At 66.1% G+C, this 42,457-nt stretch carries 43 protein-coding genes and 1 tRNA gene; 17 read left to right on the top strand and 27 right to left on the bottom strand.

Going from position 1 to position 42,457, the window contains the following annotated elements; all coding sequences use genetic code 11:
• From KDJ86_RS02760 to KDJ86_RS02735, 6 genes are all read right to left on the bottom strand, one after another.
• A partial coding sequence (locus tag KDJ86_RS02760; protein ID WP_291742586.1) for an urease subunit alpha occupies nucleotides 1-1,129 on the bottom strand: 1,129 nt, incomplete at its 3' end.
• An 18-nt stretch (nucleotides 1,130-1,147) separates the two neighbouring features.
• Nucleotides 1,148-1,558, bottom strand: coding sequence for a DUF6980 family protein (locus tag KDJ86_RS02755; RefSeq protein ID WP_291742584.1), 411 nt, complete (start codon nucleotides 1,556-1,558; stop codon nucleotides 1,148-1,150).
• Nucleotides 1,558-1,866: an urease subunit beta gene (locus tag KDJ86_RS02750; protein ID WP_291742579.1), complete on the bottom strand. Its 309-nt coding sequence runs from the start codon at nucleotides 1,864-1,866 to the stop codon at nucleotides 1,558-1,560. The genes KDJ86_RS02755 and KDJ86_RS02750 overlap by 1 nt, the downstream gene beginning before the upstream one ends.
• 8 nt (nucleotides 1,867-1,874) lie before the next feature.
• A complete protein-coding gene (locus KDJ86_RS02745) occupies nucleotides 1,875-2,471 on the bottom strand; it encodes a HupE/UreJ family protein (RefSeq protein ID WP_291742576.1) in 597 nt (198 codons plus the stop codon).
• A 29-nt stretch (nucleotides 2,472-2,500) separates the two neighbouring features.
• Nucleotides 2,501-2,803, bottom strand: coding sequence for an urease subunit gamma (locus KDJ86_RS02740; RefSeq protein ID WP_291742574.1), 303 nt, complete (start codon nucleotides 2,801-2,803; stop codon nucleotides 2,501-2,503).
• A 10-nt stretch (nucleotides 2,804-2,813) separates the two neighbouring features.
• Nucleotides 2,814-3,689, bottom strand: coding sequence for an urease accessory protein UreD (locus tag KDJ86_RS02735; protein ID WP_291742571.1), 876 nt, complete (start codon nucleotides 3,687-3,689; stop codon nucleotides 2,814-2,816).
• A 244-nt stretch (nucleotides 3,690-3,933) separates the two neighbouring features.
• Between KDJ86_RS02735 and KDJ86_RS02730 the strand changes: the two genes are divergently transcribed.
• The gene (locus tag KDJ86_RS02730) at nucleotides 3,934-5,025 is read left to right on the top strand and encodes a D-alanyl-D-alanine carboxypeptidase family protein (RefSeq protein ID WP_291742568.1); all 1,092 of its coding nucleotides are present in this window, start codon (nucleotides 3,934-3,936) and stop codon (nucleotides 5,023-5,025) included.
• 4 nt (nucleotides 5,026-5,029) lie between these two features.
• Here the strand turns inward: KDJ86_RS02730 and KDJ86_RS02725 are convergent, their stop codons facing one another.
• Complete coding sequence (locus KDJ86_RS02725; RefSeq protein WP_291742566.1) at nucleotides 5,030-5,275, bottom strand: sulfurtransferase TusA family protein; 246 nt, start codon at nucleotides 5,273-5,275, stop codon at nucleotides 5,030-5,032.
• A gap of 286 nt (nucleotides 5,276-5,561) precedes the next feature.
• Between KDJ86_RS02725 and KDJ86_RS02720 the strand changes: the two genes are divergently transcribed.
• Genes KDJ86_RS02720 through KDJ86_RS02710 form a run of 3 tightly spaced genes read left to right on the top strand, consistent with a single transcriptional unit; the run spans nucleotide 5,562 to nucleotide 9,106 of the window.
• On the top strand, nucleotides 5,562-6,983 hold the full coding sequence (locus KDJ86_RS02720; protein ID WP_291742563.1) for a lipopolysaccharide biosynthesis protein: 1,422 nt from the start codon (nucleotides 5,562-5,564) through the stop codon (nucleotides 6,981-6,983).
• Nucleotides 6,984-8,186 (top strand): GNAT family N-acetyltransferase, encoded by a 1,203-nt coding sequence (locus KDJ86_RS02715; RefSeq protein ID WP_291742561.1) that lies wholly within the window; start codon nucleotides 6,984-6,986, stop codon nucleotides 8,184-8,186.
• A complete protein-coding gene (locus KDJ86_RS02710; protein ID WP_291742558.1) occupies nucleotides 8,183-9,106 on the top strand; it encodes a cupin domain-containing protein in 924 nt (307 codons plus the stop codon). The genes KDJ86_RS02715 and KDJ86_RS02710 overlap by 4 nt, the downstream gene beginning before the upstream one ends.
• Here KDJ86_RS02710 and KDJ86_RS02705 read toward each other — a convergent pair.
• The 5 genes from KDJ86_RS02705 to KDJ86_RS02685 all read right to left on the bottom strand — a co-directional run bounded on the left by KDJ86_RS02705 (nucleotide 9,085) and on the right by KDJ86_RS02685 (nucleotide 14,567).
• Nucleotides 9,085-10,752, bottom strand: a complete 1,668-nt coding sequence (locus tag KDJ86_RS02705) for an AMP-binding protein (RefSeq protein ID WP_291742555.1) — start codon at nucleotides 10,750-10,752, stop codon at nucleotides 9,085-9,087. The genes KDJ86_RS02710 and KDJ86_RS02705 overlap by 22 nt on opposite strands.
• A gap of 2 nt (nucleotides 10,753-10,754) precedes the next feature.
• Nucleotides 10,755-11,345 carry a CAP domain-containing protein gene (locus KDJ86_RS02700; RefSeq protein WP_291742552.1) on the bottom strand — a complete coding sequence of 197 codons (591 nt, stop codon included), beginning with the start codon at nucleotides 11,343-11,345 and terminating at the stop codon, nucleotides 10,755-10,757.
• 86 nt (nucleotides 11,346-11,431) lie between these two features.
• Nucleotides 11,432-12,625 (bottom strand): quaternary amine ABC transporter ATP-binding protein, encoded by a 1,194-nt coding sequence (locus tag KDJ86_RS02695; protein ID WP_291742550.1) that lies wholly within the window; start codon nucleotides 12,623-12,625, stop codon nucleotides 11,432-11,434.
• 3 nt (nucleotides 12,626-12,628) lie between these two features.
• Nucleotides 12,629-13,486, bottom strand: a complete 858-nt coding sequence (locus KDJ86_RS02690) for an ABC transporter permease (RefSeq protein ID WP_291742546.1) — start codon at nucleotides 13,484-13,486, stop codon at nucleotides 12,629-12,631.
• A gap of 70 nt (nucleotides 13,487-13,556) precedes the next feature.
• Nucleotides 13,557-14,567, bottom strand: coding sequence for an ABC transporter substrate-binding protein (locus KDJ86_RS02685; protein WP_291742543.1), 1,011 nt, complete (start codon nucleotides 14,565-14,567; stop codon nucleotides 13,557-13,559).
• Nucleotides 14,568-15,094: 527 nt separating this feature from the next.
• Between KDJ86_RS02685 and KDJ86_RS02680 the strand changes: the two genes are divergently transcribed.
• From KDJ86_RS02680 to KDJ86_RS02670, 3 genes are all read left to right on the top strand, one after another.
• A complete protein-coding gene (locus KDJ86_RS02680; RefSeq protein WP_291742540.1) occupies nucleotides 15,095-16,348 on the top strand; it encodes a hypothetical protein in 1,254 nt (417 codons plus the stop codon).
• Nucleotides 16,348-16,944: a protein-S-isoprenylcysteine O-methyltransferase gene (locus KDJ86_RS02675; RefSeq protein ID WP_291742537.1), complete on the top strand. Its 597-nt coding sequence runs from the start codon at nucleotides 16,348-16,350 to the stop codon at nucleotides 16,942-16,944. Before KDJ86_RS02680 ends, KDJ86_RS02675 begins: the two co-directional genes overlap by 1 nt.
• A 65-nt stretch (nucleotides 16,945-17,009) precedes the next feature.
• Nucleotides 17,010-17,741, top strand: a complete 732-nt coding sequence (locus KDJ86_RS02670; RefSeq protein WP_291742534.1) for a lipase family protein — start codon at nucleotides 17,010-17,012, stop codon at nucleotides 17,739-17,741.
• Nucleotides 17,742-17,773: 32 nt separating this feature from the next.
• Here the strand turns inward: KDJ86_RS02670 and KDJ86_RS02665 are convergent, their stop codons facing one another.
• The 4 genes from KDJ86_RS02665 to KDJ86_RS02650 all read right to left on the bottom strand — a co-directional run bounded on the left by KDJ86_RS02665 (nucleotide 17,774) and on the right by KDJ86_RS02650 (nucleotide 20,176).
• Nucleotides 17,774-17,974: a Trm112 family protein gene (locus KDJ86_RS02665; RefSeq protein WP_291742531.1), complete on the bottom strand. Its 201-nt coding sequence runs from the start codon at nucleotides 17,972-17,974 to the stop codon at nucleotides 17,774-17,776.
• Nucleotides 17,971-18,642 (bottom strand): LON peptidase substrate-binding domain-containing protein, encoded by a 672-nt coding sequence (locus KDJ86_RS02660; RefSeq protein ID WP_291742528.1) that lies wholly within the window; start codon nucleotides 18,640-18,642, stop codon nucleotides 17,971-17,973. The genes KDJ86_RS02665 and KDJ86_RS02660 overlap by 4 nt, the downstream gene beginning before the upstream one ends.
• A gap of 7 nt (nucleotides 18,643-18,649) precedes the next feature.
• Nucleotides 18,650-19,573 (bottom strand): thioredoxin, encoded by a 924-nt coding sequence (gene trxA, locus KDJ86_RS02655; RefSeq protein ID WP_291742525.1) that lies wholly within the window; start codon nucleotides 19,571-19,573, stop codon nucleotides 18,650-18,652.
• 81 nt (nucleotides 19,574-19,654) lie between these two features.
• Nucleotides 19,655-20,176, bottom strand: coding sequence for a prolyl-tRNA synthetase associated domain-containing protein (locus KDJ86_RS02650; RefSeq protein WP_291742521.1), 522 nt, complete (start codon nucleotides 20,174-20,176; stop codon nucleotides 19,655-19,657).
• A gap of 130 nt (nucleotides 20,177-20,306) precedes the next feature.
• Here KDJ86_RS02650 and KDJ86_RS02645 point away from each other — a divergent pair.
• Nucleotides 20,307-20,381, top strand: a tRNA-Gly gene (locus tag KDJ86_RS02645).
• Nucleotides 20,382-20,620: 239 nt separating this feature from the next.
• Here KDJ86_RS02645 and KDJ86_RS02640 read toward each other — a convergent pair.
• Genes KDJ86_RS02640 through KDJ86_RS02605 form a run of 8 tightly spaced genes read right to left on the bottom strand, consistent with a single transcriptional unit; the run spans nucleotide 20,621 to nucleotide 28,368 of the window.
• Nucleotides 20,621-21,028, bottom strand: coding sequence for a GFA family protein (locus KDJ86_RS02640; RefSeq protein ID WP_291742519.1), 408 nt, complete (start codon nucleotides 21,026-21,028; stop codon nucleotides 20,621-20,623).
• A 58-nt stretch (nucleotides 21,029-21,086) separates the two neighbouring features.
• Complete coding sequence (locus KDJ86_RS02635) at nucleotides 21,087-22,598, bottom strand: FGGY-family carbohydrate kinase (protein WP_291742516.1); 1,512 nt, start codon at nucleotides 22,596-22,598, stop codon at nucleotides 21,087-21,089.
• Nucleotides 22,599-22,601: 3 nt separating this feature from the next.
• The gene (locus tag KDJ86_RS02630; protein ID WP_291742513.1) at nucleotides 22,602-23,399 is read right to left on the bottom strand and encodes a BtpA/SgcQ family protein; all 798 of its coding nucleotides are present in this window, start codon (nucleotides 23,397-23,399) and stop codon (nucleotides 22,602-22,604) included.
• Between the two features lie 12 nt (nucleotides 23,400-23,411).
• Nucleotides 23,412-24,533: an ABC transporter ATP-binding protein gene (locus tag KDJ86_RS02625; RefSeq protein ID WP_291742511.1), complete on the bottom strand. Its 1,122-nt coding sequence runs from the start codon at nucleotides 24,531-24,533 to the stop codon at nucleotides 23,412-23,414.
• Nucleotides 24,534-24,541: 8 nt separating this feature from the next.
• Nucleotides 24,542-25,426 (bottom strand): carbohydrate ABC transporter permease, encoded by an 885-nt coding sequence (locus KDJ86_RS02620; RefSeq protein WP_291742509.1) that lies wholly within the window; start codon nucleotides 25,424-25,426, stop codon nucleotides 24,542-24,544.
• Nucleotides 25,427-25,455: 29 nt separating this feature from the next.
• The gene (locus KDJ86_RS02615) at nucleotides 25,456-26,733 is read right to left on the bottom strand and encodes an ABC transporter substrate-binding protein (RefSeq protein WP_291742506.1); all 1,278 of its coding nucleotides are present in this window, start codon (nucleotides 26,731-26,733) and stop codon (nucleotides 25,456-25,458) included.
• A gap of 38 nt (nucleotides 26,734-26,771) precedes the next feature.
• Entirely contained in the window at nucleotides 26,772-27,584 is an 813-nt protein-coding gene (locus KDJ86_RS02610) for a carbohydrate ABC transporter permease (RefSeq protein WP_291742505.1), read from the bottom strand.
• A 7-nt stretch (nucleotides 27,585-27,591) separates the two neighbouring features.
• Nucleotides 27,592-28,368, bottom strand: coding sequence for an SDR family NAD(P)-dependent oxidoreductase (locus tag KDJ86_RS02605; RefSeq protein ID WP_291742503.1), 777 nt, complete (start codon nucleotides 28,366-28,368; stop codon nucleotides 27,592-27,594).
• A gap of 107 nt (nucleotides 28,369-28,475) precedes the next feature.
• Here KDJ86_RS02605 and KDJ86_RS02600 point away from each other — a divergent pair, with 107 nt between their 5' ends.
• Complete coding sequence (locus KDJ86_RS02600) at nucleotides 28,476-29,285, top strand: DeoR/GlpR family DNA-binding transcription regulator (protein ID WP_291742502.1); 810 nt, start codon at nucleotides 28,476-28,478, stop codon at nucleotides 29,283-29,285.
• A 76-nt stretch (nucleotides 29,286-29,361) separates the two neighbouring features.
• Here KDJ86_RS02600 and KDJ86_RS02595 read toward each other — a convergent pair whose 3' ends face one another.
• The gene (locus tag KDJ86_RS02595) at nucleotides 29,362-30,564 is read right to left on the bottom strand and encodes a penicillin-insensitive murein endopeptidase (RefSeq protein ID WP_291742499.1); all 1,203 of its coding nucleotides are present in this window, start codon (nucleotides 30,562-30,564) and stop codon (nucleotides 29,362-29,364) included.
• Nucleotides 30,565-30,992: 428 nt separating this feature from the next.
• On the opposite strand from KDJ86_RS02595, the gene KDJ86_RS02590 reads away from it, so the two are divergent.
• The 8 genes from KDJ86_RS02590 (at nucleotide 30,993) to KDJ86_RS02555 (ending at nucleotide 39,827) form a co-directional block, all read left to right on the top strand.
• Nucleotides 30,993-32,531, top strand: coding sequence for an arylsulfatase (locus tag KDJ86_RS02590; RefSeq protein ID WP_291742497.1), 1,539 nt, complete (start codon nucleotides 30,993-30,995; stop codon nucleotides 32,529-32,531).
• 132 nt (nucleotides 32,532-32,663) lie between these two features.
• Nucleotides 32,664-33,560 carry a polyphosphate kinase 2 family protein gene (locus tag KDJ86_RS02585; RefSeq protein WP_291742495.1) on the top strand — a complete coding sequence of 299 codons (897 nt, stop codon included), beginning with the start codon at nucleotides 32,664-32,666 and terminating at the stop codon, nucleotides 33,558-33,560.
• Nucleotides 33,557-34,564 (top strand): AAA family ATPase, encoded by a 1,008-nt coding sequence (locus tag KDJ86_RS02580; RefSeq protein ID WP_291742493.1) that lies wholly within the window; start codon nucleotides 33,557-33,559, stop codon nucleotides 34,562-34,564. Before KDJ86_RS02585 ends, KDJ86_RS02580 begins: the two co-directional genes overlap by 4 nt.
• Nucleotides 34,565-34,575: 11 nt before the next feature.
• Nucleotides 34,576-35,556 carry a DUF58 domain-containing protein gene (locus KDJ86_RS02575; RefSeq protein ID WP_291742491.1) on the top strand — a complete coding sequence of 327 codons (981 nt, stop codon included), beginning with the start codon at nucleotides 34,576-34,578 and terminating at the stop codon, nucleotides 35,554-35,556.
• The gene (locus KDJ86_RS02570) at nucleotides 35,553-36,044 is read left to right on the top strand and encodes a DUF4381 domain-containing protein (RefSeq protein ID WP_291742488.1); all 492 of its coding nucleotides are present in this window, start codon (nucleotides 35,553-35,555) and stop codon (nucleotides 36,042-36,044) included. Before KDJ86_RS02575 ends, KDJ86_RS02570 begins: the two co-directional genes overlap by 4 nt.
• Nucleotides 36,041-37,024 carry a VWA domain-containing protein gene (locus KDJ86_RS02565; protein WP_291742486.1) on the top strand — a complete coding sequence of 328 codons (984 nt, stop codon included), beginning with the start codon at nucleotides 36,041-36,043 and terminating at the stop codon, nucleotides 37,022-37,024. Before KDJ86_RS02570 ends, KDJ86_RS02565 begins: the two co-directional genes overlap by 4 nt.
• Nucleotides 37,021-38,556, top strand: a complete 1,536-nt coding sequence (locus KDJ86_RS02560; RefSeq protein WP_291742483.1) for a VWA domain-containing protein — start codon at nucleotides 37,021-37,023, stop codon at nucleotides 38,554-38,556. Before KDJ86_RS02565 ends, KDJ86_RS02560 begins: the two co-directional genes overlap by 4 nt.
• Nucleotides 38,553-39,827, top strand: coding sequence for a hypothetical protein (locus KDJ86_RS02555; RefSeq protein ID WP_291742482.1), 1,275 nt, complete (start codon nucleotides 38,553-38,555; stop codon nucleotides 39,825-39,827). The genes KDJ86_RS02560 and KDJ86_RS02555 overlap by 4 nt, the downstream gene beginning before the upstream one ends.
• A 69-nt stretch (nucleotides 39,828-39,896) precedes the next feature.
• Here the strand turns inward: KDJ86_RS02555 and dacB are convergent, their stop codons facing one another.
• Both dacB and KDJ86_RS02545 read right to left on the bottom strand, forming a co-directional pair.
• Nucleotides 39,897-41,357 (bottom strand): D-alanyl-D-alanine carboxypeptidase/D-alanyl-D-alanine endopeptidase, encoded by a 1,461-nt coding sequence (gene dacB, locus KDJ86_RS02550; protein WP_291742479.1) that lies wholly within the window; start codon nucleotides 41,355-41,357, stop codon nucleotides 39,897-39,899.
• 60 nt (nucleotides 41,358-41,417) lie between these two features.
• Nucleotides 41,418-42,380 carry an ABC transporter permease gene (locus KDJ86_RS02545; protein WP_291742477.1) on the bottom strand — a complete coding sequence of 321 codons (963 nt, stop codon included), beginning with the start codon at nucleotides 42,378-42,380 and terminating at the stop codon, nucleotides 41,418-41,420.
• Nucleotides 42,381-42,457 lie beyond the last annotated feature (77 nt).

Genomic DNA, 42,457 nt, shown 5'->3' with positions numbered 1-42,457 from the left:
TTTCCTCCGGCAGGGCGCCGCGCTGCACCTTCATCTTGTGCGCCGTCTGCCAGGTGCGGATCAACACCTCGCCGACGCGGCCCATGGCCTGGCTGTCGGAGGCGATGATCGAGAAGGCGCCGATGTCGTGAAGGATGTCCTCGGCGATCGACGGATCGAGATGATGGCAGACCATGAGCATATCGAGATGCTCGTCGATCGTGTTCGCCGTGTAGGGCCGGGTCGGGTTGGTCGAGGACGGCAGGACATTCTCCTTGCCGCAGACCTTGATGATGTCCGGCGCATGGCCACCGCCCGCGCCCTCGGTATGGAAGGCGTGGATGGTGCGGTCCTTGAACGCCGCGATGGTGTTCTCGACGAAGCCGGATTCGTTCAGCGTGTCGGTGTGAATCATCACCTGGACGTCGAAGTCGTCGGCGACCGACAGGCAGCAGTCGATCGCGCCCGGCGTCGTCCCCCAGTCCTCGTGCAGCTTCAGCGCCGCGGCGCCGGCCTTGACCTGCTCCTCCAGCGCGCCGGGCAACGAGGCGTTGCCCTTGCCGGCGAAGGCGAGGTTCATCGGGAAGCCTTCGGCTGCCTGGACCATCCGGCCGATATGGAACGGCCCCGGCGTGCAGGTGGTGGCGTTGGTTCCGGTCGCCGGGCCGGTGCCGCCGCCGAGCATGGTGGTGACCCCGGACATCAGCGCCTCGTCGATCTGCTGGGGGCTGATGAAGTGGATATGCATGTCGAGGCCACCGGCGGTGATGATCTTGCCCTCGCCGGCGATCGCCTCGGTGCCCGGCCCGACGATGATGTCGACTCCCGGCTGGACATCCGGGTTACCGGCCTTGCCGATCCCGGCGATCTTGCCGTCCTTGATGCCGATATCCGCCTTGACGATCCCCCAGTGGTCGACGATCAGCGCGTTGGTGATGACCGTGTCGACCGCGCCGTCGGCATTGGCGAACTGGCTCTGGCCCATGCCGTCGCGGATGACCTTGCCGCCGCCGAATTTCACCTCCTCGCCATAGGTGGTGAAGTCCTTCTCGACCGCGACGATCAGCTCGGTATCGGCGAGGCGGACCTTGTCGCCGACGGTCGGGCCGAACATCTCGGCATAGGCGGCGCGGGAAATCTTGTAGGGCATGTTGCTGTCGCCTCTGGATTATGTGCCTGTTTCGTCAATCGGGCGTCGCCAGGCGCCGGATCTGTAGGCTTCGGGGATCTCGCCCGACACCGGATCGTCGATACCCATCGCCTCCAGCCGGTCGAACCATTCCTCGCGGCCGCTTTCCGGCAGCTTCGTCCCGCAGAAGGGACAGGCGGAGATGACGAGGTAGGATGGCCCGCCGTCATGGATGATCAGCCCGTATTCGCAGAAGGTGTCGCTATAGGCGATGAGCATGTCGGGGCAGGCGAAGGGATCATCGGCATGCTCCTCGCAGCAATTGACCAGCGCGTCCCGCATCTCGACGCAGCAATGGCTCTTCTTGTCGGCCGGATCGGCGAAGGAGCCCGGCACACCGGCCGGATCCATCCACAGCACGCGCCGGTCGGGGAAGAGCGACTGCGCCATCAGTCGAGGCCGCCCATGACCTTCTGGTTGAAGCCGAAGACCAGGCGCTCGCCGAGATAGGGGACCAGCGTGACGCTGCGGGTCTGGCCCGGTTCGAAGCGGATCGCGGTCCCGGCCGGGATGTCGAGGCGGCAGCCCTTGGTCTTCTCGCGATCAAAGGAGAGGCCCGAATTGGTCTCGTAGAAATGGTAGTGGGAGCCCACCTGCACCGGACGGTCGCCGGTATTGGCGACCTCGACGGTGACGGTGGGCTGGCCGGCATTCAGCTCGATCTCGCCGTCTGCGGGGATGATCTCGCCGGGGATCATGGCCGCGCTCACGAAGCGAAGGCGAGCGCGACGCCAAGCACCGCGGCGACGCCGCCGAGCACCCGGGCGACGACCTTGCCGACGCCTTCACGCAGGCCGACCCCGGAACCGAGCAACAGGCCGAGGCCTATGCCGGCGGAGTGGAGCAGCGCGGTGGAAAGCGCGAAGCCAAGGCCGAAGGGCAGGGCCGAGGCAAGGCCGAGCTCGCCGCCATGGGCGTGGCCGTGGAAAACCGCGAAGAGCCCGACCAGCACGCCGCCTATCGCCGGTGGCACCCGGACGGCGGCCGCGATCAGCAGGCCGAGCGCAACGACCGAGGCAAGGACGACGGGCTCGACGAAGGGAAGCGCGACGCCACCGAGAGCGAGCAGATAGCCGACCGCCATCGCGCCGACGAAGGAAGCCGGGACGACCCATACCGCCCGTCCGCCGATGGTCGCCGCCCAGAGGCCGACCGCCACCATCACCACGATGTGGTCGAGGCCGAAGAGAGGATGGGAGGCGCCGGCCAGGAACGAGCCGTTATGCCCAGGATCGAGATGGGCGAAGGCCGGGACGGTGGCGATGGCCAGGGCGCCGGCGGTGATGGCGAGTCGTTTCAGCATGAAAGTGTCCTCTCGGAAATCCTGGAAGTCTATCGAATGGGATTGTGGACGGTGACCAGCTTGGTCCCGTCGGGGAATGTCGCCTCGACCTGGACGTCGTGGATCATCTCGGCGACACCGGGCATGACCTGATCGCGTCCGACGACGGTCGCGCCGGCTTCCATCAGGTCGGCGACCAGACGCCCGTCACGCGCGCCCTCGACGACGAAATCGCTGACCAGGGCGACAGCCTCCGGGTAGTTGAGCTTGACACCCCGCTCCAGCCTGCGACGGGCCACCATGGCCGCCGTGGCGATCAGCAGCTTGTCCTTTTCTCTTGGCGTCAGGTTCATCTTTCCCCCTTCAGCAATTCCACACCCGCGGCATGCCGGTGCCGCGCAACGTCTCAAGCAGCCTTGTCAGTCCGAGGCGCAGGGTCTGTCCCCCCGCGGCAAGCATACGAGCGACAAGCATCCCGTTCCAAGCACTTACTCCCGATTCCCAGGCATCGCCCGCGAGCGCCTCGCGAGCCGGCCCGGCCAGCGTCTCTGCGTCCGGCGTCACCACGACCACCGTGGCAAGCGCACCGGCGGAACCACCGGTCGCGCCGCCGGCCATCACCGCGACCGCATCGCCTTCCAGCCGCATGCCATCGGCGAAGACCGGGATGCCGTCCCTCCGAATCCGCCATGCGTCCCTGAATGCGATGTCGTGGAGCGTCTCGCCCATCGCGGCGCGTCCGAGCAGAATGGCTTCGGCGACCAGCAGCGTCGCGCTGCCGGCGACATCCGCCTCGAGGCGACGGTGCAGCGCGCTCCGCTCGAAGAGGATGGTCTCCTGGGGAATCCAGTCGAGCCGGCCCTTCGGCCCGACATCGAGCCGCGTTTCGATCCGCGCGAAATCGCCCGGCGAGCGATAGGCCCGCTCCGCCGCCTGCGACGAGACGATCGCGGCCGCCGACTCGCCGACCGAAACCGCGAAGGAGAGGCAATCGCCGCCGGTCACCCCGCCGGCGGTATTGAGCAGGATCGCTTCGAGCGGCGCGGTCGCGGCGATGCGCGGCAGCCGGACCTTCGCCGAGCCGGACTGGCGCAACACGTCGAGGCGGTTATGGGCGCCCTCCCGGCGAATCGTGACGCGCGCCTCGCCGCGCACCCGCTGCAGCCGGGACCTTGCGGATATCCCCGAGGGCTCTTCTCCGGCAATGGCGAACGACGCGGCAATCATCGATACGGGCATTCTCTCGATCCGGCCCGCCCATGCAAACCTGACGCCATGCGCCGGCCGGCAAGAACCCCTCGCCGGAAGCGAAGGCCGATCGCCCGAAATTTGCGCAGATGCCTTCTTGGAAGGCAACGCCGCCGATGGCCCGGCAAGGCGATTCCGTGGCGCGGATGCTTTGCCAAATTCTCGCCAAGCCGATATGAAGGAGTGGCAAGCGGTCGGGGGCGTCGCGACCGCGCATCGTGTCTGGGGCTGGACGTTGAAACCGACGCTTCTGATCGCCTTTCTGTTTGTTTCCTTGACCGGCTGGGCGGCGCGCGCCGCCCAGGACCCGGCGTATATCGTCGTGGATGTCGGAAGAGGCGTGGTGATCAACAGCGACAACGCCAACAAGCTCTGGGCGCCGGCTTCGCTGACCAAGATGATGACCGCCTACCTGACCTTCAAGGCGCTCCAGAGCGGCCAGCTGACCTTCTCCTCCGCCGTCGTGGTTTCGAAGAAAGCTCTGGCCGAACCGCCCTCGAAGATGGGCTACAAGGTCGGCACGGTCATCAACGTCGACAACGCCTTGAAGATGATGATCGTCCGCTCGGCAAACGACATCGCAATGGCGATCGCCGAGACGCTGGGCGGCAGCGAGGCCAGGTTCGTCGCGATGATGAATGCGGAAGCCGCCCGCCTCGGCATGAACGGCACCCATTTCGCCAATCCCAACGGCCTGCCGGCGACCGGGCAGGTAACCACCGCCCGCGATCTCGCGGTGCTCGCCCGCGCCCTGTGGATGGATTATCCCCAGTATCGCGAATATTTCAGGATTCCGGCGATCCGGGCCGGCCGCAAGGTGCTCAAGTCCTACAACACCCTGCTCGAGCACTACCGGGGCAGCAACGGCCTCAAGACCGGCTTCATCTGCGCCTCCGGCTTCAATATCGCGGCCACCGCGACGCGCAACGGCCGCACGCTGCTGGTTGTCGTGCTCGGCGAGACCTCCTCGGACGCCCGTGCCGAGACCGCCGCCCGCCTCCTCGATCGCGGCTTTTCCGGGCTTTTCGGCGGCGCCTTCGGCCAGAAGCTCTCGTCCTTCCAGACCCGCCCGGCGCCGGGCGGCCCGGTCAATCTCCGCAAGGAGATCTGCGAAACCAAACGCGCACCGCAGAAACTCGCCGGCAATTCCGCGCTTGGCCCGCGATTTGTGCTGATGGAGCCGGTGCCGGTCTTCACCGGCAAGGCCGACCCCGTCAAGCCATCCGGTGGCGGCGCAACCGGCGGCGGCGTCCCCTCGACGGTGAACCTGCCCCTGCCGCGCCCGCGCCCGCCCTATCCCGCCGGCGCGGAGCTGATCCTCCAGTAGCGCCTCAGAGCCGCTCGATCAGGCATCGATAGATGTCGCCGCCGGTTTCCGCGGCGACCAGCCGATGCCCCGATTCCCGCACGTAATTGGGTATGTCGATCGCCGCCAGCGGGTCGGTCGCCTCGACCATGACGCGATTGCCGCGGGCCAGCCCCGCCAGGGCCTTCCTCGTCTTCAGCACCGGCAGCGGACAGGCCAGTCCGCGCAGGTCGAGATGGAGATCGTGCGGCCAGTCCGGCTGGGTCGTCATTGCATGCTCGCGGTGTGCGCGATCCTAGGCTTCGGCGCGGGCGTTGGGAATACCGGTCGAGTGGTCGCCGCGACGGGGCTTTTGGCGGGGAGCCACGGCAGGATCGTCATCCGAACGCCATGCATAATATTCACCCGCGGTTAACCCTGACACGAGGCCGGGATATTCTTGATTTGTAAACAACCAAACCGCCGCATAATGCTCTTCGCGAGCCAATCGGTTCAGTTTTTATAAAACTCGAACCGGTATTCTGGCGGCTGCGGCAATATTGGCGGAGACCTCTCAGGTGCGCGTTTCGTTTGCCGGCGCCGTCGAAAGGGCCTTTGGCGGCCGGATCGGCCGCCGGCTGGTGCCTCTCGGCGATCGGCTGGATTCGATCCTTTATGGTATCGACGATCGCTCGGTCTCGCAGCGTATCGCGATCATCGCCTTCGTCGTCCGCATCGTCAGCGCCGGCATCGCCTATGTCAGCCAGGTCCTGCTTGCGCGCTGGATGGGCGATTTCGAATACGGCGTCTTCGTCGTCGTCTGGGTCGGCGCCGTCATCCTCGGCGGGCTGGCCTGCCTCGGCTTCCAGACCGCGATCGTCCGTTTCGTCCCCGAATATGTCGAGCGCGGCGAATCCGACCTCCTGCGCGGCGTCCTGGTGGGCAGCCGGCTTTACGGCTTCGTCGCCGCCACCACCATCGCGCTCCTTGGCATTCTCGGCCTCCGGGTCTTCGGCGACCTGCTTTCCAGCTATTACCTGATCCCGCTCTATCTCGGCGCGGTGACCTTGCCGATGCTTGCCCTTGGCGAGGTTCAGGACGGTGTGTCACGCGCCTTCAGCTGGGCCGACCTCAGCCTGTGGCCGACCTTCATCGTCCGGCCGGTCATCATCCTGGCGACCATGGCATCGGCGATCGGGCTTGGCTGGAAGCCCGATGCGACCACCGCGATGGGGGCGGTCATCGTCGCAACCTATCTCACCTCGGTCGGCCAGCTGATCCTGCTGGAGCGGCGTCTGCGCCAGACCGTGCCGCCGGGACCCCGGCGCTATCGGCCGATGCTGTGGATCGGCGTCGCCCTGCCGATCTTCATCGTCGAAGGCTTCTTCAACCTTCTGACCAACGTCGACATCCTCGTCGTCGGCTATTTCATGCAGCCCGACATGGTCGCGATCTATTTCGCCGCCGCGAAGACGCTGGCCCTGGTCCATTTCGTCTATTTCGCGGTTCGCGCCGGCGGCGCACAGCGTTTCTCGAAATACTATGCCAACGGCGACGATCTCCGGCTGAGATCCTTCGTTCGCGACACCCTGCACTGGACGTTCTGGCCTTCGCTGGCCCTTGTCGCCTTCATCCTCGTCGTCGGCCGGCAACTCCTGCTGCTTTTCGGGCCGACCTTCGGAAGCGGCTATCCGCTGCTCTTCATCCTGTCCGCCGGCATCCTTGTCAGGGCCTCGATCGGCCCCGCCGAGAGCCTGCTCACCATGGCGGGCCAGCAACGGCTCTGCGCGGCGATCTACACCGGGACCTTCGTCATCAATGTCGTGCTCAACTTCACCCTGATCCCGGTCCTCGGCCTGCCGGGCGCCGCCCTGGCGACGTCGGCGGCATTGATCGTCGAATCACTGGCCCTTTATGCAGCAGCAAGGAGGCGGTTCGGTATCCGCTCCTTCGTCCTTTTTGCCTTCCGGCCGGTCGATCCTGAGAGGGAGGCCGCATAGATGAGCGACACCGGATTCTCTTCAGCGACCCTGACCGCCGGGCCGGCACAGCATCGCCGCCACCGCCCGGGACCGGAAGACGCCACGGCATCGGCCGGTCCCGCCAGTGCCACCGCGCGGATCGCCGCGTGGCGCGACCTGGCGGGCCGGAGCGCGGACGCCAACGTCTTCTTCCATCCCGGCATCCTCCTGCCGGCAATCGACCATCTCGACCCGGCAATCGCTCTGGCAACCGTCAGCGACGGGCGCGGCCGGCTGATCGCGCTCGCGCCCGTCCATCACGAGCGTCTCGGCAAGATCTCGCCCGCCCTGTGGGTCTGGGTACATGACTATGCTCCGCTCGGAACTCCCCTGATCGACGGACAGGCGCTCGCCGCCGCCGCCGACGGCCTGATCCGCCGGCTGGGCAGCGGAAGCCTTGTGATCCCGGACCTGGCGACCCGCTCCGACACCGCCGCCGCCCTTTGCGAGGCGGCCGAACGGGCGGGCCGGCCGTGGACGATCATCGGCGAGCAGCCGCGAGCGGTGCTCGACCAGACACCGGCCGGCGCCGATGTCCGGGCCACCCTGCCGGCACGGCGGCGGAAGGAACTCGCCAGACAGATGCGCCGCCTCGCCGAGATCGGCGGACTGACGGTAGAGACGGCGCTCGAACCCGACCACGTTCGCGCCCGCTTCGAGGAATTCCTGATTCTCGAGGCGGCCGGATGGAAGGGCGAGGAAGGCACCGCCCTTGCCGCGCAGGCCGCCACCGCCGCCTTCTCGCGCGAGATCGTCTTCAACCGGTCGGAACGCGGGACGACCCGGATCGTCTCGATCCGTCTCGGGGATCATCCCGTCGCGATCGTCGTCTGCTTCGTGGCGGGCTCCACCGCCTATGCCTGGAAGACGGCCTATGACGAGCACTTCGCGCGCTTCTCGCCGGGCGTCCAGGTGATGCTCGAAGCCGCCGACAGCCTTCTGGCCGACCCGGCGATCGCGCGCATCGACTCCTGCGCCGCCCCGAACAACGCGATGATCAACCAGATCTGGCAGGACAGGATGGAGGTCGGGGCGCTGGTGATCGGGCCGGTCGGCGGCGGCGCGCTCTACCGGACAGGCCTCGCGGCGTTCAGGACCGAGATTGCGGCCCGCGCCACCGCGAAAAGCCTGTGGGCGCGCCTCGCTACCCAGCGGCATCATCCCGGCAAGACGCCGTCGTGAGCCTCATCGACATCGACCGCGACGCGGCGGCTGGATTTCCCGATCGGCCGTTCCGCATCCGCCACCATCTTTCCGACCATCCGCTCCTCAGCCTCGACGCGCTCGCCGGCCTTGCCGGACGGCTCGACCGCGACCGGGTCGAATACAACTCGGGGAGGCTCGAGCCGAACCAGCCGCCGGACCAGGTGCCCGGCATCGACCTCCCGCCGGCCGAGGTCGTCCGCCAGATCGCGACCTGCGGCGCCTGGATGGTGCTGAAGAATGTCGAGACGGTCCCCGAATACGCCGCCCTGATCCGCGCCGCGCTCGCCGACGCCCGCGCGGCGATCGGCGGCAGCGGCGACGAAACCGGCATGCAGGACTTCCAGGGCTTCATCTTCGTCTCCTCGGCGAATGGCGTGACGCCCTTCCACATCGACTATGAGGAGAATTTCTTCGTCCACCTGCATGGCGAGAAGTTCATGCATGTCTTCGACAACCGCGACCGCGCGCTGGTTCCGGAGGCCGATCTCGAGACCTATCCGGGAAAGCACCGGAATCTCTCCTATCTCGCGCATTTCGAGGAGCGGGCGACGGTCTTCCGCTTCGCGCCCGGCGAGGGCATGTTCCTGCCCTATACCTGGCCGCACTGGGTGCGCACCGGCGACGACTGGACGATCTCGATGGCGATCACCTGGAAGTCGCGGCGCGACATCAGGATGAACCGCCTCTACCTGGCGAACGCGGTCCTCCGCAAGCTCCACCTGCCACAGCCGGCGCCCGGCCGCCATCCCCTCCTCGACGGCGCCAAGACCATGGCCCTTGGCGTTGCCCAGTCGGTGATCAAGCCCCTGCGGCGGAGTGAGGGCATGCGGCGGCGCCTGCGGTCGCTGTTCTTCGGCCGCCGCGCCAACTACTATTACGGCGAAGGCAAGACCTGATCGGCTCCCGCTCCGCCGGAACCGCCACGGACCCTCGCCCGGAAGCCGCGCCGGATGACCTTGCCGGATGTGGTCAGCGGGATCTCGTCGACGAAGGCGACCTCCCGCGGATATTCCGCCGCCGACAGCCGCTCCCGGACATGCCGGCGGATGTCTTCCGCCAGTTTGTCGCCCGGCTCGTAACCCGGCTTCAGCGCGACGAAGGCGCTGACGATTTCGGTGCGAACCGGGTCCGGCTTGCCGACCACCGCCGACAACCTGACCGCGGGGTGGGTCGCGAGGCAGTCCTCGACCTCGCCCGGCCCGATCCGGTAGCCGGCGGAAGTGATCACATCGTCGTTGCGCCCGATGAAATGGACATAGCCGTCGGCATCGCGGACCGCCTGGTCGCCGGTCAGCATCCAGTCGCCACGGAATTTCTCGCCGGTCGCGTCCGGCTGCCGCCAGTATTCGAGGAACATCGACGGGTCGCCGCGGCGGATCGCGATCTCCCCGGCCTCGCCCGGCGGCCGTTCCACCCCGTCCTCGCCGATGACCGAGACGCCGTGGCCGGGGATCGGCTTGCCGACCGCGCCGGCACGGCTGACACCGAGCGCCGCGCATGAACCGAGCACGTAGTTGCACTCGGTCTGGCCGTAGAATTCGTTGATCGCGCGACCGAAGGTCGCCTCGGCACGCTCGAAGGCGGATCGGCCGAGGCTCTCGCCCGCCGCGGTCACGGTCCTCAGCCTGATGTCGAACCGTTCCAGCGGCCGCTCCACATCCTCCATCAGCTTGATCGCCGTCGGCGGCAGAAAGACGTTGCGGATCCCGGCCTCGGCCATCATCGCGAAGGCAGCCTCGGGGTCGAAGCGGCGGAACGGCCCGAAGACCACCGGCGTCCCGAAATAGAGTGCCGGCAGCAGGGCATTGAGGAGGCCGCCCGCCCAGGCCCAGTCCGACGGCGTCCACGCGCGATCGTCCGGCTCCGGCGCGAATTCGTGGGTCAGCGAGAAGCCGGGCAGATGGCCGAGCAGCACGCGATGGCCATGGAGGGCGCCCTTGGGCGGTCCGGTGGTGCCGGAGGTGTAGATCATCATCGCCGGATCGTCCGGCCCCGAGCCGATGACCGGGAAGGGGTCGACGAACGGCTCCAGCGCTTGCCGATAGCCTTCGACCGCCCCGCCGTCCGGACCGTCGACGCACAGCACCGTCTCGAGGTCGGGCAGGTCGTCGCGCAGCGCGGCAAGCCTCCCCGCCCCGGCCGCGTCGGTGACGATCGCCCGCGCACCGGAATCCCTCAGCCGGAAGGCCAGCGCATCGGGTCCGAACAGAGCGGCAAGCGGCACGACGATGGCGCCGAGCTTGTAGGCCGCGAGATGGCCGACCGCCGCCTCGGTCGACTGCGGCAGCAGCAATGCCAGGCGGTCACCCTTCGCAACACCGCGATGGCGAAGGGCATGCGCCAGCCGGTCCGAATCCCGCTTCAGGTCGGCGAAGGTGACGGCGCCTTGCCCGCTCCGGTCGCCATACCGGATCAGCGCGACGCGGTCGGGAACGGCCGCGGCCCACCGATCGCAGCAGGCGACCGCGATGTTGAACCGGTCCGGTATCTCCCAGCGAAACGCCTCGACCAGCGCCTCGTAGCTCTCGGCCCGTGGCAGCATGGCTAGCCGGCGACCGCCATCGGCCGGCCGCCATCCGGCCCGAGCGCGGCGTGCCGGTTGTCCGGCTCGGCCAGGATCAGGGTCCAGAAGTTCCCGTATTTGCTGTTCGGCCTGAAGGCGACGGCGATTCCCATCTGGGTGACTCCGGGCTTGAGCAGGTTGGCGTTGTGCCCCCGCGAGGCTTTCCAGCCGGCGAACGCCTCGTTGAAGGTCCGGTGGCCCGCGGCGACATTCTCGACCGCGATCGCCGCGTCATAGCCGCCCCTGCTCAGCCGCTGCTGGAAGCTGCCCTCGCCGCGCACCACATGGGACATCTTGTCGGCGCGCGCCATCGCGTCGGAATGGCTGCGGGCGATGCCCATCAGCTGCCCGTTGAGCGAAACCGCGGACAGGCCGCGAGCCTTGCGATAGCTCGATATCTCCGCCGCGGCGGACCCCGGATTGACCGTCGCCGGGCTTGGCGGGCCTGCCCCCTTGATCAGCTCGTCCGGCTTATCGAACAGCGACGCACAGGCCGACAGCATCGGCCCGGAAACAAGCACCAGTGAAACAACGCGCAGCGCCCCGCGACGCGTCACGACCATATTGTCCATGTTGTCGTCCATGCGGCGAACCGGCGATGTCTACCACGGCCTGACCGCCCGGGCGACAACCCGCGACAATTCGAGCGCCCGTGGCCCTATTCGGCCGCTTCGAGCTGCCGCGCCGGCATCAGGACCTCGCCGACCTCCGTCGCCGACAGAATCCCCTCGAGCGATCCGGCGGCATCGATCACCGCGACCGGGAAGGTGCTGGAAAGCGTCGCCGGCAGCGCTTCGGCAAGCGAAGCGCCCGGTGCGATCGACGGGGCGCCGACCGCGATCTCGTCGACGGTCGGTCCCGAATGGCTGGCAATCGCGGCGTTGACCGCGTCGCGGGTCACCACGCCGCGATAGCCCCGAGCGTTGAGGACATAGCCGATCTCGGCACCACGGCGCTGCATCTCGGCCAGCGCCTGCTCCAGCGTCTCGTCGGTGAGCCGGAGTGGCGGCGGCTTCATCACCGTCTCGACGGTCAGCACCCGGGCGCGATTGACGTCCTTGACGAAGGCGCGGACATAGTCGTCGGCCGGATCGAGCAGGATCTCGGCCGGCGTGCCGATCTGCGACAGCGTACCGTCCTTGAGGATGGCGATCCGGTCGCCGAGCCGCAGCGCCTCGTCGAGATCGTGGGTGATGAAGACGATCGTCTTCCGGAGGCGCGACTGCAGCTCGATCAGCTGGTCCTGCATCTGGCCCCGGATCAGCGGATCGAGGGCGGAAAAGGCCTCGTCCATCAGCAGGATTTCCGGGTCCGTGCAGAGCGCCCGCGCCAGCCCGACACGCTGCTGCATGCCGCCCGAAAGCTGTTCCGGATACTGGTCCTCGTAACCGGTGAGCCCCACCGTCGCGACCCATTCGGCGGCCTTTTCCTCGCGGGCGGCCCTGGGCTCGCCGCGGATTTCGAGGCCATAGGCGACATTCTGGAGAACCGTCCGGTGGGGAAACAGGCCGAAGCGCTGGAAGACCATGCCGGTCTTGTTGCGGCGGAAGGCCTCCAGCTCCCGGATGGAGAGCTTCAGGATGTCCATCCCGTCGATGAAGATCTCGCCTTCCGTCGGGTCGATCAGGCGGTTGAGGTGGCGGATCAGGGTCGATTTCCCCGATCCCGAAAGCCCCATCACCACGAAAATCTCGCCGGGCTCCACCGACAGCGAGATGTCGTAGAGCCCGACGGTGTGATTGCTTTCGGCCAGGATCTCTTCCTTGCTGGCGCCCGCCTTCAGCCGGGCGAGCGCACGCTCCGGCCGCGACCCGAAGACCTTGGTGACATGCCGGACGTCGATCAGCGCCATGAATCAGCCGCCCACGGTCCGATAGGCCTGCAGGCGGCGACCGAAGGCCTGGCTGATGCGGTCGAAGATGATCGCCAGGATGACGATGCCGATACCGCCGACCAGGCCCTTGCCGGGATCGTTGCGCTGGAGGCCGAGAAGCACCGTCTCGCCGATTCCCCGAGCGCCGATCATCGAGGCGATCACCACCATCGCCAGCGCCATCATCATCGTCTGGTTGATGCCCTGCATGATCGACGGCAGGGCGAGCGGAATCTGGACACCCTTGAGCATCTGCCAGCGGGTCGCGCCGAAGGCCCGGCTCGCCTCGACCACCGAGTGATCGACCTGGCGGATGCCGAGATCGGTCAGCCGGATCAGCGGTGGCGTCGCATAGATCACCGTCGCCAGGATCGCCGGCACCTTGCCGAGACCGAAGAGCATCGCCGCGGGGATCAGATAGACGAAGCTCGGGATCGTCTGCATCAGGTCGAGGACGGGATTGAGCAGCGCCCGCGCGATGTCGCTGCGGGCGGTCAGCACGCCGAGCGGGATGCCGATGATGATGGCGATGGCGACCGAGACCAGCATGACCGCGATGGTCTGCATCGCCTGCTCCCACAGCCCGAGGCTGCCGAGAAGCCAGGCCAGGGCGACGATCCCGAATGACAGCAGGAGGTTGCGGCTGGCGGCATAGGCGATCAGGCCGACCACGATCAGAACCGACCACGGCGGCGCCCAGCGCAGCGCCTGCTCGATCAGGACGAGGACCGTGAGCAGGGCATTGGCGATCGATTCGAAGACGTCGCCATAATTGACGATGAGCCACTCGATGAAGGTGTTGGTGGCGTCTGCGATGGGCTTGCCGATGTCGACGAACATCGTTCACGTCCTCAGGAGCAGACGGGCCGGCGCGTCTTCCGCCGGCCCGTCGGAGATCACGGCCTGCCGGCTACTCGCCGAGGTTCGACTTGACGCCCTCGACGGCGGAAGCCGGCAGCCACCTGGTCCAGTCCTCGGTGGTCTTGAGGAAATTGACCGCGGCTTCGTCCGGGCTGGCGTCATTGTCGCGCATATAGGCGAGCGCGGTCGAGGTCACCGCATTGGTCGAAGCATAGGATTTCAGGAATTCCGCCAGCTTCGGCGCGGCCTTGGTGAACTCGGTATTGCCCCCGATGATCACCTTGGTGATCGGCGAAGCCGTCGCTTCGGTGGGATGGTCCGAGTCCATCATCGCCTTCCAGACCGACGCGTCATAGGCCGGCTCCTCCAGCTTGGTGAAATCGTATTTGCCGAGCAGCCAGGTCGGCCCCCAGTAGTAGAACACCGCCGGCTTGTCGCGCAGCGCCGCCTGCTCGGCGGCCGCCGCGAGCGCCTCGCCGGTTCCCGGCCGGAAGTTGGTATATTTGTCGGCGAGGCCATAGGCCTCGAGCTTCTTGGTGTTCACCACCTCGCAATGCCAGCCGGCCGGGCAATTGTAGAAGCGCCCCTTGCCCGGCTCTTCCGGGTCCTCGAACAGCTCGGTGTAGTTGGCCAGGTCGGCGACCGACTTGAGATCGGGTGCCTTGGCGCCGTCGCCGGAAACGACCGAGGTCGGGACGAACCATCCTTCGATCGCATCCGGGAAAGTGGTGCCAAGGGCCACCGTCTTGCCATCCGCCTCGGCATCGACCCAGGCCTGGGCCGGATTGGCGGTCCAGATCTCCATGATGATGTCGGCATCGCCGCGCGCCACACCGTTGATCAGGGGGATCGTATCGCCGGGAATCGAGTCGACCTCGCAGCCGAAGCCATCGCGGATGATGCGGCTCGCGACCGCGGTGTGGAATTGCGCCGAACCGTAGTTGAGGTCGGCAAACACCACCGGACGGTCGAGCTCGCATTTCGCCATTTCGGCGTCCTGGGCAAGGGCCGGCGCCGCGACGATAACGCCGACGGCAAGGGCTATGGCATGGCGAAACATCATCAATCCTCCTGCATTGGTCAAAACTGGCTGCCTCCGAGGGGCAAGAACCACCGGCATCCTGCGGAGCATGGCTCGATCGGAAATTAGGGCGGTCCGCGGGAATGCGAAGCAGGCCCGGAGTGTTCCCTCCTTCGCCGGCGCAGGTCGCGATATCGACCGCCGGCCCGGATTTCCTGGGCCTCGGCCGCCCGCGACCCTCGCCCCTGATGCTGACACTTTAACGCCGGCAACTGTCATGGGATGTCAGGAGCATCCGGCGCACCGTGCGGCATTCTCCTCCTCGACTTCCCCGACGAGGAGACAGCCGGCCAATCCGGTCCTCAAAACGGGGAAAAACGTCAGAAAAAAACATAGCGGCGCAACCGCGAATGTCAAAAGACGGCGGCAAAGGCAGCCCGTCGGGCAACCGCATCGCATGGTCAGCCCCCCCGCGGCCGGCAATCCGCCCTCCTGCCGCTGGCGTCCGGTCGCGGCTTCCGCTAAATGCTGACCCGATCAGTCGTGGGCCAATCGGGGACCGCTCATTGCCGGACAGGAGTTCAGCCCAGCGCAGCCTCGTCACCAACCGGCGCGTCGTCCATATCAGCGGCTTCGAGCCGACGTCGATCGAACGGCTCGACCGGCGGATGAACAGCGGGCTTCGGCGCTTCGGCTCGCTTTGGGGCGCCACGGCGACCGTATCGCCATGCAGCGTCGCCCCCGACCAGCGTTCGGCGACGTGGGATATCCGCACCACCGGCCCCAACTGGACCACCGCCTGCCGCTACACGATCCTGCGCTGGGACGAGTTGATGGCGCCCTATGTCGAGCGGAGCTGGCTCGGCCGAATGCTGCATGGCTACAAGGCGCTCTTCGAGTTCGTCTGGACGGGAACGCTCCGCCGCTACTTCAAGGCCAACATCCGCTACGGCCTGTTCTTCATCTATCCGCTGCTGACGCTGGCCGGCTTCGTGCTTCTGGGGATCGGCGCCGGCGTGCTCGCGGCATGGCTGGGGATGCCGCTCGGCTGGCTCGGCGCCACCCTCGTCGGTCTCGTCGTCTTCGGCCTGCTGATGCGCTTCCTGGGCGGCTATTTCTATCTCGACTTCGCGCTTGCCGACTGGGCCTGCGCCGCCGACCTCGCGCGTCGCGACATTCCCGGCATGGAGGACCTGATCGGGCAATTCGCGGCAAGCGTCATCGAGGCCATCCGCGACCCGGAGGCCGACGAGGTCCTGCTTTCCGGCGTCAGCCTCGGCGCGGTCATGATGGTCGAGGCGATCGCCCGCGCCTATCGCGCGACGCCCGGCCTCGACAAGGAGGTCGGCCATACGGCCTTTCTCACCGTCGGCTCGTCGATCATGAAGATCGGCCTGCATCCGGCTGCAAAGGACCTGCGCCAGGACGTCTATCGCGTCGGCGCCGAAAAGTCGCTTCTGTGGATCGAGTACCAGGCCAAGGTCGACCCGATCAATTTCTACAAGACCGACCCGGTCGCCGATCTCGGCAATCCGAAGACCGGCAGCCCGATCATCAAGATGATCCGCATCCGGGACATGATGAGCGCCGAGGGCTACCGGCGCGCGCAGCGCGGCTCGCTCCACCTCCATCGGCAGTTTGTGATGCCGAACGCCAAGCGCTACTTCTACGACTTCTACCACATTGGTTTCGGCCCCCTGCGACTGGCCGACCGGGTCAGGCTGGGCAAGAAGGCCGCGTCGATCTTCGCAGGGGATGGCAGTTACAAAAGGAAGCGTCCGGCCGGGAAATCCCGGAAGGCGGCCGCGATTGGAGAGTGATGAGTCAACTCGTTGCGGAATGGATATGGTTCGTCGGGGGCGTCCTGTGGTTCGTCATCCGCTATCCGCACCAGCGCAAGTCGCGCAAGACCAAGGTGGCCCGCTCGGCGGGCGGGAGCCGCGATCAGTGGCTCTTGATGGCGTCGCTGACCGGCCTCGCCATCATCCCGCTGATCTTTTTCATCATGGGCCGCCTGACGTCCGGACCGCGCTTCGCCGACTACGCCTTCAGCCCGGTCCAGGGCTGGATCGGGCTGGTGCTGATGCTCGCGGCGCTGGCACTCCTCTACGAGACCCACCGCCAGCTCGGCCGCAACTGGTCGGTAACCCTCGATACGCGCAAGAAGCACACGCTGGTCGATACCGGCCTTTACGCCTTCGTCCGCCATCCTATGTACTCGGCCTTCTGGCTGCTCGCCTTTGCCCAGGCGGCGCTCTTCGCCAACTGGATCGCCGGCCTTTCGGGCATCGTCGGCTGGGGAATCCTGTTTTTCCTGCGGGTCGGAAAGGAGGAGCAGCTTATGGTCGAGACATTTGGCGACGACTACCGCTCCTACATGAAGCGCACAAAACGGGTCGTTCCACTGATCTATTGACCGACTGCCACCCCCCGGCCATTTTTCTGGTCAGGATAACCGTGGCTTGAGCAACGGAGGATGCGATGAAGCCGAGACGGGCGGCCGCTCTGGCCCTCGCCGCGTTCGTTCTGGGACTTGTTGCGGCCGCGGTGCCGGCCGGCGCCGAGGAGTCGATCCCTGTTCCCTCGCCGCGCCCGGCCCATGCCCCCAAGGCAACGTCCAAGTCGGGCACCAAGACCACCACGCCCAACCTGTCGGTGACCATTCCGAAGCCGCCGCCCGGCGGCTACAAGGGCGGCACGGTGATCATCCTGCGTGGCCTCCACAACGTCTGGTCGCGTGGCATGGATGCCCTCGCCAAGAAGTTCGAGAAGCAGGGTGTCCCGGTCACGCTCGCCAATCATTCGCACTGGCAGTTCCTGGCCAATGACACGATTGCCAAATACAAGAAGGACAAGAATGCCGCGCCGATCATCATCATCGGCCATTCGCTCGGCGGCGACGCGGCGCTCGTCATGTCCAACTGGATGGTCCACAACGGCGTGCCGGTCCGGCTCGTCGTGGTCTTCGACGCCGTCTCGCAGACCCATCCGCTCGATGCCGGGATCGCCGAGGTCCTGAACTTCTACAAGCCGAAGGGCTACGGCCAGGAAGTCGTCGGCAACAGCCGCTTCAACGGCAAGATCGTCAACGTCGACCTGACCACGCGCAAGGACGTCGACCACCTCAATATCGACGAGGACCAGCAGCTTCAGGACGAGGTCCTGGCGCTGTCGCTGAACATCCTGAAGGGCCAGAAGACCGCCAGCCGCTGAACCGGCCCCGCGCACCGTCCGGCGCGGCCACGTCATCCCTCTTCGAGCGGACGTGCCTCGTCGGGCAGCATGATCGGGATCCCGTCGCGGATCGGGTAGGCGAGCTTGGCCGCCCGGCTGATCAGTTCCTGGGCTTCCGCGTCATATTCGAGCGTCGTCTTGGTGACCGGACAGACCAGTATCTCCAGCAGCTTCGGATCCACCTTGCCCGCCGCGCGGCCGCTTGCGCTCATTGCAGCGACCGTCCCGCGCCCGATTCGTTGGCCAGCGCCACCTCGGTCAGCGCCACCAGCGTCTCGGCACGGGCCTTGAGGTCGGGCGCCTCGAGCAGCGCCTGTTTCTCGGCGGTCCCGAACGGCGCCATCATGGCAAGGGCATTGATCAGGGTTTCGTTGGTCGCCCGGCCGACGCTGTCCCAATCCGCTTCGAGGTTGTGCGCTTCGAGGTAATCCCGGAACGACCGGAGGACGGCGGCCCGGTCGACAGCCTCGTCGTCACTCCGGGCGAGAAAGTCATCGGCGAAGGACGCCGCGCTGATCCGGCACTGGCGATAGCCGGTTGCAACGATCCTTTCCTCGACCACCACGAAACGCGAAATTCCGCTCAGGGTCACCAGGTAGCGGCCGTCGCCGGTTTCCGAGAAGGCGGTGACGCGGCCGGCGCAGCCGACCTGGCAAAGTCCCGGCCCGGAAGCGCATGGCGCCTTGTTTTCGTCGGGCTGGATCATCCCGACGATACGGTCACCGGCCAGCGCCGCGTCGATCATCGCGACATAGCGCGGCTCGAAGATGTTCAGCGGCATTTCGGCGCGGGGAAGCAGCAACGCTCCGGGCAAGGGAAAAACCGGGATGGTCTCCGGCAGATCCTCCGGCCGTCCATAAGAGCAGTTGCCAGCTTTCACGGTGTCCTCAGGCGAACAGCATCGACGACAGACGACGGCGCCCGGCGAGCGTTGCCTCGTCCTTCGGGCCCCAGAGCTCAAAGAACTGCAGGAGCTGCTTCCGCGCCTTCTCATCCTGCCAACTACGATTCCTGGCGAGGATTTCAAGGAGCTGGTCGGCGGCACCCTCGCGGTCGCCCCTTTCGTTGAGGATGAGCGCCAGGTCGAGCCGCGCCTCGAAATCCTTGGGATCGGCCGCGATCCGGGCTTCCAGCGCCGACGGGTCGCCGAGCTCGGCGGTCTGCGCGGCGAGGTCGATTTCGGCTCGCGCCGCGGCGACTTTGGCATCGCCGGCCGCCTCGGGCGGAAGCATGTCGAGGGTCTGGCGCGCCCGGTCGAGCTCACCGGTCGCGACGAGGCATCGCGCCAGCCCGGCGGCGGCGGCGACCGACTGCGGCTCGGCCGCGAGCACCGCGGCAAAGCGTTCGGCGGCCCCGGTGCTGTCGCCCCCGGCGAGCAATTCCTCGCCGGCCGCGACAAGGGCGTCGCTGTCGGACGGCGCCGGCGGACCGGCAACCCGTTCGATGAATTCCTTCACCTGGCTCTCGGGCAGGGCCCCGACGAAGCCGTCGACGGGCTGGCCCTTCGAGAAGGCGATCACCGCCGGAATCGACTGGATGCCGAGCTGGCCGGCGACGCCCGGATGCTCGTCGATATTCATCTTGACCAGCTTCACCGCGCCGTTAGCCGCTTGCACGGCTTTCTCGATGATCGGGCCCAGGGTACGGCACGGACCGCACCATGGCGCCCAGAAATCGACCAGCACGGGCTGGGTGCTGGATGCCTCGATGACGTCGGCGACGAAGGTCTGGGTCGTCGTCTCGACCACATGTCCGCCGGCGCCGCCGACGGCCGAATCGGGGCTGCCGCCCCCGCCCAATAGGGTGCTCATTGTCGTCCCTGTATCCTGGCGGCGGCCGAGCGCCGCCGCGATATCGTTTTCCGGCCATAACATGGCGCCTTGGCGGCGGTTTTACAATTGGCGCGGAGTCCCGCGCGCGTCGAGGGCGAGAATCTGAGGTTCGTGGCCGGTCGCCCGGATGAAGGCGAGCAGATCGGGGCTGGCGATCGTCGTCGTGGCGGTATTGACCAAGGGATGGCAGTTGATCGTCTCGCTCGCCATCAGACCGGCATCCAGCACGACGCCGACCCGCGGCGGATCGTCATTGACCAGCCCGAAGGGCGTCACCGAACCGGGTTCGACGCCGAGCACCTCGCGGAGCAGCTCCGGCTTGCCGAAGGACAGGCGGCCGGACGCGCCGATCCGGTTGTGGAGCTGCTTCAGCTCGACCACCGCATCCTCGGCCGCCACCACCAGGAACAGGGCGCCTTTCTTGTCCTTGAGGAACAGGTTCTTGGTGTGGGCGCCGGGGATTTCGCCGCGTAGCGCCTGGCTCTCCTCCACCGTGTGAAGCGGCGGATGTTCGACCGTCTCGGTCTCCAGACCGAGCCTGCCGAGATAGGCAAGCAGCTCTGCGGATGTCATGCTCGGCATTTCGAGGCTCCCATCGATGTCCACGAAGCCATATTGGCCGAGGAAAGCCGAAACAAGTCGCGATATCCATGTTGCAACGACGCCCCAAGGAGCGATATAAGCCCCGGACGATCGACGATCGGTCGCGCGAGCGGGTGTAGCTCAGGGGTAGAGCACAACCTTGCCAAGGTTGGGGTCGAGGGTTCGAATCCCTTCGCCCGCTCCAATTTTCAGCCGGCAGCCGTGCAGAACCATGCATGAACAGGCACCGGCGTGCGGCACAGAACCGGCACAGCCCGTTCACCCGTCGGCGCCGCCGGAATCGGCAGGCGAAGGGGCTCATGCCGGGGCTGGAATGCGCTACGAGCCTTTCATGACCGCTCTTGTGCGCCGCCTCGTCAGGGGTCCGAAGCGCCGGCGGGAGATCCCCCCAGGATGTCAGCCCTTCAGCGGGGGCGATGTGGCTCAACTGACCGGCGGCCCGTCTGCGGCGTGGGCCGAATATTGCGGCAGGTCATCGGCAATGGTGAACCAGGACGCTTTCGAGCGGACGAAAATATGCTCGCTCGGCCGGATGGCCGGATCGTCCGTCAGCGTGCCGAGAGTCACATGAACATAGGCGCCGTCGCGGACGACGGAGTAGAGAAGGGAGCCGCATTTTGCGCAGCGCGCATCGTGGGCCAGCTCTTCCCCGAAGACGAGCAGTTGATCACCCCCATCCGTCACCGCGAACTTGTTTCTTCCGATGCCGGCAAACGGCTTGAGTTCGTCCCCGTATGAACGGGGATCGGATGGCAGGCTGACATCACAATTTGGAAGGAGACCGCACGCCGTCGCGGTGTTCTCCGGCGACGATAATGTCGCCGCCGGCATCATGACGGCAGAGCAAGCGCCAGCCCCGGATGGCACCGGCCGGCCAGCCCTAGCATCCTCAGGACCTGTCGGCGACGAGCTTGGGAAAAAGCGTCTTCAGTCGCTCGTAGGTCTCGCGCCAGTTCGCATAGACCTGGGCATAGGCCCGGCTCTCGTCGGGCCGCGGCGTGAACACCCGGCCGGGCTCGACATAGCTCCGGATCAGCGACCAGTCGTCGAGGAGGCCGGTTCCCATGCCGGCGACGAAGGCGGCGCCGAGGCTCGAGCCGGGATGCCGGTCGATGCGGGTCACCGGGCGTTCGAGCACGTCGGCGGCGATCTGCAGCCACAGGTCGCTGGCGGCGCCGCCATCGGCGGCGCGGACGTTGGTCACCGTCAGCCCGCCTTCAAGAAATGTATCGACATGATGGCGCATGCCGAAGACGATGCCCTCGAGCGCGGCCCGCCAGATATCCGCGACGGTGTGATGCAGCCCGAGTCCGACAAGCGTGCCGCGGGCATGCGGGTCCATCAGCGGTGTCTTCTCCCCGAGAACGTAGGGGAGGAAGAGGAGCTCCGGACGCCGGCTCTCGGCCGCGCGGTCGAGCCAGGCATGCGGCGAGACGCCGGCCGCCCTGGCCCGCGCCGCCTCTTCGCCGGCGAGATTGGCGAGGATCCAGTTGAGCAGGTTGCCGCCCGCCGCCATGCAGCCATTGGGGAAATAGAGGCCGGGGACGATGTGATAGTCCATGAACAGCCGGCGGTCCCGGACCGGGACATCCGACGACAACAGGATGTCGGCGGCGCCGCCGAACTTGATCACCAGGTCGCCATTGCCTGAAGCGCCGCAGACGAAGGCCGAGGCGACGTGATCGGCGCAGCCGGCGACCACCGGCACGCCTTCGGGCAGGCCGAGGTGGCGGGCAGCCGCTGGCAGCAATCCGCCGACGACGTCCTCGCTGCGGCGGATCGGCGGCAGCAAGGACGGGTCGATCCCCGCCAGCGCGACCAGCCGCTCGTCATAGGTTCCGGTGGCGAGGTTGACGAAGCCGGATTCGAGCGCCCAGTTATGCTCGACCTGAAGGGTGCCGGTAAGCCTGGCGGTGATGAAGTCGGACGCCCCGACCACCGCCTTCGCCCGCGCGAAGTGCTCCGGCTCACGGTCGCGGAGCCACATCAGCTTCGGGCCGACCAGTTGCTGGCTGTAGCCGGTGCCGGTCAGCTCCAGGAAGGTGTCCTCCGGCATGCCGGCGGCGAAGGCGTCGAGCTCGTCCGTCGCCCGGGCGTCGTTCTGCTGGATGCTGCGGCGGATTGCATCTCCGCGCTCATCGACGAGGATGACCGCCGGCAGCATGCCGGTGACGCCGATCGCCGAGACCTCCGAGGGTGGAAGGCCCACCGTCGCGACCAGCTCGCGCGTGATCTCACCGACGTTCCGCCACCACTCGGCCGGCTCTTCCTCCGCCCAGTTGGCCTCGTCCGAATGGAGGATGCAGGGCCGCTTGGCGGTGGCAAGTATCCCGCCCCGGGCGTCGATCAGGATACCGATCGTCGAGGTCGTGCCGATATCGAGGCCGAGGAAGACCGGCATAGGTCAGCGCAACCCCGAGACCCGGTCCATGAAGCGCTTCACCCGCTCGCCATCGACCGGGCTCCAGGTGTCGCCGCCGACCTTGAAATGGGTGCCGACGACGGCCCCGTCGCCGATCGACAGGATATCGGCCACATTGTCGATATTGACACCCGTGTTGGCGAAGACCGGCGTGTCGGGCACGGCGTCCTTGGCTTCCTTGAGGTTGGAGACTTCGACAGCCTCGCCGGTCATCGGCCCGGAAACCAGGACGACATCGGCGAGCGAGGCAAAGACCGCGCTCTTCGCCCGTTGCGCAAGCGTCCGGGTCCCGACCGGGGAGGCGAACTCCGCGTTGATGTTGTACATGACCTTCAGGTCGGATCGGCGTGTATTGGCCCGGAGCTGCAGCGCGCCGGCGGCATCGGGAACCCAGAGCCCCATGTCCGAATCGTAGACGCCAGTGAAAATCTCGCGCACGAACCGCGCACCGGATGCGACACCCAGCGCGACGCTCGCCACCGGATCCCACAGGTAATTGACGCCGAACGGCACCTTGATCAAACGCTTGAGTTCGCCGACCGCGAACCCGAACGAAGCGAGCGTCACCGGTGATGCCTTCAGGACGTATGGCCGGTCGCCCTCGTTGCCGAACATCATCGCATCGACGCCGCCGGACTGCAGCGCCTCTATGTCGTTCGCGGCACTGTCGAGGATCTTCTGCATGCCGCCGTCGGCATCGTAGAGCGGCGTGCCGGGCAGCGGCGGGAAGTGGATCATCGCGACGATTGGTTTGTCGCTGCCAAAGGTTTGCTTGAGCATGGAAAGCTCCGTTCAGGGAAGGAAGGGCCGCGCCAGGACGCGGGTCGTGCCAGGGTCGAAGACCTGGATTTCGGGAAGATCGAAATGGAGGGTGACCGTCTCGCCGGTCTTCGCCCGGAAGTCGCGCGGCATCCGGATATGGACCTCGGGACCGCCGGGAGAGGCGAAGTTGGCGACCAGGATCACCTCCGGACCGAGCACCTCGGTGGTGATGGTGTGAAGCGCGACCGGCGCCGTGCGACCGCCGCCGACCGCCACGGCCTGGAAGTCCTCGGGTCGCAGGCCGACGATCACCGGCTTCCCGGCGTGGCTCGCATAGGCCTCCCGATAGGCGGCGGGGATCGGCAACCGGCAGGTCTCGACCACGGCGGCCAGACCGTCACCGTCGCTCTCGATGCGGCCGGGCAACAGGTTCATCGGCGGCGTTGCGAGGAAGCTCGCGACGAAGGTGTCGGCCGGATTGCGATAGACCTCCATCGGCGCACCGACCTGGACGATGTCACCGTCCCTCATGATGCAGATGCGCTCGCCCATCGTCATTGCCTCGACCTGGTCGTGGGTGACGTGGACGATGGTGGTGCCGAGCGAATTGTGGAGCTTGATCAGCTCGGTGCGCATCGAGGCGCGCAGCGTCGCGTCGAGGTTGGAAAGCGGCTCGTCGAGAAGGAAGGCCTGCGGCTCGCGCACCAGCGCCCGACCAAGCGCGACGCGCTGGCGCTGGCCGCCGGAGAGTTGCGAGGGCTTGCGCGACAGCAGCGGCTCGATCCCGAGCAGGGCGGCGACCCGGGTGATGCGGCTCTGGATCTCCGACGCCTCGACGTGGCGCAGCCTGAGGCCGAAGGCGAGGTTGCGGGCGACCGTCATGTGCGGATAGAGCGCATAATTCTGGAAGACGATCGCGATGTCGCGATCAGCGGGATCGACCTCGTTGACCCGGCGGCCGCCGATGAGGAGATCGCCCGACGAGATCGCCTCGAGGCCGGCGATCATCCTGAGCGTCGTCGATTTGCCGCAGCCCGAGGGGCCGAGGAAGATCATGAACTCGCCGTCCCTGATGTCGAGCGAGACACCGTTAACCGCGGTCACGTCATTCGGGTAGGTCTTGGTGATCTTGTCGAGGGTGATGGACGCCATGGCCGCCTTCAGGTGAGCGTTCGCATATAGCGGTAGAGATAGCCGGTGAAGATGAGGATGACGGCGAGCAGGATCGCGGACATCGCCGATGCTTCGCCGATGTTCAGGCTGACGAAGGCGGTGCGGTAGATCGCGTAGCTCACCAGATCCGTCGCGACGCCGGGGCCGCCGCGGGTCATGATGTAGATCAGGTCGTAGGTCTTTACCGCGAAGATCATCCGGATGAGCAGGGTGACGATGATCACCGGCATCATCAGCGGCAGGGTGATGAAGAAGAACGACTGGAAGACGCTTGCGCCATCGACGCGCGCCGCTTCGTAGGGCTCCTTGGGAAGCGACGACAGGCCGGCGAGCAGCAGGACGATCATGAACGAGACCTGGTGCCAGATATCGACCATGATGATCGTCCAGATCGCCATCTTGGTGCTGCCGAGCCAGTTGACCGGCTCGAACCCGGCGACGGTCAGCAGGTAGTTCACGATGCCGAGAGAAGGGTGCAGGAACATGCGCCAGATCAGCCCGACGATGACCGGATTCATCAGCAGCGGGCAGAGCAGAATTCCGTAGTAGATCGGCTTGAAACGCTCGACGCCGTTGAGCATCAGCGCGACGAGGAACCCGATCGCGAATTCGATCAGGACCACGGCGCCGACGAAGAACGCAGTCAGGCCGAGGCTGTGCCGGAAGGCCGGATCCCCGAGCGCGGCGGCATAATTCTCGATGCCGGTGAAGGTGTCGAAATTCGGTGCGATCAGCGTGAATTCGTGGACGCTGGTGAACAGCGCCCAGAATACGGGGAACAGGATGACCGCGAGCAGCAGCGCGAGGCCCGGCGCGGACATGAACCAGCCGAAACGGCGGTCGGCCGCTTCCATCGTCGAGGGTTGGCTCATGTCGCGCGTCCGGGTCCAGCCAGGCGGTCCTACTTCAGCTTGCCGTCTTTCTTGGCGAGCTCGTTCATCTCGGTCTCGACCGCCGCAAGCGCGTCGGCGGACGACGCCTCGCCGGCCACCGCGAGGCTCAGCTCGCGGCCGAGAACCTCGACCAGCTGCGGCGTGTAGGTGAAGACCGGGAAGTTGTGGCTGGTCAGGAGCATGTCCTTCATCGCGCCGGTATAGGGATACTTGGCATTGACGTCGGCATCGTCGAAGACGTCGAGCCTGGTCGGCGAGCCGCCCTGCAGGGCGCGCTTCTTCGCGATGTCATGCGACTCGACCCACTTGAGGAAGGTCCATGCCGCGTCGGGGTTGGGGCTCGACTTCGGAATCGCCCAGCCCCATGCGCCGTTGAGGCTGGCGCCGACACCGGGTTCCTGGCCCGGCACCGGCATGATCTCGACCTTGCCGGCGACCGTCGACTGCGACGGATCGTCGATGGCGGCGCGGAAGAAATTATAGGTGATGTAGCTGTAGGCGCCGCCCTGCGCCATCACGTTGAAGGCCTCGTCGAACGAGAAGCTCGCCGCGCCGAGCGGACCGTATTCCTCGACGTTGGCCTTGTACTGGTCGAGCGCCGCGACGCCGGCCGGGGTGTTCAGGGTCGAGTGCCAGTCGGCGTCATGATACTCGCCGCCATTGGCGAACAGGTAGTTCGACCATTCCATCGCGATCGGATCGGGACGCAGGCCCTGGTTGACCACGCCATGCATGTCGCCCTTGGTGAAGAACTTGACCTGCTGGAGATACTCGCCCCAGGTCTTCGGCGGGCCGAGTTCCTCGCCGGTCTCCTCGAGATAGGCGGCCTTGTTGGCCTCGTCCGCGAGCAGGTCGGTGCGGTAGAGCAGCCCCATCGCGTAGTTGTAGAAGGGCAGCATGTAGGTCACGCCATCGACCTGGCCGACGAGGTCCATCAGCTTGGGCACGTAGACCGAGGCATCGAAGCCGTCGGCCTTGATCCGGTCGTCGAGCGGCATCAGCCAGCCGGCCTTGGTGAATTCGCCGACCCAGTAGAAGTCGACGACGATCGCCGAGTAGCTACCCTTCGGAGCGACGAGCTGGGGCACCAGCTTGGTGTGCATCTCGGCGTAGTTGACGACCTCGAGATTGACCTCGATGCCGGTCTCCTTGGTGAATTCCGGCAGGAGCGTCTTGACGTATTCGGTGTCGGGAACGCCCTCCATCAGGATGTTCACCGACTCGGCATGGGCGACGGTGGAAAGAGCGGTCGCCAGCGCCAGACCCAACAATGACTGTTTCAGCATGTTAATCCCCTTGCTTCGCCTATCCCCGACTGACGGGATCATTTGAGGGCCCCGAGCGAGAGGCCCTGGATCAGGTGTTTGCGCAGGAAAGGCAGCAGCGCAAAGACCGGCAGGAGCGACACGACGGTCGCAGCGGCAAGCGGCGCGATTTCCACGCCGGCATGCGTTTCGAGGCTGGCAAGGCCAACCGGCAACGTCTGGGTATCGGGACCGGACAGCACAAGCACGAACAGGAATTCGTTCCAGCTCAGGATGAAGCCGAGCAACCCGGCGGCGAGAATGCCCGGCGCGGCGACCGGGACGGCCACGAAAAGGAAGGCCTGCCAGCGCGAGGCGCCGTCGACGCGCGCCGCTTCCTCGAGCCGCGCCATGTCGCCTTCGAAAAACGAAACCAGCATCCAGGAGAGGAACGGCAGCGCGATTGTCAGATGCGCGATGATCAGCGCCACCCGGCTCTGGGTGAGGCCGACCAGCAGGAAGACGCCGAAGAGCGGCAGCACCAGGATGATCGGCGGCAGCATCTGGCTCGCCAGGACACCGAGCCTGAGCAACGCGCCGCCGGTGTTGAGACGGGCGAAGCTGTAGGCCATGGCGGTTGCCAGCGGCAGGGCGACCAGCGTCGAGGCGGTGGCGACGATGAAGCTGTTGGCGAACCACGAAACGAACGGATAGCGCTGGAAGATATCGACGTAGTTCATCAGCCCGAGCGTGCCGATCTCGGGTGGAATCTTGTAGGCGGTGAGCTTGTCGGTGAGGCTGACCCGGACGATCCAGATCAGCGGCATCAGGATCACGAGCGAGAAGACCGTAAGGATCACATGGGGAACGATCTTCTTCGCGATCCGGTTCATGGCGCCGTCAGTCCATCCTCACGCCACCGGTGACGTTGATCGCTTCACCGGTGATAAATCCGGAGAGGTCGCTGGCGAGGAAAAGGACCGTCTTCGCGACATCCTCAGGTTCCTCGAGGCGGCCCATCGGGGTCTGGCCGACATAGTCGGCGATCACCTCCGCCTCGCTCATCCGGCGAAGATCGGCCTCCCATTTCACCTCGCGCTCCTGCATCGAGGTGCGGACGAAGCCGGGGCAGACGCAGTTGACGCGGATGCCGTCGCTCGCCACCTCGCGCGCCAGCGCCTGGGTGAAGCCGAGCACCGCGAACTTGCTCGCCGAATAATGCGCGAGCCACGGCGCCCCGACCTTGGCGGCGAGCGATGCCGTATTGACGATCACCCCCTTGTTGCCGGTCGCGAGGAAATGCCTGACCGCGCACTGGTTGGTCAGGAAGACGCCGCGGGCGTTGACGTCGAAGTTGAAGTCCCAGTCCTCGTCGGTCATGTCGACCACGAGCTGCATGCTGGAGACGCCGGCATTGGCGCAGAGGATGTCGTAGCCGCCGAAGGCTTCCTCGATCGCGGCGAAGCAGGATGAGACGCTGGCCCGGTCGCTGACGTCGATACCGAATCCCCGGGCGCCATTTCCGAGCTCGGCGGCGAGCTCTCCCGCGGCCGCCTCGTCCAGGTCCGCAACGGCCACCCGTACGCCCTCGGCGGCCAGGGCCCGGCAGATAGCCTGCCCGATCCCCCTTGCCGCTCCCGTCACCACCGCACGTTTTTCAGGTAGGCTGGCTAGCATGGCCCCAAACCGATAGTGATCATTATCGATCACTATGGAGGAGGAGACTGGTTCGATCAAGCTCTGATATGGTATGATTTTGTTGAAAAGCTTGAAAACTGTTATGAATGAAAACGATCATCATCGCCATGGCAGGTAGCCGAAGCAGAACGGCGTCTCGTCAGGCCGACCTCGTGGCCAGGCTCAACCAGGCCGGCTTCATGAGCGTTGGCGATCTTGCCGACACGGCCGGTGTTTCGGAGATCACGGTGCGCCGCGATCTCGCCGAGCTGGAACGGACGGGCGCCGTCCGCCGCACCCATGGCGGCGCGCTCGGGCTGCGGCGGGGCGACGCGAGCGCCTTCGACGCGGAGGAGCCAAGCTTCGAAGCGCGACGGCGCCGAAACGGCGCGGCCAAGACCCGCATCGCGCGGACCGCCGAGCGCCTCATCGAGCCGGGCATGTCGATCGCCATCGATACCGGAACGACGACGCTCGAACTTGCCCGGCTGGTCGCGCGCATCGCGGACCTGCAGGTCGTCAGCAACAGCACGCGCGTCGCCTCCGTCCTCGCCAACTCCGCAAATCCCGTCTACGTGGTTGCCGGACGGGTGCGTGATCGCGAGCTCTCGATCTACGGCCAGCGGGCCGTCGATTCCCTTCGCGACTACAGCTTCGATATCTTTTTTCTCGGCATTTCCGGGATCACCGCCGACGGCCTCTACGACTATTCGCCGGAAGACGCGGAGGTGAAGCGGGCCTTCATGGCCCGTGCGACCCGCGTCGTCGCGCTCTGCGATTCGGCCAAATTCAATCGCAAGGCCATGGTGCGGGTGGCGGAGCCGGCCGAGGTCCATGCTTTCGTCTGTGACGCCAAGCCCGACCAGGCGCTTGCCCGCGCCCTTGTCCGCAACGGGGTCGAGGTCATCGTCTCATAGAGGGTCCCGCGCCCGAGACGCGCACCTGGACCACCTGGCGACGACCAGTCCGGTCACCACGATCGTCAGCCCCATCTTAGACATCGAAAAATTCCAGATGAAAGTGGGTCGTATGCCCCACATGATCTGAAAATAGCTTGTATTCGCTATGGCCATGGTTGATCTGGTGCTCGATGAAATGCTTGACGGTTTTGCTATAGCTTATGTAAATCTTCTGTATCTCATCCTGATAGGGACTATTGTCTATTGCTTTGGCTATTTTCTTTACACCATTGATCGTTACCTCGATCTTTTTATGTCCATTTTTGTCCTTGACCTTGTGATTGTAGCCACGGACATACGTGTCCACTGAAAGGCCTTTCCTGTGCGACGCGTGGTCCGGCTTGAAACTCCCGCCGTTCATATTGCTGGCGTCACCGTATTCGAATTTGTTGTGGGACGAAAACCACTTTAGGGCCGGAATAATGTCAGGCTTGACCCAATCATCCCCACCGACCTTTCTATCGGCCCTGTCGTTTAGCTTCTGATAGCGAGGCAGGTGATACTGTGTGAGAATTTCAGCGGACCCGATATCCACCGAAAATTCTTCGTCGGAATAGCCTACCTTGGCGACGAGCGAGAAATCCACAACGCCATTCTTTGAAAAATCGATGCCCGAAGCCGCGATTTCGGCATTGGTGAACTTGAAATCGAAGCTATCGGCTTTCAGCTTTATCGTATGGTTCGCTCCGAATTTCAGTCCGACAACCTCCTCCGCCTGGGCCTTGTGGCTACCCTGCGTCATTTCCAGCGTTACGGTATCGATCAATTTGTCCGCCGGCCCGGTGATGACCACATCGGCCGCGACCTTGGTTTTGCCCCCGAAGTGCGTATTGTTTGAATCAATGCTTATATATTGGAGCGGATGCTTCTTGTCTTTTTTGTCTATATCCTTCAGATTCGCATCGATTGATATATAGTCATTATCGTATGCGACGACATTAAATTCCTTATCGTAATTATAAACACCCAGTACGGCGGTGTTGTCAGGCGTCTTGTGGGTTAAGGTCTGATGCTGGATGAATTGAAATTTTGTGATCCCTTCAATATCACCTGTATTAAGACCATCGTCTTTATATATTAGATAATTTGCTCCTCCTTCTTTTATGATGGAAAATGGCCCGGACGGCCAGTTGGATGAAGTATAGGATTGAGTATAATAATTATAATAGTAGTTCTCCAGGTGAAGACCTGAAAATCCCAAGAATATTTTTTCTCCTTCCTTCAGGGTATAAGGCAATTTTACCTCCCGGCGGCGTTACCGCTCGCCTGTTGCGGTCGGTACGTTCGTTCCAGCGATGGGAATGCGATCTATCTTGACGGGTGCAGACTGCATCACCGCCACCCTGGCGACAAGGCGGGGAAGGCTTCCCGCGTCTCAGCTCGAGAACGTCGCCGTCGAGCGGTTCGGGGCGACGGACCCGCCCGGCGCCCTTCTGCTCGCCGGCCGTTGCGCCCGGGACATGAACGGCCGGCAGGATCGCTATCGCCGTGACATCGCGCTCCACTCGGTGGTAGTTTGCGGAATTGATCGTAAAGGCAGCGACGGACCGGGCCGTTCGCCTTGTTGCGGCGTCATTTCGTTGTCGTCGGTTCTCCCGTATCGACGATGGCAGACGGAATCACTGGCTATCTGACATCCCGAAACCCACCAGAGGAAGGAATCCCATGCGAAGACTACTCATCGCCACGGCCGCCTTGGCCGCGCTGGGCGGCGCGGCATTGGCCCAGGACGGCGACAAGCCCAACATTCTGATCATCTGGGGCGACGATATCGGCCAGTTCAACACCAGCGCCTACAATCACGGCATGATGGGATACAAGACGCCCAATATTGATCGCGTCGCGAAAGAAGGCGCCCTGTTCACCGACTGGTACGGCCAGCAGAGCTGCACTGCGGGACGTGCCGCCTTCATCACCGGTCAGTCGCCGATCCGCACCGGCCTGACCAAGGTTGGCCTGCCCGGCGCCCCCGAGGGCATGATGGTCGAGGATCCCACCATCGCCGGCCTGCTCAAGCCGCTCGGCTACGCAACCGGACAGTTCGGCAAGAACCACCTCGGCGATCGCGACGAGATGCTGCCGACCAATCACGGCTTCGACGAATTCTTCGGCAACCTCTACCACCTCAATGCCGAGGAGGAGCCGGAGAATCCGGATTATCCGCAGAGCCCCGAATTCCGTGAGAAGTTCGGCCCGCGCGGCGTGATCCATTCGATGGCGGACGGCCAGATCGAGGATACCGGCCCGCTGACCCGCAAGCGCATGGAGACGGTCGACGAGGAAACCACCGCGGCGGCGCTCGACTTCATGCAGCGCGCGCATGACGAGGGCAAGCCGTTCTTCGTCTGGTGGAACTCCACCCGCATGCACATCTTCACCCACCTTTCTCCGGAATGGGAAGGCAAGACCGGCTACGGCATCTACGCCGACGGCATGGCCGAGCACGACCATGATGTCGGGCAGCTTCTCGACAAGCTCGACCAGCTCGGCATCGCCGACAACACCATCGTGATGTACTCCACCGACAACGGCGCGGAGACCTTCACCTGGCCGGATGGCGGGACCACGATGTTCCGCGGCGAGAAGAACACCCAGTGGGAGGGCGGCTACCGCGTGCCGACGCTGATCCGCTGGCCGGGCGTGCTGAAGCCGGGCACCGTGATCAACGACATCGGCGCCCACGAGGACATGCTGCCGACGCTGCTGGCGGCGGCCGGCGAGCCCGACATCAAGGAGCAGCTCCTCAAGGGCGGCGTCCAGGCGATCGGCCGCGAGTATCATGTCCATCTCGACGGCTACAACCTGCTGCCGGCCTTCAAGGGCGACGGTGAATGGCCGCGCAAGGAGTTCATCTACTGGACCGACGACGGTGAGCCGGCGGCCCTCCGCTACGATGACTGGAAGATCACCTTCCTCCAGCAGAATGCCGAGGGTCTCGACGTCTGGGCCAAGCCGTTCGAGGTTCTCCGGGCGCCCAACCTGACGAACCTGCGGATGGACCCGCTGGAGAGGGCCCGCCAGGAACACGCCATGGGCTTCCAGCGCTGGTATCTGGAGCGGATGTTCGCCATCGCCCCGGCCACCGCCTATGTCGGTGCCTGGCTGCAGAGCTTCGCGGAATTCCCGCCGCGCCAGAAGCCGGGCAGCTTCAACCTCAGCAACGTGATGGACGAGCTGACCTCGGGCACACCGGGTCGCAACTAGGCTGACCCCGCCGGACAAGGCTGGCCGCCGCGCTGGCGGCCAGCCGCACTTCCGTCAGGCTGGCGGAGACGCCGGGCGCGCCGCGATTTCCGGGCGCCTTCTCCTCCCACTCACCACCCGCAAAGTGTCGTGATGAAAGCCGAAGACCTCGCCGCCCGGTACAGGATCGACAAGGGCAAGGACTTTCGTCTGGACAAGGTCGACCCGTCGGATACGGCGGGCCTGGACATCGAGAAGGACGAGGCGAAGGAGCTCCTCGCCGAGAACCTCGACGACATGCGCAAGCAGCAGGAGCGCCTCTATGCCGAAGGCAAGTGGTCGATCCTGATCATACTCCAGGCGATGGATGCCGCCGGAAAGGACAGTGCGATCGAGCATGTCCTTTCAGGCATCAACCCCCAGGGTTGCGACGTTCATTCCTTCAAGGCGCCCGGTCCGGTCGAGCTGAACCACAATTTCCTCTGGCGCCACCAGCTCGTCGTCCCGCCGCGCGGCCGCATCGGCATCTTCAACCGCTCGCATTACGAAGAGGTCCTCGTCGTCCGCGTCCATCCGGAGCTGCTGGAGGCGCAGAGCCTCCCGGAAGAGCTGGCGGGCAAGGACATCTGGGAGACCCGGTTCGAGGACATCCGGAATTTCGAAAGCCAGCTGGCCAACAACGGCACGGTCGTCCTCAAGTTCTTTCTCCACACCTCGAAGGACGAGCAGGCGAGACGGTTCATCGACCGGATCGACGAGGAGGACAAGAACTGGAAGTTCTCCCCGTCCGACATGGCCGAGCGGGCGTTCTGGGACGACTACATGCACGCCTATGAGGACATGATCGGCAACACCGCCCGGCCTCATGCGCCATGGTTCGTGGTTCCGTCCAACAACAAGTGGTTTTCGCGGCTGGTCATCGCCGCGGCGCTGGTCTCCGCGTTCAAGGAGATCGATCCAAAATTCCCGGACGTGAGCGATGACGAGAAGCGCCGCATGAAGGAGGCGCGCGAAATCCTCGCCGCGGAGATTGAGGGAGGACGGAAATGAACGACGCGGCGACAGGCGGCAGCCTCGAACAGATCAATGCGTTGCGCGACCGGATGGGCGAAACGATCGTCGGCCAGCGCGAGGTGATCGAACGGCTGGTGATCGGGCTGCTGGCCAACGGCAACCTGCTGATCGAGGGGCTTCCGGGGCTGGCCAAGACCCGCGCCGTCAAGGCGCTGGCAAGGAATCTCGAAAGCGACTTCAGCCGAATCCAGTTCACGCCCGACCTGCTGCCCTCGGACGTCACGGGAACCGAGGTCTATTACCAGGCCGACACGGGCAGCGAATTCCGCTTCGAGCCGGGACCGATCTTCGCCAATATCGTGCTGGCCGACGAGATCAACCGCGCCCCCGCCAAGGTCCAGGCCGCGCTCCTCGAAGCCATGGAGGAACGGCAGGTCACCGTCGCCGGCAAGACCCACCGGATGCCGCCGCTCTTCATGGTGATGGCGACGCAGAATCCGATCGAGCAGGAAGGCACCTATCCCCTGCCGGAAGCACAGCTCGACCGGTTTCTGATGCATGTGAACATCACCTACCCGCCGGTCGAGGACGAGGTCGATGTCATCCGCCTCGTCCGTGGCGAGGAGATCGAGGCCAACGCCGCGCCCGCCGACAAGCCCGTCCGCGAGACGGCCGCCCCGATCCCCCAGGAAGCGGTATTTGCCGCGCGGCGGGAGATCGGTGTCATCCACGTCTCGGAGGCCATGGAGCGCTACATGGCCGACCTGGTCAACGCGACCCGCATTCCCGCCGAGTTCGGCCCCGACCTCAAGCGCTGGATCGAGGTCGGCGCCAGCCCGCGCGCGAGCCTCGCCCTCGACAAATGCGGCAGGACCCATGCCTGGCTGTCCGGCCGCGACTATGTCGACCCCGAGGATGTACGGCACATCGCCCCGGACGTGATGAGGCACCGCCTCGGCCTGAGCTACGAAGCCCAGGGCGAAGGCGTGACCCCGGATCAGGTCGTGTCGGAAATCATCCGTCAGGTGGCCTTGCCCTGAAGGAGGCGCAGGTGCGCGATCGCGCTGCACGGATCAGGACGGGCACGCTCCCTCGGGCCGGGCTGGAGGAGGGGGATGACCCGCGGGTCCGCGTTACCCTCGACCACCTGCGCGGCCTCGAAGGCCGGGCGCGCGGCCTGACCTTCCTGCCACGCCAGCCGGCGCGGTCGGTGCTCAACGGACGCCATGCCTCGCGCTTGCGCGGACGCGGGCTCAATTTCGAGGAGCTGCGCGACTACCTGCCGGGCGACGACGTCCGCACCATCGACTGGAAGGTGACCGCCCGCACCGGAACGCCGCACGTCCGCGTGATGACCGAGGAGCGCGACCGCCCGGCCCTCATCGTCGTCGATCAGCGCATGTCCATGTTCTTCGGCTCGGTGCTCAACATGAAGAGCGTGACCGCCGCCGAGGCCGCGGCGCTGGCGGCGTTCCGGATTCTCGACCAGGGCGACCGGGTCGGCGGCATCGTCTTTGGCGACGAGCAGATCGCCGAGATACGGCCCGAACGAAGCCGGGCGACATTGAACCGGTTCCTGACCGCTCTGGCCGACGCGAATGGAACCCTGCGCGCCGACGCGCCGAATGTTCCGCCGATTTCGCTGACCCGGGTATTGCGCGCCGTCGCCCGCATCGCGCCGCGCAACCACCTGATCATCGTCCTCAGCGATTTCGACCAGGTGGACGACGAGACCCATCGCCTGGTCTCGGGGCTCTCCCGGCACAATGATCTCGTCCTCGTCCTCGTTTCCGACCCATTTGCGGAAGACTTTCCCGAGGGGCTGCGGCTGATCGTGTCCGACGGCGAGCTTCAGGCGGAAGTCGACACGGGGGACACGACGCAACACAGGAACTTGCGCGACATGGCGCGTGGCCGCCTCGCCGAGATACTGGACTGGCAGCGCACCCTCGGCGTACCGGTCCTGCCCCTGTCCTCCGCCGAGGAAACGCTGCCGCAGCTTCGGCGCCTCATGGGGCTCGGTCCGGGATGAACGGAGAAGACGCCGCGCCCGTCACGCTCGTCGACCTGATCGACAAGCTCGCCGAACCCGACGCACCGGCGTCCGTGCCGATGACACCCGAAACGGCGGGATGGGTCGTCCTCGCGGCTGCCCTGGTGCTCGCCCTGGTCTGGCTGGCATGGCGCGGCATTCGCCGCTGGCGCGCCAATGCCTATCGCCGGGCGGCGCTGGCGGAGCTTGCCGGGGCCGGCGACGATCCGGCTGCGATCGCCCCGATACTGCGACGCACCGCGCTGGCCGCCTGGCCGCGCGACGAGGTTGCCGACCTGGCCGGCGGGGACTGGCTGGCATTCCTCGACAGGACCGGCGGGAGATCAGGGTTCACGGATGGACCCGGCGCGGCCCTGGCGACCGCGCCCTTCCGGCCCGAGGCAACGCCTTCCGCGCCGGGCCTCGGCGACCTCGCCGCCCGCTGGGTCCGCGATCATCGCGTCACGGCGACCGGGGCGCGCCCGTGATCTCGCTCGGTTTCCCATGGGCGCTCCTGCTCCTGCCGCTGCCGCTGCTCGTCTGGCGCTTCGCGCCACCGCATCGCGAGCAGGTTCCGGCGCTGCGCTTCCCGTTCTTCCGGCATATCGTGACGGCCGCCGGAACCGAGGCACGCGCCGGCGCGGTGGTCCTGTCGCGGACACGCCTCCAGATGATCGCGGCGATCGCGTGCTGGTGCCTCGCCGTGCTGGCGCTGGCGCAGCCCGAGCGTGTCGGCGAGCCGGTGGAAATCACCAGGGCCGCCCGCGACATCGTGCTCGCCATCGACATTTCCGGCTCGATGGACAAGCGCGATTTCGAAACGCCGGACGGCGAAAGGAAGCAGCGCCTGGCGGTGGTCCGGGATGTGGTCCGGACCTTCATCGAGGGCCGCCAGGGCGAGCGCATGGCGCTGATCGTCTTCGGATCGAAAGCCTATGTCCAGGCGCCGCTGACCGAAGACCTCGATACGATCCTCGAACTGCTCGACCGGACCGAAGTCGGCATGGCCGGCCCGCATACCGCGCTCGGCGACGCGATCGGCCTCTCCATCCGCACCTTCGAGGCGAGCGACGTCGAGCAGCGCCTGCTCATCCTGCTCTCCGACGGCGGCGATACCGCGAGCCGGATGAGCCCGGTCAACGCGGCCGAGATCGCGGCCGGCGAGGACGTGGAGATCTACACGATCGGCGTCGGCGACCCCGACGCGACCGGCGAAGACCGGGTCGATGTCGCGACCTTGCGGGACATCGCCGCAAGAACCGGCGGTGAATACTTCTTCGCCGACGACGAGGCGGGTCTCAACACCGTCTATGAACGGATCGACGAGCTTGCGCCGCGGGAGGTGGAGACCTTGTCCTTCCGACCGCGGCAATCGCTCGCATATATCCCGCTGGCCGTCGCATTGCTGATCGGCCTGGGCGTCGTGGTTATCCTCTATGGCGGCGCGCGCCCGAGGGCCGTGGCATGAGCGGGCTGACCGTCTTCGTCGATGCCTTTCACTTCATCCGGCCGCTCTGGCTGCTGTTGTTGCCGGTCATCGCGATGCTCTGGTGGGTCGTCCGACGCGCCCGGACGCGGCGAGACGTGCCGACCGATGGCCTGGCACCGCATCTTCGCGCCGCGCTCGTCGTCGGGCGGCAGGGCGGCCGCCGGCTCCAGCCGATCGACGGCGTCATGATCGCGCTGTCGCTGCTGGCGATCGGCGTGGCCGGGCCGACCTGGTCGCGCATGCCTGATCCGTTTGTGGCGCAGTCGGCGCCCGTGGTCGTCGCCCTCAAGGTGACGCCGTCGATGGAAGCAACCGACGTCGCGCCATCGCGCCTTGAACGCGGCAAGCAGAAGATCCGCGACTTCCTCAAGCTGCGGGCCGGCGCCAGGACGGCGCTCGTCGCCTATGCCGGCAGCGCCCATGTCGTCGTGCCGATGACCGAAGACCCGTCCGTCATGACGCCTTATCTCGAAGGCCTCACTCCCGAGATCATGCCGATCGAGGGCGAGCAGGCGAGCGACGCCCTGCGGCTCTCCACCGGCCTGCTTGCGCAGGAAGATGCACCGGGCGGCGTTCTGTTCGTCGCCGACTCCCTCGATCCGGCCGACGTCGGCGCGCTCGACGATGCGCCGGTGCCGCTCGCCGTCCTGTCGATGCTGCCCGAGGGAAAGCGCGACCGCGGGCTCGATCAGCTATCCGCGCCCGTCGTTCCGGTCACGCCCGACGATGCCGATATGCGTCAGCTTGATCGCCAGCTCAACGCGGCCTACCGCCAGGCGATGCTGGAGAATTCCGACCAGCCCTGGCAGGATCGCGGCTACTGGCTCGCCTGGCCGGCGGCCCTGTTGCTCCTTCTCTGGTTCCGGCGCGGCTGGACGATGCGCTGGGCGGTCCTCGTCGCTGTTGTCGTCGGCTCACAGGCTCCGGACGCCGCCCGTGCCGATGGAATTGCCGACTGGTTCTTCACCCCGGACCAGCAGGGCCAGCGCGCGTATGATCGAAGGGACTTCGGCCGGGCCGCCGAGCTTTTCGTCGATCCCATGTGGCGCGGCTACGCGCTCTATCGCGACGGGCAGTACGAAAAGGCCACGGAGGTCCTGGAACGCGTGGAGACCGCCGAAGCAGCCTTCGTCCAGGGCATGGCCTACATCAAGTCGCGCCGCTATCGCGATGGCGTCCGCGCTTTCGAGACCGCGCTCGCACGCGATCCGGATTATCCGGGTGCCGCCGCCAATCTCGAGGTTGCACGCGAAATCGTCGAGCACGTCGAACGGGTCCGGGAACAGGAGGATACCGGCGAGGCGGCCGGCATTGGCGCCGACGAGATCGTCTTCGACAACGAGGCGAATCGCGGTGCCGAGACCCGGATCGAAGCGCCGAAGGAAGAGAGCCTCGGACTGATGACCGCCGAGCAGTGGATGAATACCGTCGATACCCGGACCGGCGACTTCCTGCGCTACCGCTTCGCGATCGAAGCTGCCCGACGGGGCACGCCGGAGTCGCCGCAATGAGACCGGTCGTCCTCTTCCTGCTCGTGCTGCTGTTCGCGTCCCCCGCGGCGGCGCAACAGGCCAACGCTCCGATCCTCGAGGTGACCTTCGAGCAGACCGAGGCGATCCCCGGCGAGATGCTCAGCCTTCGCCTCACGGTCCTGGTGCCGACCTTCATGCCGAAGCCGCCGGTCTGGCCGAGTTTCGAGACGCCGAATCTCCTCATCCGCCTGCCGGAAGGGTCGACCGGCCCGACAAGCAAGCGCATCGACGGCGAGACATGGTCTGGCGTGACGAGACGCTACCGGATCTCGCCCATGATCCCCGGCGATTTCGTCCTCCCGGCGCAGGACGTCATCGTCACCTATGCCGATCCGGAAACGAGCAAGCCTGTGCAGGCCACCCTTCGGACGGAGCCGATCAGGTTCGCCGGCGTGATCCCGGAAGGCGCCGAGACCCTCGATCCGTTCATCGCCGCGGACCACCTCGAGCTGACTCAGGAAATCGAGGGAATGCCCGAGGGCATGAAGCCGGGCGACAGCGTGATTCGCACCGTCACCGCGAAGGTCCAGGGCGTTTCGCCGATGTTCCTGCCGAAGCTGCTGCCGGGCATCGCCATCGACGGCATCGCCGCCTATCCGGCGGAACCGGCAATGGTGGAATCGGACAATCGCGGGGTGGTCAGCGGCAGCCGGACCGAGCGGGTCACGTTGGTCGCGGAGGGTGGCGGACTTGGCGAAGCGCCGCCGGTGTCGCTTGCCTGGTACAATCTGAGATCCGGCGCCGTGGAAACGGCGTCGGTCGAGGGATTCCCGGTAACCGTCGACGGACCGCCCGCGCGAAGCACGCAACCGCGCGACTGGCGCGCGCTGTTGACGGTCGGCTTCGCGGCCGCGGTCGCGCTGGCGATCGTCGTGTGGCTGGCCCGCCGCCTGATGCCACCTCTTGCGCATTTCGTGCGGCAGCGCCGCGAGGCCTGGCTGGCATCCGAAAGGCGGGCCTATGCCGTCCTGCGTCAGGTGATCGCCCGTCGCGATTATGGCGCCCTCTATCCGGCACTCGATGGATGGGCGCGAAAAGTCGCTGGTTCCGATCCTCGCCGGCATCCGGCTCTGGTGAAGGCGCTCACCGGTCTCGGCGCCGCCCGATACGGGACGGACCGGACCGCAGACCCGGCGTCCGCCTGGAAGGCCCTGGCCGAGGCGCTTCCCCAGGCGCGGAGCGCAAGCCGCGAAGAGGCGGCCGAAGCGACGGCACTGCCGCCGCTCAATCCGGCTTCACCGGGATCGTGATCGCGGCATAAAGCCCCCCAGCGCTGCCGCTACGGCCTCCTCGTGACGCGATGAGCCAGGTCGCGCGGCTTAGAACTGCTCCGCCCAGCCGGTGGTGTATTTCTCTTCGAGCTTGAGCGCGCGCGTCCGCCACGGCCGCGATGCCGGATCGATCTCCTTGACGCGCGGATCGAAGGCCGCGTCGAGCGCGGCGCGTTTCCCCATGTCGTTGAAGAAGATCGCGAAGGCCAGCCTGTTCCCCGCCGCCGTGTCGATATAGCCGGCGAGCCCGCGCGCATAGGACATCGTGCCGGTCTTGACGCGGGCCGACCCCTTCACCCCTTTCCAGCCGATATGCTTCAGCAATTCGTGAAAATCGGCGCCGCCGGCCGAGGTCGCAGCCTCCTCGAGCATCGTCACGATCTGGCGCGGCGTCGTTCGCGAATCCGAGGAAAGGCCGGAATGGTTCGCCAGCACCATCCCGCTCCAGTCGGCATCGGCCAGGCGCAGCTTCCACCACGCCGCCAGCGCAGAGGCCGAATCGGCAAGCGACAGGCTGCGGCCGGTCAGCGCACGGCTCGCGGCGAGGCCGATCAGTTCCGCCGACAGGTTGTTCGAATAGCGCAGCACCGCGCGAGCGATGTTGGTGAGCGGAATGCTGTCATGCTGCGTCACCTGACGGGCACCCTCCGGCGCTGGTCCCGGAGTCGGAGCGGGCAGATCGACCCCCTGCGCCGCCGCCAGGGCCCGGAACACCTCCGCCGTGACCAGCGACGGGTTGCCCACCGGCAGCCAGTCCTGGCCCTTGGCGGCGAGGTCGGGCGACAGGAGCCAGCGGTCCTCGGACGCGATTCCGGCGCGGACATAGGGTCCGGCCGCATCCTCTTCGGCGAAGGCCAGGCCGATCGCGTCGACCGGCTGCGTCACGTGTTCACTGACGGCCGCGGCGATGGCCGAGGCGGCTTTCGCGCTCCTCTGCCAGTTGACCCGCACCCGGTTGAAGTTGACGGAAAGTGCACTGACGCCGGTGTTGTAGCCCGCCGCCTCCGGCTGCATGGCGTTGATCTGCGGAACCTCGATCGCGCTGGTCGCGTCGTAGAGGAAGGTCCCGTCGACCCGCTTGATACCGGCCGCGGCCAGGTCCTTCGCCATCGCCTGGAGGTCGTCGCCGGTGAGGAAGGGGTCGCCGCCGCCCTTGAGGATCAGCGATCCGGAAAGCACCCCGTCCTTGACCGCGCCGTCGGCGAGCAGGGTGGTGGTGAAGGTGTGATCTCCGCCGAGGATGGTCAGGGCGGCCGCGATCGTGGCGATCTTCGCCACCGAAGCCGGTATGAACGGCCGGTCGGCATTATGCTCCGCAACGACGCGGCCATCCTTGAGGTCGACGACGAAAAAGCCGACATCGTCGAGGGCGAAGCCGGCGGCCGTGATCGGCGCGGTATCGGTCTTTGGCGCGACAGGCGTCGACTGCGCGGCCGGCTGGTCCTCGGCGATCGCCGCGCCGGCAAGCAGCAGGAAGCCTGTGAAGAACGTCGCGACTGGCACTTTCATCGAGCTGTCTCCGGCGAATCCGCCATGGAAAGACCGCCCCCCGCGCCAAGCCCTAGCACCTCATCGAAATCGCTTCCACAGGGAGCTTGAGGCGACCGCCGCGATAATGATCACCCCGACGAGGATGTCGCGGACGTAGCTGTCGACGCTCATCTGGGTCAGGCCGTTGTCGAGGACCCCGAGGATCAGCACCCCGATCAGCGTCGCATGGACGCGCGGCTCGCCCTCTTCGCTCATCGTCATCCCGAGGAAGACGGCGGCGATGGCGTTCAGCATCAGCCCGGATCCTTGCGTCGGGTTGGCCGAGGCGACCCGGCTCGCATACATCAGCCCGGCCGCCGCCGCGCCGAAGCCGGTCAGCGCGAAGGCGATCAGGCGGAGCCGCCTGACCCGCACCCCGGCAAGCCGCGCCGCTTCCCGGTTTCCGCCGATGGCATAGAGCCTGCGCCCGAACGTCGTCTGCTCGAGCAGCACCCAGACCAGCACCACGACGACGATCGCGACAATGGTCAGGTAGGGAAGGCTGAGCGTCTGGTCGCCGATCGTGCCGAGCGGCAGGCCCTCGCGGGCGAATCCGGAAAAGGCCTGCGGGATGTCCCGCCCGAAGATCGTCTTGCCGCCTGAGACCAGGAAGGCGGCGCCGGAGAAGACGGTCAGCGTCGCCAGCGTCGCGATGAATGGCAGGATGCCGAACAGGCTGACCAGGACGCCGTTGATCGCCCCGCCGGCAAGCCCGACCAGCAGCGCCAGGGCGACCGCCGACGGGACCGAATAGCCGAAGGTGAAGAGCACGGCGGCGACCACCCCGGCGAGGCTTGCCATCGACCCGACGCTGAGGTCGAAATCGCCCATCACCATGACGATGGTCATCGCGGCGGCGACCACCGTCAGCATGCTCACCTGCTGGCTGATATTCAGCCAGTTGCGGCCCGTCAGGAATGTGTCCGGCAGGCTGATCGAGAAGAAGACGATAATCGCCGCGAAGCCGATCAGCGTCCCGTAGCGGCGCAGCAATCCGGTCACTGTCTCGCCTCCCGCCCGGAGGTGCCGGGAGCATCGCGCGGCGCGCCCGCGCCGTAGCAATGGCCGAGCAGCTCCTC

Origin of the sequence: Bauldia sp., assembly GCF_020442045.1 — a bacterium.
Classification (GTDB): Bacteria; Pseudomonadota; Alphaproteobacteria; order Rhizobiales; family Kaistiaceae; genus Bauldia.
The sequence above is the reverse complement of the archived record's forward strand: the minus strand, read 5'-3'. Positions and strand labels throughout refer to the sequence as shown.

Coding starts and splice junctions, on each gene's coding strand:
- KDJ86_RS02755 (WP_291742584.1), bottom strand. CDS start 1,558: ATGGCGCAGTCGCTCTTCCCCGACCGGCGCGTGCTGTGGATGGATCCG.
- KDJ86_RS02750 (WP_291742579.1), bottom strand. CDS start 1,866: ATGATCCCCGGCGAGATCATCCCCGCAGACGGCGAGATCGAGCTGAAT.
- KDJ86_RS02745 (WP_291742576.1), bottom strand. CDS start 2,471: ATGCTGAAACGACTCGCCATCACCGCCGGCGCCCTGGCCATCGCCACC.
- KDJ86_RS02740 (WP_291742574.1), bottom strand. CDS start 2,803: ATGAACCTGACGCCAAGAGAAAAGGACAAGCTGCTGATCGCCACGGCG.
- KDJ86_RS02735 (WP_291742571.1), bottom strand. CDS start 3,689: ATGCCCGTATCGATGATTGCCGCGTCGTTCGCCATTGCCGGAGAAGAG.
- KDJ86_RS02725 (WP_291742566.1), bottom strand. CDS start 5,275: ATGACGACCCAGCCGGACTGGCCGCACGATCTCCATCTCGACCTGCGC.
- KDJ86_RS02715 (WP_291742561.1), top strand. CDS start 6,984: ATGAGCGACACCGGATTCTCTTCAGCGACCCTGACCGCCGGGCCGGCA.
- KDJ86_RS02705 (WP_291742555.1), bottom strand. CDS start 10,752: ATGCTGCCACGGGCCGAGAGCTACGAGGCGCTGGTCGAGGCGTTTCGC.
- KDJ86_RS02700 (WP_291742552.1), bottom strand. CDS start 11,345: ATGGACAATATGGTCGTGACGCGTCGCGGGGCGCTGCGCGTTGTTTCA.
- KDJ86_RS02695 (WP_291742550.1), bottom strand. CDS start 12,625: ATGGCGCTGATCGACGTCCGGCATGTCACCAAGGTCTTCGGGTCGCGG.
- KDJ86_RS02690 (WP_291742546.1), bottom strand. CDS start 13,486: ATGTTCGTCGACATCGGCAAGCCCATCGCAGACGCCACCAACACCTTC.
- KDJ86_RS02685 (WP_291742543.1), bottom strand. CDS start 14,567: ATGTTTCGCCATGCCATAGCCCTTGCCGTCGGCGTTATCGTCGCGGCG.
- KDJ86_RS02675 (WP_291742537.1), top strand. CDS start 16,348: ATGAGTCAACTCGTTGCGGAATGGATATGGTTCGTCGGGGGCGTCCTG.
- KDJ86_RS02670 (WP_291742534.1), top strand. CDS start 17,010: ATGAAGCCGAGACGGGCGGCCGCTCTGGCCCTCGCCGCGTTCGTTCTG.
- KDJ86_RS02665 (WP_291742531.1), bottom strand. CDS start 17,974: ATGAGCGCAAGCGGCCGCGCGGCGGGCAAGGTGGATCCGAAGCTGCTG.
- trxA (WP_291742525.1), bottom strand. CDS start 19,573: ATGAGCACCCTATTGGGCGGGGGCGGCAGCCCCGATTCGGCCGTCGGC.
- KDJ86_RS02650 (WP_291742521.1), bottom strand. CDS start 20,176: ATGCCGAGCATGACATCCGCAGAGCTGCTTGCCTATCTCGGCAGGCTC.
- KDJ86_RS02640 (WP_291742519.1), bottom strand. CDS start 21,028: ATGCCGGCGGCGACATTATCGTCGCCGGAGAACACCGCGACGGCGTGC.
- KDJ86_RS02635 (WP_291742516.1), bottom strand. CDS start 22,598: ATGCCGGTCTTCCTCGGCCTCGATATCGGCACGACCTCGACGATCGGT.
- KDJ86_RS02630 (WP_291742513.1), bottom strand. CDS start 23,399: ATGCTCAAGCAAACCTTTGGCAGCGACAAACCAATCGTCGCGATGATC.
- KDJ86_RS02625 (WP_291742511.1), bottom strand. CDS start 24,533: ATGGCGTCCATCACCCTCGACAAGATCACCAAGACCTACCCGAATGAC.
- KDJ86_RS02620 (WP_291742509.1), bottom strand. CDS start 25,426: ATGAGCCAACCCTCGACGATGGAAGCGGCCGACCGCCGTTTCGGCTGG.
- KDJ86_RS02615 (WP_291742506.1), bottom strand. CDS start 26,733: ATGCTGAAACAGTCATTGTTGGGTCTGGCGCTGGCGACCGCTCTTTCC.
- KDJ86_RS02610 (WP_291742505.1), bottom strand. CDS start 27,584: ATGAACCGGATCGCGAAGAAGATCGTTCCCCATGTGATCCTTACGGTC.
- KDJ86_RS02605 (WP_291742503.1), bottom strand. CDS start 28,368: ATGCTAGCCAGCCTACCTGAAAAACGTGCGGTGGTGACGGGAGCGGCA.
- KDJ86_RS02600 (WP_291742502.1), top strand. CDS start 28,476: ATGAAAACGATCATCATCGCCATGGCAGGTAGCCGAAGCAGAACGGCG.
- KDJ86_RS02590 (WP_291742497.1), top strand. CDS start 30,993: ATGCGAAGACTACTCATCGCCACGGCCGCCTTGGCCGCGCTGGGCGGC.
- KDJ86_RS02585 (WP_291742495.1), top strand. CDS start 32,664: ATGAAAGCCGAAGACCTCGCCGCCCGGTACAGGATCGACAAGGGCAAG.
- KDJ86_RS02580 (WP_291742493.1), top strand. CDS start 33,557: ATGAACGACGCGGCGACAGGCGGCAGCCTCGAACAGATCAATGCGTTG.
- KDJ86_RS02570 (WP_291742488.1), top strand. CDS start 35,553: ATGAACGGAGAAGACGCCGCGCCCGTCACGCTCGTCGACCTGATCGAC.
- KDJ86_RS02560 (WP_291742483.1), top strand. CDS start 37,021: ATGAGCGGGCTGACCGTCTTCGTCGATGCCTTTCACTTCATCCGGCCG.
- KDJ86_RS02555 (WP_291742482.1), top strand. CDS start 38,553: ATGAGACCGGTCGTCCTCTTCCTGCTCGTGCTGCTGTTCGCGTCCCCC.
- dacB (WP_291742479.1), bottom strand. CDS start 41,357: ATGAAAGTGCCAGTCGCGACGTTCTTCACAGGCTTCCTGCTGCTTGCC.